This window comes from Paranoxybacillus vitaminiphilus (assembly GCF_003259935.1).
GTDB lineage: Bacteria > Bacillota > Bacilli > Bacillales > Anoxybacillaceae > Paranoxybacillus > Paranoxybacillus vitaminiphilus.
The window spans coordinates 1-40,727 of the sequence record NZ_QLMH01000021.1 but is presented as its reverse complement, the minus strand read 5'-3'; the positions used below and the strand labels follow the sequence as shown (position 1 = coordinate 40,727).

The window sequence follows — 40,727 nt, the reverse complement described above, 5'->3', positions numbered from 1 at the left end:
ATTTTCTAAATCTTTCTTTTGTTTAGGCGTGGATACCCTTGCGTATATATATGTTTTTCTTTCTACACCATCAAACAATAATGAATAAACACTATATCATATGAAACGCTTTCTTTCCCATAACTGATAACGGCAGTTCGATAGTCGTTATATTGAGTGCTTCGGAAATCGGATGATTATCAAAACTAAGCACCGCAAGATTCTCAGGTATTTTTAAGCCTTTGTTTTTTCCAAACGTTATAATTCCCGCCGCTACTTGATCGCTTGACACTAATAATGCCGTCGGTCTTTCCTTCATTCTCAGCAAAGATGCCACGACTCTTTCTCCATCTTCGATATAAAGACATTGGTCAAATATCCATTCCGGCCGGGGGCGTTCGTTGATTTGTTTTAACGCTTCTTGGTAAGCTGCTTGACGGGCTTTACTATTTGTTCCTGTTATTCTTCCAATACAATATCCAATTTTGCGATGACCTTTTTTAATCAAATAGTTCATCCCCATCAAAAAAGCATAATAATGATCGATAGATACAGAAGAGAGATTTCTTCCTTTCACATCTTCGCACAAAACAATAGGACCATATTGGCTGTATGCTTCTATTCGTTCCCAATCAACTGTTCTTGAACAAATAATGATGCCGTCAACTTGTTTCATTTTGAGCATTTCAAGAGCATCGATTTCTTTTTTTATATCATAGTTCGTTTGAAATAGTAGTAGATGATAGCCATTTCTTAATGCTTCAGCTGCTATCCCCTCTGTAATTGTGCTGAAATATGGATGATTCACATACGGTATGATAATACCAATAATCGATGTTTTTCCTCTCGAAAGATGAACAGCATTAATATTTCTTGTATAATTTAGCTTTTCAATGGCCTCCCATACCGCTTTTCGTTTTTCCTCTTTTACATATGGATAATGATTTAACACGCGTGAAACGGTAGCAACAGACACACCTGCCAATTTCGCAATTTCCCGAATATTTCCCACTTTCATCACCTTTTTAGTATTGCATTGAAATGCGTTTCATACATTATAGTTTCAATAAACTATATATAAGGAGGAGTCAAGATGCTTGGAATTTTTGTTTACCTTCTTTTATGTCTTATAGTTTGGGGCGGAGCACACATTGCCATAAAAACGAATGCACAATCAGAACGAGAATATTATAACGAAAATGACCCTTTTAAAACCTTCTTCATGTAAATCATGCTCCGGTCTGGAAAACAATGCTTTTCTACACGCAGTCGCTATAAAAAAGAACATTCAATTCGCTTATATGTTTCTACAAGCAGTTTAGCCATTTTACGGGGCTGGCCTGTAAGTGTCTGACCTCACATGTATTTCACAATATGATGTTAGTCCTATATATTTGCGGGGCATGATTCTTTGCTTTCGGGTCAGCCTCCGCCTTCCATGATCAAATGGCGCAACTGCTTAAACCGTACATTTTATAGATCAAAACAATATTCGCTGCAGATGTAGTCCCTTCTTGAATAAACTCATATACTATTCCCTTGCTTATACTTTTCTGGTAATATTTTAGCAGAAAAAACGTTCATTACTCTTTATTTATTGTAACGCTCCAACCAATATTTCGACTAATTTTATAGCAGTGTATTTTAATCCCAAGGGAGGAAATTCTTCTATGAAAAACAGATGGAAAATTTTAACTATGTTAGTATTGGTACTTTCGCTTATTTCTGGATGTGGAACAAAAGAAGATAATAAACCGGTAAATAGCAGCCAACCGGCAGAAGAGCAGAAAGATAATGATACAACACTCGACAATGAACCTGCGGAAAATCCAAAAAAAGAAGATGAACCTACAAGTAACAGCAAAACCGCGGAAGCTTCAAAGAACGAGAACGATCAAGATGAACAACCCGTTCGCCTGTTGGAAAAACAACTATCTTATACAATAGATGGAAAAACACATGAAGAAACCGCTTTTCTTAAAACTAGCGATAATCAAGGGTTTTCGATGTACGTATTTGAAGGTTGGGAACTGGAAGCAGAGGAACCAAACTCTGATGTTCTTTTAAAGGACGACTTATTTGTGCGAATCCGTTTAATTTATCCAGAAGATGCTGAAGTTGATTATACAAAAATGGTAGAGGACCATGCAAAAACGGTATCCTCTGAAGTATATCACAATGAAACGACAGGACTAAACGGAATATTAAAAGACGCGGTTTGGTGGAAGGCATATACGGAAGATACGGCAGTAAACGTTCTTTGGATAAAGGAAAAAACACCGATGCTTGTAATCATTCATACTCCCCGCGATCAGGAAGTTCTTGAACCGATTTTTGCTATGATTGAAACGATTGAAAAAACGGCTCCAGATGCTGAAACGAAAAACTAGTTTTTTGCTTGTCATATTGTCGAATGAACCTCCTCCCCCCTGCACGCTTAGAAGTGGGAGATGAATCGGCGAACATGTTGAATTTGGCTAATATAACAGCTGTTTTCTTAACAATAAAGAGGTGCTGTCTCTTGCTTTTCGTCATGTGACAGCACCTCTTTCATACATCCATCCGCTTATTATCGCTCAAAGCACACTGAACTAAAAAAGTAATCCTAAACCGCACAATATAATAGATATGCTTCACATGACTGCTCTGCCTTAATAAATGTCACTTTTGAAAAAACAAAACCACCTATAAAGCAAAAACCCCCGCTTCACGCAGGGATTTTACGTATAAGCCTTGCTCTCCTCTTTCTTAAAGAAACTTTTCATCGCATGGAATACATCAGATTTTTGCTTGAGGATATAGTAGCGGAATTTTTCATCTTTGATGCTTTTGTAAGCGGACATGAGGGTTGAACTTCTATCATACTGATACAACTATATACCCTATACACATTTTAATTTTGTTTCATCAAACTTGCTAAGTAACTTCTCTAACCTCTCTTTTGTATTCAGTATATCATCTACTCCCCTTTTCGTTGTATATGTAATCTGTCAAGAGCTAAATAGGCCAATCCATGAAATATGGATAAAAAAGAGCCTACTCAAAACGAGCAGACTCATACCTAAAATATTACTTTTTTCTGTTTTTCATATTTCTAAGAGCTATAAAAATACTAAAGACTAATAAAAATCCAATTAGCATAAAGATAAATTTCATTATTGAATAATCCTGTTGTTGCACTTGAGGATTAAATTTTTCCATTTTCTCATTTATTTGCTTGTCGATTTCTTCTTTACTTGGCGGGTTTTCAAAATCCCTTTTTATTGTCTCCAACGCCTTGTTAATATAAGGCTGAATCTCATCTTCAGATAATTTCTTTTTACTAAGATCCGCAAAAATTGGTGCTCTTATTCCTAATATTTCGTCGTTTATATAAATATCATAATAAAGACTTTGATCATTTTCTACAAACTCTTTCAGGTTTTTATTGCTTATATCTCTACTTTCATCCAAATAAATCTTTTTTACAAAATAAGGATCGATAATCGGTTCTTTTCCTTTTTGCTGTTGAATTTGGACATAATATACCTTTAAGGTTTTACTTGTTTCTTCAATTTTATAATCTAATAAAATATGGCGAATAATCCAATTGTTCTCCTCATTAGCAAAGGTAATTTGAGGAATTAAACTTATTATTAGTGTAACTAATAATAAAAAAATAAATTGAACTTTTTTGATATGAATCCCCTCCTAAGTTTATTCAAACCACGTCCAAAATAAATGTAACTTAATAAACACAACGTTGTAAAGGTTTAGAAAGGGACTCACCTATTAAAATACAGCTTTCGGATTTTTTATATTTTTGGTAATAAAATCCACAAATTTTTCAACACCCTTTTCTGCTATTTTACCTGTCGATGCAGCTGCTGCAAATATTGCACTCATTGAATCGTAATATTCTTTCTTCACTTTATAATTTTGTGTTAGTTCCATTTTTAATGTTATTTTTAGGTTTTCAAATCCTTTTTTTGTTTTCAACCCAAGAAAATTTGAGAAATCAATATCTTGTATCAATGAGTGAGTAGAGCTTGCCATCAAATAATACCCATCAGGTTGAAGTGCATCAGGTTTCAGAGCATCTAATAGTGTAAAATATTTTGATTCAAATTTGGTATTTCCGTATTCTACAGTCTCTGTATAATTCCTTTCGTATAATACGGTATTATTAAGTTTTGCTTTAAGCAAATTACTTGTATCTAATTGTAGGGTATCTCCTGTAGGTGTAGTGAATTTAATTGTTTTCCCATTTTGTGTTACTCTCATTGATTGATCAAAACTAATTTCTAGCTTAAGATCAAGGAATTGTTCAAGCTTAGCTTTCAAAGGACCTGAATTAATATAATGGACCGCATCAGCAACACGCTTTATATCTATTTCCTTGTTAATAATCTGCGGTCTTGGATTTTGATAAGTATTTTTTTGAGTTTTTATCAGTTCAATCTTTTTATCCAATGCATTATAAGTATTTTTCCCAGCAATTCCATCTACTTGAAGACCTACGGATTTTTGAAAGTTTTTCACAGCTCCCTCTGTCTCAGAACCATATATACCATCAACTTTAACATTATATCCTACAGAATTTAACATTCTTTGTAAATCTTTTACTGCTTCTCCTTGACTTCCTTTTCTGAGAGTCTGACCTGTCCAATCATTTCTGTTATTACTCGTAGATGAAGTAGATTTAGAAGTAGATGTTTGTGTTCTTAAATAACTTTGTAGAGCGTTATATGTCTGCTTTCCTGCAATACCATCAGCTGTAATTCCAACCCTCCTCTGAAATTCCTTCACAGCTTTTTCAGTATTAGTTCCATAAATTCCGTCAATTGCCCCAGGATTAAATCCCGCTTTATGCAACCACGATTGTAAAGTTTTTACGTATTCACCTCGATCCCCTTTTCTCAGGGTTTGGCCACTCCAGAGATAATTTGTGTAATTAGATGGATAATAATATCGTCCACTGGCATCTACAACATACATTACTCATCATTCCTCCACCTTTAAACTTTTCAAATCAAAATTACCAAAATATTCATAAAAATATTGCTGAAATTTGGTATAAAAATAAAAAAATCCCTGTAAAACAACAGAGGATTTTTTATACAATCAATTTTCAATCTCTTTTAAGATTCGTTCCATAACTTCAACTTAACCCACTCTTTTGCGTTTTTCTTTTGCAAGACGAATCGATAAAATGTTACTCAATTTGAAAAAACAATGTTGGTTTCTCAGCTTACAAAACGCCTTGATATGTGTATCTCCCACCTCTTCTAAAACAATAACTCGTTGACTAAATTGACCTTTTTCGCTTAAATAAATCATTTCTAAAGGCTTATTCATGGCTAACGCATTAAGCAATAACCCTTTCATAACGTTCACTCCTTTGATTATATTATAAGTGAACAAACGTTCTTAAATCGATTGAAACACGAACATATTTTCGTATAAAATTAGGATGAATTTAACAACAGGAGTGATTAGCATTGCGCGATCGAGGAAATATCAAATGGACAGGATTTTTGATTCCAGAGCATAGGGAAATGTTGAAACATCTTTATGAGGTTAATCAGCATATGGTTGAGAAGCCATTGCTAGATGAGCAGAAATTTGATGAATTAAATGAGGTAATTCATAAAGCAATGGCTGAGTCTAAACCTCTTGCCAAAGCAATTCTTTTTTTCATCCTATCCTCTCCTTACTGCGGCTGACCTCATAAGTGTCTAACCTCACGCGAATTCACAATATATCATTCATCAAATGTTATGCCCTATATATTGTGCTCTGGAGTCTGACACTTTGCTCTTGGGTCAGCCTCTCTATTTAATAGAATCGTGGTTAAACTACTTAAATAAATAAGTAAACGGATGGTTCATTCATGTAAAATATTCACTTACAAATGTTTTTAAGCATCATCATATCTCTTTTACTTGCCTTCTCCAATTCTTTTTATCATCAAAAAATGAATATTCAAAAAAAGGGAAATTCACAAAATCTCATGTTATAATCAGTTCACCATTAAAATACATTTGATCTCTGGTGGTGGACATTATGAACAAAGCAGACTTGCAGAAAAATATTGGCTTTATTGTTGCTACATCTTTAGTTATTGGAACCGTAATCGGCTCAGGAATTTTTATGAAGCCGGGAAGCGTCATTGCTTTGGCTGGAGACTCTACAATGGCTTTATGGGCATGGGTAATCGGTGGGATTATTACTCTAGCAAGCGGTTTAACAATCGCGGAAGTTAGTGTAAAAATACCGAAAACAGGTGGATTGTATGCTTATTTAGAGGAAGTATACGGAAAGTTTTGGGGATTTTTATGCGGCTGGGTACAGACCATCATCTACGGTCCGGCTGTTATCGGGGCACTTGGATTGTACTTCGGATCATTAGTGGCCAGTTTATTTGGATTTTCCGATAATAGCAAAACAATCATTGGCATTATTTCTGTTATTTTTCTTTGTATTGTAAATTTATTAGGAACACAATACGGCGGTTTTGTTCAAAGCCTTTCAACATTTGGTAAACTTGTTCCAATTGCTCTTATCGCTGTTTTCGGCATTTGGCAAGGAGATGTTCCCGTGTTTGGCATGGAGAGCGAAAGCAGCCAAACAATAAGTATGGGAGCGGCTGTTCTCGCAACACTTTGGGCATATGATGGCTGGATGAACGTTGGTTTCGTTGCCGGAGAGATGAAAAACCCTGCTAAAACGCTGCCGAAAGCGATTATTACGGGAATTATTATTGTAATGATTGCTTACTTGTCAGTGAATATTGCCATGTTGCATACCTTGCCTGCCAATAAGATTGTTGAACTTGGACCAAATGCAGCAAAAGAAGCGGCTACGCTGTTATTTGGTGAAATGGGCGGTAAGCTTATTGCTATCGGTATTCTTATTTCCATTTTTGGTGCTTTAAACGGTAAAATTCTCACGTTCCCGCGCATTCCTTTCGCGATGGCGGAAGATAAACTGCTGCCCGGGGCAAAATGGTTATCACGCATACATCCCAAATTTAAAACACCTGTTCAAGCAACCGTTTTACAATTAGTCATCGCTATCATCATGATGCTAGCCGGGAACCCTGATCGTCTTTCCGATATTGCTATTTTCACTGTTTTCTTATTTTATGGTTTAGCTTTTTATGCCGTCTTCTTGCTTCGTAAAAATGGTACGGACAATAACCATTTATATAAAGTGCCGTTATACCCTGTTACACCTATGATTGCTATTCTTGGAGCGATATATATTGTCGGAAGTACGCTCATCTACAATCCAGTAGATTCACTTTTCTCTATTTTCCTTTCCTTATCTGGTTTACCTGTTTATAAAATGATAAAATCACAAAAAACAAAGACAACCGTACGAAAAGTAAGCTAATAGATGAATTTGTTAAGATGCTGTCTCATATTTTGAGTCAGCATCTTTTGTATTTCTGACTATATAAAGTACAACTTCATCAGTGGGGGTTTTCTTCATCCCCCGCTGATGTTAGTTGAACTTATCGCACTTCTAGCGTCCGTTATCTCCCGCCTGCAGAGGTGGAAGTCTTACGGACGGTTGGAACGGGATATAAAATTCCATAAATGAAACTCACTACTAATTCATGTCTCTTATGCTGTATGGACCAGTTTATAAAAAGAAAAATCAGCCTTTTCAGCCGATTTTCATACAAGCGCCTTATTGTCTTCCTTCTTAAAAAAGCTCTTCATCGCGTGGAACACATCGGACTTTTGCTTGAGGATATAGTAGCGGAATTTTTCATCTTTGATGTTTTTGTAAGCGGACATGAGGGTTGAACTTCTATTATACTGATTAACCTCACCGTAACCAAACATATTGGATACTTTCATCAGTTCGTTTACAAGCTTCACACAACGTCCATTATCAGAAGTTAAATTATCTCCATCAGAAAAATGAAACGGATAAATGTTATAGCGGGATGGTGAATATTTTCCTTCAATTAACTCTAGAGCTTTTCTGTAAGCAGAAGAACAAATTGTACCACCGCTTTCTCCTTTTGTAAAAAATTCTTCTTCTGTAACCACTTTTGCCTCAGTATGATGAGCAATAAATTCAATTTCAACCGTTTCATATTTCGTGCGCAAGAAGCGTGTCATCCAAAAGAAAAAGCTTCTTGCCATGTACTTTTCCCATAAGCCCATTGAACCGCTTGTATCCATCATTGCAAGGACAACCGCTTTTGATTCCGGCTTTACCACTTCATTCCATGTTTTAAATTTTAAATCTTCGGGATAAATGGGATAAAAACTTGGGTTCCCGCTCATCGCGTTTCGTTTAAACGCAGCCATCATCGTTCGTTTTTTATCAATATTCCCCATTAATCCTGTGCGGCGAATATCGTTAAACTCAATATGTTCGACGACATTTCGATCTGTTTCTTTGCGCTTTAAATTTGGCAACTCTAACTGGCTGAAAAACGCCTCTTCCAGTTCCATTAATGATACTTCTGCTTCATAATAATCATATCCTTCTTGGTCGCCTGCCCCCTGCCCTTTACCAGCTCCCTTCTGTCCTTCATCTGAGCCGTCCCGGGCAATCACATCACCGATTTGACTATCCCCATCACCTTGACCGACATGTTTATTTTTGTCATAGTTATAACGAATTTTATATTCATCTAAAGAACGAATCGGAATTTTAATCACATCGCGACCGTTAGACATAATAATGCTTTCTTCTGTAATTAAATCAGCCAGATTATTTTTAATAGCCTCTTTCACTTTTTCTTGATGTCTTTTTTGATCATCATGGCCTTTCCGATGGAGGGACCAATCTTCTTTCGATACAATAAAATTTCCACTCATCTTTCCCCCTCCTAACATTTTTCACATTTTTATGTGTTCATTCATATATTGATTTTGGTGTCTGAAAGAATATAATAATGATGGTTGGTTACTCTATCGTATGCAGGAAACTAAAATAATTGACAAATTATTTAGAAAATTAGTCTTTTATTTCTATGTTGGACAACCCCGAAAATATTCAGTTCATAAATATCGCTCATGGATAAGGCTAAAAAAGAGGCTGTCTCATAAGGGTCTGACCTCACGCGTGTTTCACAATATATAGTTCATTTATCCAACATGATGTCCTATATATTGTGTTGTGGGGTCTGACCCTGGACTTTGAGACAGCCTCTAGCGGTTTAACAAGCTTCCGACATAGCGGAGCAATTCGTTGGCTGAGGTCGAGTTATAACCATATTCATCAATTAAGCGTGCGACTACTTCATTTACTTTCTTTAATTGCTGCTCATCCGGTGTTTTCGTGGAAGTTGTGATTTTTACGATATCTTTCAAATCAGCAAATAATTTCTTTTGAATCGCCTCGCGCAAGCGCTCATGAGAGTTGTAATCAAATCGTTGCCCTTTTCTTGCATAAGCAGAAATCCGAATCAAAATTTCCTCGCGGAACGCTTTTTTCGCATTTTCCGAAATACCGATTTGCTCTTCGATCGAGCGCATCAATTTTTCATCCGGGTTCATTTCCTCACCTGTAAGCGGATCGCGTAATTTTGTTTTATTGCAATACGCTTCAACGTTATCCAAGTAGTTATCCATCAATGTTTTCGCTGACTCTTCATATGAATAAACAAACGCTTTTTGTACTTCTTTTTTGGCAATTTCATCATATTCTTTCCGTGCCAGCGAGACAAAATTCAAATAACGTTCTCTGTCTTCATTTGAAATCGAAGGATGTTGATCAAGCCCCTCTTTTAAAGAGCGAAGTACATCAAGCGCATTTATGGACGGAACTTCTTTACGGATGATGCAGGAGGAAATGCGGTTAATCACATAACGCGGATCAATACCGCTCATCCCTTCATCCGAATATTCTTTCTTTAATTCTTCCACATCAACGGCGTTATAACCTTCCACAGCTTCTCCATCGTACAGCCGCATTTTCTTTATCAGATCGATATCACTGCGTTTTGGCTCTTTCAGACGAGTTAAAATCGTAAACATCGCGGCCACTCTCAACGTATGCGGAGCAATATGAACATCGGCAACATCACTTTCCTGAATCATTTTTTCATAAATTCTCTCTTCTTCTGATACTTTCAAGTTATATGGAATCGGCATAACAATAATCCGTGAATGAAGCGCCTCATTCTTTTTATTCGCAATAAACGAGCGATACTCTGTTTCATTTGTATGAGCGACAATCAATTCATCAGTGATGGTATGATATCTACTAAAATATAAAATTATGTATCTATTTCCCTAATAAATGGAAAAAAGACTAACCGTTGTTGGCTAGTCTTTTTTGTTTCATTAGCAGAACCCTTGCAATTAAAGAATGGATATCCTCGTCCGTCTTTGAAACTTCTCTTTGAGATTGAAATACTTTAATTGTTCCATGCTTCCCCTCGATCTCTGTGATTTTGTGGGAAGGCTGAGAAGGTTGAGTGACTGTTTCCATCCCCTTCACCCCTGCACGATGATGCCGTTTGTACATCATATGCAGGTGAAGAGATTGATTTTCGTGTAATATTCTTTCTTTAACTAACATATACATACCCCCTACTGTGCTAGCAGGAGTGGTATGTATTTTAAACAGTACTGTAATTATTTAGTTTAAATTGTGTTTTTAGCATTATTGTTTTACATATGGAGTCTAAACCGTAGTTTGAATCGTTCTGTAAATACTTATTAACCAATTGTGTTGTAAAGGCAACCACTTGCTAAGATTTTTATTTGCATATGATTAATTATATAAATTTATTCAAAAATAAACAAGTATTACCAAAAATATCATTTTAGTAAATATATCTAAAACAAATTTTAATGGAGGAAGTTTTTCTTTTGCACTTTCTTGATTAACTAATCCAGCACTTTCTTTACAAATGGATGAGTAACAGCAATTTGTTTTTCTTGAGGGTCTAATGCACGCCTTTACAAACACAATCATCTTTGCTCTTGTTACTTTCCCACTAACGTATTGATATACTTGTATACTCAATACTTGGTATATACTAAAAAATAAAAATATGTATCTCTTTTTTCTTAAAAAGTGGAAAAACTAGACTTGAAAAGTTATTCTCCAACGTATTTTAACTTATTAGATAGGATAACCCCTATACGTTCTCACATATAGACATATATAATTTTTTAATTGATAAAGAACATTATTATATAATACAGTTTTTTTACAAATTATCGGAAAACACCTTTATTTTACTGATAATTCCTTTTATCATTATTAGTGTAGATATGATTTAAATAAAATTTCTCTAATATAGAAAGGATTGGCCATTTTGGATACAAATAAATATAAATCAAAACTTAAAACACTAAAAAGTATTCCCGATTCAAAAAGACCAAAAATGCACGAAGATATCCAATTAGTAAAAGATAGTAATAATTTGCTGTCAGAATTATTCAATGTAATTATGGAAAAAAACCAATATTATGGAATTAGATGGCTAATTGGATTGAATAGATACATACAAGACCAAAAAAAGAGAATTCCTCGCCCTTTTAAAAAACATTTATCAAGAGGACATATAGTAGAAGTTGAATTGTTTGGTCATTTTAATAAAGAATTAACATTCCTACATCCTGCAGTAGTTCTTTATGATAATAATAAAGGCCAATTACTTGTGGCTCCCATTTCATCAAATAAATACGGAGATAACGATCCTCTTCACATTGACGTAGATACAAATGATGGCTTACATCACAAAAGTAGTATTTGTTTAGATTCTATTAGAGTAGTCGATAAAAATAGAGTTTTATACCAACACGAAAAGGATGGAAAAAAAGCCAAAGTTAGGTCAGAGACATTAGACAAGATTGATTTAGCAATAATGGAACATTTCTTACCGAAAATGTTTAAAAAGTATAAAGAATTAGAAAAAAAATTACTAGAAGAGGAAAAAAGGTATAATAAATTGGAAAAAGAGTATAATGAATTGATGGAAAAATATACTGGCTTAAATGAACTGTTATCCAACTATATGACAACTGCTACAACAGAAGAATAAATTTTCTTGCAAGAAAAGTGGAATATATAGTATGCTTAAGACATAAAATATGTTGTGCCTTAGCGCACCGCGCAACTGAGCGCAGTTTTGAAGCAAACGGAACATTGGGTCCTAGCACCCCGCGCAACTGAGCGCACCGTTCCAAACCCTCTTCATGGTTCCATGAGGAGGGTTTTTTCGTAATAGGTTGTAATAAACCTAATAGGGGGAAGTATCAAAATGAATGATGAATGGAAATCAAGAGAAGAAGTATTTGCCTATCTAGAAGAATATTCGAAAAACACAAAAGAACAAATCGACGATTATAAAATAAAAAACACATTGTTAAAATCCTATATTTTTGAGACCTTTGATGAAAGTTTATATGAGTCTAAAAGTATTTCTAAGGAAATGACTAACATTTTTAACTTATTTAAAGGTACTAAGAATACTATTAAACAAATTGATGAAGAGTTATTTATTTTATCAGAAGGCAAAGAAATTATTGGATTTATCGAGCAAATTAACCCACGTTTTAGTGTGCTCTATACTACACAGTCATCTCGCTTCTCTGATCGAATTGTTCAAACCTACATCAAAAAATCTACGATTCTAGATTCATTATGGATTTCAGGTAAAATGTTTGATGAATTTTTGAAGGAAATAACATCTTATCATCATCCACACCGTTACACAAAAATGAAGTTTGAGTTTAATTCAATGTTTGAACGTGATTATATATCAGATAATGAAATAGAGGAACATAAAGTTTCATCTGTTTCATTAGTTGAAGAACTAGGTGATATTGTTCATAAAATAAATGGTGTTAGAAAATATTTTTCTTCTTTCCACTCTATTGGAAGCCTACGGTTTCCAAGTAATATAGGGAAAGGTGGTCATGATGTATATCAAAACGGAAAAGTTACAAACCGTTCAGATAGTTTTATTGATCATAGACTACAATTGAAGCAAATTATTCGTACATATCAAGAAACAACAGAGTATCTAGAACAAAAAGTATGGCTAGAGGTTGAAGAAATTAAAAGTAATGATAACTCAATTACTACTTCTTTTAAAGCAAGTCCTGTAACTATAAAATTTAATAAGCCTTTAAAAGAGCATGTGTTTAATAACTTTATTGAATATACTTTCCCAAAAGGAAGTGCGCCATTTAAAATTTATGGAGAGATTAAAAGAGTTAGTAAAGAAAGAGTACATATATATGGTGTTGACCTTCATTTATGGCAAAATGTTATCCTAGATTTAAGTACAGAGGAATTTATCCTATTTTTACCTAAAGGAACATGTGGTAACACAATCCATCGCTTAGTGACAAATATACAAAGATTTCTTGATCCTGAAATAGATGTGTATATCGGTAATACATTGTATGAAGATATTCTAAAGCAAGTAATGGGGGGACAATAAATAATGGAAAAATTTAAATTAACCCCTTTGTTTCAGTTGAATTTTTTAATTCACTTAAGTTTACCTTATCCCGACAATTCAATATTTTATCCATACTTTAATCGCAAAGGATTTAAAGTAAAACAAATTGAACAAAGTATTCCTCTAGAAAAAAATAGCGTAAAGAAATTAAATAAAGTATTCGCATCAAAAAAGATGGTAACACCAGAAGTAGTTCTATACAACGATGAAAGTAAAGAATATTTGTTAGTGGAATGTAAAGTAAAACCATTTAACCTAGATTGGAATGAGCATAGTACTCAACAAGCAGCAGGATATATGAGTTTAAGTATAGATTATTTGAAATGGGTATTTGCTTTACAACAAAAACACAACATAAAAGCACAATTAATCTATAGTGTAGAACAAGGCAAAGAAGAAGAGATGTTTAATACATTAACGGCTATCAATAACACAGTACAGCAAATATTAGGTTACGCTATGAAATACGATGCTTTTGGAATAGGCGTAAAATCTGACGGTATATATTTAAATTTTGTAAATAATAAAGAAGCAAAAAATATTAAAGTTGCTAACGAAAAAATTTTATCAAATCATGCTGTATTATATATTATCCCTGTTGATATAAACGGTCAACTGGATGAAGAAAATAAACATATTCTAGAAACACAAGTGCGCAATACTCTAAGAAGTATCATAGGAAAAAATGTAGGTCCCCGTTCATTCTCTTTTAACAGTATAGAAATATGTAAAAAAATCAATCCTATTTGGGAACAATTACCTACACATTTTAAAAAGAAAATGAAAAGATGGGTACATAATTACATTAAACAAGTTATCGAGAAAATATCTTCAATGGGGATTAAAGTACATGTACACGAACAAAATTATTCTTTTCCAGCAATAAACGAACAAAAGACACAAGCAATTCGTAAATTTTTAATTTCAGAGAAATTTATTGAAACAGGCCAAGATATTTTTAGTGAGTTCGAACAAATCACGATCGATGAGTTTTTAGATGTTGTTTAATAGAGATTACAAAGCAATCTAACGATAAATTAGTTCATATCTCATTCAGTATAAACCTATAAGACTACTAAAAACACACGAAATAGAAATCTAATTCTCAACTGTTGTAAACATGATAAAATTAACAAACAAAAAACGCTAGGATTATAACACCCCTAGCGTTTTTTAATATCCTAATTTTGCTTTGTCCTTATTGCACTAACATATTAGTTAGTTATAAAAGAAATTCTTTTGATTTTCATCATGTCCAATTTATCAATATATATAAACTCACAGTATCTATCGGCTATAATTTCCTTCCCTAAATATATCTTCGTTTAGTCCGTTATAAGAAACAACTTCCCAAACAGGCTCTTGTTTTTCGGTAACAAAATAGCCATTCAATTCAACGACTCTCCCTTTTGCCCAAGGCGATTTTTCTATATCTATCCAAGACAATGTTGAATTCGCCTCATATTCGACTTCATGGATAAATGCTAAATAATAGAGAGCATTTATTTTATATTCTTCAATACTTTTTCGCACTTTTTCAATGTCACTTAGAAATGGTTTATCTGATAAATCATATTTATATTTCATTTCAATCGCTGCAATGATTTCGGCAACATCGTTTTTCAAGTGGCCATTTTGCCCCGGATTTTCATTCAGTTTTACAACAACTAAGTCTGCTCGTAATCCCATATAATAAAATTCCGTATAGATCCTTAAATGATTATCCAATAAATAATGGTCGCCTAATCGTCTTCTCAAGTGATAATAAAAAGCATTTTTCAATGAATCCTCTTTCAATAAACTATGCTGCAAATAATCTTTTTTGATGTCTTCCAACCAAACCCTTTTTATAGCACTATCTACTTCTTTATGAATTTTTTCGCTAAACATTGTTTCACCTTTTATAACTATTATTTATAATCTTCAAAGACTTCTTCTACTAAATTTCCTTTAAGAGCATCAAGAATAAGGTCCGGATCATCAAAAAAATTTAACAGGAGTTTTCCCCAATCAACAATACTAATTTCTCCTTCTACAAGCCACATTTTTTCATGGAACCTCGCATGTGCATTGATATTTTGATTAATTCTAACCTTATATTGCTCTTGCGTATAAAAATTAAATGAACCATCCACATGAACAAAAATGTGATTTTGGTCATCATAAATGGAATGAAAATAGCGAGTTAAGTACCAGTCTTGTTTTTTATCTTCCTTAATTGGCCATAACTCTTCAGCCTCAATCCATTTTTCTGAATCCTTCCTATGCGAAATTTTAAATTGGATTTTTTTCATAGTCTTAGGATTATAAACACAGAAGGGTTCAAATTCACCTTTCTTAAAAGGAAATTGAATGTCGTTTAAATTGATTTCTCTTCCCTGATAAATTTCAAAAAATTCGCGGTAAAAGGGAGAATAGTCCTCCTTTTTTATACGCAATGAGTTATCTAATCTGAGCCATAAATCATTCCCCTTTTTTTCAAGATTAACTAGGGATTCAATCAATGGAGGAGGATTTTTTGCATTTCGTTTTACAAAAAATAGAGGACTGTAATAATAATAAAAATCTTCGAAATATAGCCCCTGATGATTTACTTCATAATTGTTTTCGATTTTCGTAATACGATATCGTTTATCAGCATTAATAGGAATTTGTTACAGTGGTATTAAAAAAATATCTAATAGGTTCAAACCATTCCGATAGATAAACATAATAATTAAAATTGATATATCGTAACCTGCTTCAAAGTAAAGATAACCTAAGTAAGGTTCTTCTCTATAGATAAATTCTGCAATTTCTTGTTCAGTAATCATATTTACCTTCATTTCATAACTAATCCTTTTAATTGCAGGTTTAGCAATCTCCCTAAAACTGTCCTTTTTAAAAATTTCTCTAATCTGTCTAACCTCGTAATATGCATATCCCATGGCCATAAGCATATATATCACTTTTTTTATTGCTTTATCTTCTTCTAATTTTTTAAAAATGTGCTGCATTATATCCCCCATTTCAACTTTCTTCTTAAAATATTTAAGTGTAGAGGTATCTTTAAAATTTCTAACAAAATTTATAACAGACATAACTAAATTTTTCCACATTTTAGCCTCCCGGATTTTTTCTCCTCCTAGGGCTTCATTGTGTCAACTTTTGTTTCTGTCAAAGGCTAAGTTGAATAAAGAAATTCTACCTTTAGCCTCTTTATAGGTGATTACTTCTTTACAAATAAAGATTCAACATATTCAGACAAAAACCTCCAAATTCTAGAATATGTTTTAAACTCTTTGGTAAATATTAAAAAGACACCGGTTTAAATTGAACCGATGTCTTTAACTAAATCCTATAACTAACAATAACTATTCCTATAACTAATTAGTTAATAATTAGTTAATAATTAGTTAATGGAAAAATCGCGTAAAAACAATATTCGAGCGGTTTTTATAACTAATTTTATTAACTAAACCTATAACTAATTTAAAACTAAGTTTAACTAATTAGTTAATACCCATTTCGGATAGCGGGTAGATCCTTGATTGACAATGGTTTTATCCTTTTTAGACATTTCTTGAAGCAAATTGCCGATGTACTTTCTTTTCTGCTTCTCATCAAGAGCATCAGATAGTTTATCTAGCAACAAATCATCAATATCTTTCCTACTTGCCACTTTATACTGACGCAAAAACGAAATAATCATCTGCTTATAATGCTCTTTGTTAAAAGCCCTGTTTTTAATATAAGTAGTCTTATCTCCTGTAAGTTCAGCAATTTTAGCGGAAACATATAGGTTTGGATATCTGCCTTCCACTAATTTTAATGCCCTTAATTTCTTTGCTTCTTCTTGTGTGATGCGCTGCTTTTTTTGTACCTTATCTAATGCAATCACTACGCTGAGATCCAGATCTGTATGATTGATCAGCATGCGAGTATAGTTGTAATCCAGTATTTTGCCGTAAATAGTTACCTTAACTTTATTTGGCTCACTTAAATCATAATCTGGCATTGGAAAGAATCTTTTTCGTTGCTCTAAAAACATTTTCTTAATTCCCGAACCAATTGTATCAATCATATTCAGATTGACCATTGCTTCGGCTAAAAAGCGATTTCGATAATATTCTTGAGGTGCATCACGTTCAATCACATTCTCAATCGTTTTAGGAATAAACTCACCAAGATTTGTAAAAATTAATTCCTCTGGTTTTTCAACAACATTAATTCGTCCTTGAAGAGTGTAATCTTGATGAGCAATACAGTTATGCAACGCTTCACGAATGACATAAGGATCATACTGATTCACTTCAATAGGGAACAAACTTTGGTCCGGCATATAGCGATATTTTAAATTGCGGATTTTTGCAAAAAGTTCATTTGTGTTTAAAATAAATGGCGGTCCAAAATGCTCATAGTCCCTCTCAATATTATGTTCGTCTTTCAAAATCCATGTCATTTTTGCAACAGCCGGCGCCAAAAAATGTTCGGATTCAGGTTTACCAAGCAATATAATGGCTGCTCTTGTAATTTGTCCGTTAATCGTTACCCTTGCTTTATTCAGAAACGTTATATCATCCCATTTATCGACATCTTCGGCTAAACGCGGATTCTTCTTTTTATACTCTTCTCTTGCCTTCTCAATGGCGGTTTTATCTAAGTCGTCAATCGTAGCACCGGGGCAAATCCCAGCCGACCAATCTTCTTTCATACGTTGATTGCGAATACTTTCGATTTCTTGTATGCTGAGTGGACCTTTCGACTCACCATTTCGGCCAAAATAATGACCTTTCCAAGATGTTGGCATTCCTTTTGGCGCAGCAGGAATCTGAAACATAATCACCCTGCCCTCTGGATAAAAAAGTTCATAAATCTCAACAAACGATAATCCATCGTTTGTATGCCTTGATATCTCATATTTAAGGCGATCTAAATCTGCTCTATTTTCTCTGTATTGTGTTCCAACAATTTCTTTATTTTTATCTTTTACTCCAAAAATAAGCCACCCATAAGGCTGATTTTTTAAGTTAGCCTCATTGCTCAACGCTGAAAAGTATTCACCTAAATCATCAAAATGGAAATTACTCTTGGCTTCTTTAAACTCTACCCATTCATTTTCGGAGGGGAGGCTTCTAAACTCATCCAATAATTTTTTTAGTTCTATTTCATTCAATATCGTCACCTCCGTAAATACGATTATAACAGTAGAACTTACTTTATGTATAACATATCGAAATTTTGTAGTATTTACTATATATTATTACATTCAACACATATCTTATTTTGTCCTTTTTGCAAAAGACAACGCCTATAAAAAATTAAAAACGGAGCGATTGCCCCGTTTTCAATCTTCCGTTAAACAACCTCTTCTTGATTTATTTCTTCGCTTTTTCTTGTTAAAAAATTCCATCAACTACTTCCACGAATAATAAAATAATCATTACAACAATTAAAATGATTGTGAATAATTGCTAACAATCGCTATTTGTTGACTATTATCTGAAGTTGTTAAGACAAATTACATAACTAATAAGCACCGTTAACTGAGATGAAAATCACTAGACATCCCTTGTCCCCTTCTTCCTTTCATAATAGGGAATTATTATAAACTTCATTGTAATTGCAATCAGAATTAATAAAAAACATTGTAAATACTCCTTAGCATTAAACAATCTTTGTTTATTAATTGCTAAATCCAACACAATTGCTGATAAAAGAACTACACTAGAAATCACTGAAACATAAAAAGAAATTTTAGAGAGTATCCTCATACATACTCCTCCGCATGCTTTTTATTACTAAATTTTCCTAATAAAGAACATTTTAAACAATTAGTAAGTAGCGAGAACTTACACTCAATCTTTTCTTACAAACAAAAAGGCAGTTCATCACAATTATTGGTTACGATGAACTGCTACTGTTTATCAAAGTGTATTTAGTGTTTAGGTTGGAAATTATACATTACAATAAACTCTTGAAATCTCTCCATATGTAAAGGAAGAACTTCTGTGTTATAGATATGCATTTCATTTATTAGTGGAATTTATTTTATAAAGTTCATTAAATTCAACGCAAACGGCTCTGGTCTTCGCTCTCTGCCTGAACCACTTATTGTTAATTACGGTTCGTTTCCATTAAATAATTACTCATGACGTAACGAAACACTTTTTCCTGCAATATATAGTCCCTTTTAATTTCCCGAAAATTTAATTTGTAGTAGTTATACTTTGGAATTTTTATGATTTCATAAATGATATCTTGTTTAAATAAATCAATTAACATCGGAATTTCCTCTATGTAAAAATTCTTACTAATCTGTATGTATTCAAAATACGGCAAGACCCAGTGCAAAACTGTTCCTTCTACTGTTTTAAGTACCAAAGATACCTTTTTGTACGGCTCAATCTCTACAACACTTTTCAATGCAGAATTTTTGTACAGAAAATTAATTTCGATTAATTCTTCTACTGTGTATTTCATTGTCCGTTCCCTCCCCTCTTAATAACTCATCTCTTACTTTATATGTTTACATATTCATAGAAAATTACCTGTATTTATCACAAAAGTCTTATATCATATCCTCATGAATAAAATAAAGAACAGTTAAGCCTTAAAAAGCCCACTGTTCTCTACCTTAATTCGTGTGTCATTTCAGTAAATCTCGAATGTAATACAAAATGATCAAAGTAATTAAACTAATAAGACACTTAATTCCACTTCTATCGTTTTCCTTCTGCTCAAATCATTAAAAAAGAATAAATAACTATGCAAAAAATCGATAATAAAATTAAAATCCCAATAACATACTTCACGTATCTGTAAACCTCCGTTTTAGACAAATTTTTAAAACAAAGATTAATAAATAAATCAGCAAGTGCAACTATAAGTATAAAAACAAACAGCAGCAAACAAACGTCTGAAGCCTTTTCTGCCCATGTAATCAGTGAATGCAGTGCTGACATGAGAATTCCTCCTTTGTCTTACGCTATTTCGCTTACTGAGCATCATTTAGACTTTGAAGATCCCAATCCTGCTTTTTATCGGTTGTTATATGCAAAACAAAAACACGGAGCCAAAGCCCCGTGTGAAGAACATAAAGAATAGGAGATTGCGAATAATTATCTTGCTACAAACATTTGCACCCAATAATATACCGATTGCCCCTCTCCTATACTTCCTATTTCAACAACTCCAACACCTATCTCTGTATAAACTGGGTCTAAAATATTACTCCGATGCCCCGGACTGTTCATCCAATCAGTCATTACTTCTTCTGGGGTCCTTTGACCACCTGCAATATTTTCGCCAGCGTACTGATAGTATACATTAAATTTACTTAACATATCTCGTGGATCTCCATATTTCGGAGAAACATGAGCAAAATAATCGTTATCTCTCATGTCTTCGGCTTTCAATTGAGCAACTCTCGTTACATCTAACGCTAACTTTAATGGAGGACGTTTTTCTTTTGCACGTTCTTTATTAACCAAAGATACTACTTCTTTCACAAAAGGATTTAGATTAGCAATTTGTTTTTCTTGGTAATCTAATGCTCGTTTTACAAACACCGCCATTTGCGCTCTTGTTACTTTTCCAGTCGGGTCAAATTTGTCAGATGTTTTGCCTGTTGTAATTCCTGTTGCTACTAGCGTATTGATATATTTATATGCCCAGTGATTTTTCGGAACATCCTTAAACTCTGTTTTTGTTGTACCTTGTAAAGCAAATGCTTCTACTAAAATCTTTGCCAACTGTTCCCGTGTTAATGAGTTATTAGGATTAAACTTCTTTCCTTTCGAAAAAATCCCACGTTCCACTAAAGCCGCAATATATGGATAAGCAGCATCTTTCGATTTGACATCTATGAATCCCGGATTTGGGCGGTATTTCGTGTTGATTTGCATCGCTTTACCAACGATAACGGCGGCTTGTGCTCTCGTAACATATTGGTTAGGTTTAAAAGTGCCATCTGGATATCCATTGATAATCCCTTTGGATACTAGTTCTTCAATTTCTTTCTTCGCCCAATAGTTGTTAGGAATGTCTTTAAATTTGGATTGGGCTGAGCCATTCATTACGAATAATGTAAAACACAAAGATAAGGTGACAATAATGGCGGCTACACGCTTTATCATATTCACATGGAGTCACTCCTTCTAAGCATTCTTTTCCAAAATCGTTACTAAACTCGCGATAGGAGGATATCGTCAACGTAAACCACTTTCCCTTGCCCACTACGCTCAGGGTCTACAACAATATTCAATTCATCTGCGTATTGATCGCAAAACTTTTCAACATCGTCGCCAAACAATCGGCCTGATCTTCTGTATTCTACATTATGGCCAATTTCATGTCCTAAAGTTGAAAGCATGAGGTCTCTCGCTTGCACAGGTGTGAACCCTAATTTTATTTCTTCTCTATTATTAAAATCGAGCGTATATTTATCAACATTAGAACAATACGCCATTCCATACAATCGAATAATTGCCCCTTTTTTTGTAGGAGTATAACTTCCTCGAATATTCGGATGAAATTGAGGCTCCATATTGCACAAGATGATTGATTTAATGCCTTTTAATGCGTGCGGATCTTTTTTTTCGACTTGCTCTACATACCATTTAACGTCTTCAACTGTGATTGGCATACGCTCATCAGCGCAATGTTCATGAAACTGGTCAACAATTTCTATTTCATGTTTATTTGAAAATGGGAAAAGCCATCTTAATGCTGTTTGCACAACTTTTATCACGGACATTTCTAGGATACTCACCTCTTTGGTGCAAAAAATGCGTGATTTTTCCTAAAGCATGACTACCACTGATGATGGTTATGGTGGTCATGATGATCGTTAAAGCGCATAGAATCTTCGTTAAACGAACGCAGCGACTCTTCTTGAAACCGCATACTTTCCCTTAAACTTTCCTCGCTAAATCGCAAACTATCTTCTTGAAACTTTCTATCCATATCATCCATTAGTTCATCTAATCCATCGTACTTGTCTGTTTTTGAAAATACATGATATCGTTTAGTATTATATCTACCTGTCAGATTACTTCCACTTGCTAGATCAGTACCATCAATTTTTTGGACTAAGCGATTAAAACCATTCATCAAAAATGCGGTAATTCTCCATAAGGAAAACAAAACAACAAAAATCACAACACTTGGGTATAAGATGTGCCAAGCCAATGATAACCAGTCCGAAAATGACATCTGTATCTGTCCTTTCCATTATTTTTTCAAGACTTTCAACGGCAATGTTTGGATGACTTCTTTCGTCACTTTATGTACTAAACGAAGTTCAGCATTCTCTAAATCTTTCAATTCAGTTTTCTCTATATTGAAACCAACGCTGTCATATCCGTTAACGTTTTCAAACTTAACACGGCTGTTAACGCTAGGAATTTCAATTCCTTGCTTCTTATCATAATTAAAAAAGTTTGTTGACTGCGGCTCATATTGCTTTCCATTTTTCAAGACAATCAAATATGTCAACTTATTTGTTTTTTCCTCAACTTGTTTTGTATTCCAAACCCCAAGTGTCACTTTGTAATTTCCGAGAGTACGTGCAAAAAATGAGTCAGAATAACGAATATCTACAATCGCGCTTGCGCCCCAATCCCCTGCTTTTTTTCCTTGAAACGAGTTTCCGTACTCATTCTTGATGACATAAGGATAATCTCCTTTTACATATGCTGGTCCTCCTTTTCCAGAAGAGGTGGCCATTACTGGTTGGACTTCTTGTTTCATCTTGTCCTCTATGTGTATCATCCCATTGAAAAATCCAGCACACAAAGAGAACGAAATAATCGCAAAAAGTTTATAAGCATATCCGGGACGATATACTGTGGTTTTCGTTTTCAGTTTTTTGTTTTCTCTCAATAGTTTTTCTTCCCAATCAAGTTCTAGCACTTTCAATTTTGTTGTTCTAGCAGTTGTTCTAGCATTATTGTCATTCGTAATAAAAACAACTTGTCTTCCATCTTTTACTCTTTCAAGATAGGAACCGATAATCAAATCGTCTCCCGAATTAGGATCAAGCCCTAATTCCTCCACTTTCTTTTTATCCACTTGGACAATTTCAAGTCTGTTGTCTTTATGAAGATTAGAAATGGTTTTTAGAGCAATTCTAGCAGCATCGCTCGCTTCTGAATCACTATCTTTTATCTTATCTAATTCCCTCCGAACTTGCTCACTAATTAAAATGTTGGCATCTTCCCCCAAATTGACAAGCACGTATGGGTAATCAAGCAAAATGTTTGTATCAAAAGCAAGATAGCAGTTAGGCAAACTCTTTATAACATGCGCTGCCTTTATAATGCTGTCTTCAGAAAACTTAACCGGCATTGTCACTCGTAGGTTGGCTTTGTTCATCCCACTCATATGCCTATTTCCATAACGCCTAGACATTTTTTTGCCTCTTTTTAGAAAAACAAGAGATAAAATGAGCAGTACAATTGCCCCTAACGTTAGTATCCATCTTATTGATTCTAGTTGCTCCACTATTGGCACCCCTTTTTTACTGATAAGGTAAATTAAGGATAAATATAACTAAATTATACTAAATAACCATTTTAATGTAATGGTATTTTAGTAGCAATATTAAGATTTTTCACTCATGTTCTGCCCAAAAGAGTAATCATCCGGCTAATCGTTATCTCCCAAATCAACGCTCCCATAAAAAAGAAAAAGGGCACAAAAATGACCGTAAAAATATCCTTTTGTTGAAAAAATAAAATCAGTCCACCAAATATACAAACAATCATGATCAATGTGAGCATACAATAAACGAAGATTACTGGTATTTTCTCTTTCCCATCTTGTATAACAAGCATCTGGTATGTTGGAATATACATTCGCCTATAAATAAAAGCGCCACCTGTCATACTAAGATATGCAATAGATGCATATAGCCAAAAACCATATGGAAAATATTTTTGACACAATTTAGCAGCGAGAAAGATTAAAAATATCCTCAAAACAAAGTTATACATATAAAAGACGAACCTCTCCTGCTTTTTTGGCAAAATTCTTTCCATACTAAGCACTCTCCCACGATTCCTCTTGCGTTTAACATGATTATATCTCGATCAAAATCAAAAAACAGGACCTAATTTATAATACTATTCCATTTATGTTAATTAAATACAAAACAACAAGGATTATCTCCTTGCTGTTTTATCGCATTCCTTCTCCATCTACATGATCTTCATCATTGTCATACAACTCTTCGCATAACATCACTATCTCCACTATCTTTTTTGAGTCTAAAATATATTCGGATAGAATCGGCTGCACGTTTTGAATTAAATGACTAAAACTGTTATACATACCGAAAAAGCATAAAATGTTAAATTCTGCGACTTCGGATGTGTTGTCTCCAATTAAACGTTTTTGTAAACGTGTGATGTACATAAAGTACATGTACTTACTGTCTGTATGCTGTATCCAAGCGAAGCGGCTATGCCTAGCAATGATAATCATATAATCATCATGTCTAAACTTAATAAAACTTGTTTCCCTTAATCCATGTTGTTTGTCCTTATTTGACATGAGTACGCTCAATCCTTTCATTTGTTAATTATTTTACACATTTATAATTAGACACCGAACATACATTCCTTTTTTTATCTAAACAAAAAAGCAGCCCAGAATCGGCTGCATCATTTGAATTGCTTTTATCGAAAACTCTATTCCTCTAAAAAATGAATAAACTCGTTCAATTCATCAATATCATCCGTTCGAAAGTTGAATTCGTTTAACTCCAGCAAATATTTTTTTGCATCAGACAAACGATCCAGCACTTTGCTCTGAATGATTTCAAATTCTCCCCCACGATTAGACATTTCCACCACAGCGGCATAATACGTTTTATCAATGTTTGTGAATTTGAACACGGTATATTTAAAACAACATTGAAATATAAGCAAATTATACTCAAGCAAAATTTTAACCATAAAAATCCCCCCTTTTAACTCATCTGATTCAAAATAGGAGGGGGGATTTCCTTGTTTTTTAAGCCAAAAATGTAAACTGTTTAAGAAGTTAATCTAATAATTTTACGTGCCAACTGTGTGAACGTGTGTCTAATTCCGTTCTCTCATCAATTGTTACAAGTAGTGAGAAATTCACCATTTTAGGCAATATGAGCCGTTTTAAAGCCAAAATGATTTTATGCTGCTATAAATCTATTTTCTCCTAATTTATTCGTTTTTTATCTTATTTCTTCAGACTAATTTACCTATGTATGAGACACATACATGAAAAAAATCATTTTTTTCATCTTCTTCACGAAAAAATTTTATTGTAAATAATGATTATGCTTTGTTATTAATCACTTAGAATGAATACTATTTAATCTAATCAATACTAATCATTATGAATGTTCATATTCATTATTAATAAACGATAATCAATATGAATGTTTAAAATACAAAGGGATAAAATATGTAAGCGGATTTGCAATTTAAGGAGACAGTTTGTGTAGTAGTGCTAAATGGTGCTGTATGAAGTGGAATACGCAGTGTTTCGTAGTTAAAACTTTAAGCAGGTGAAGTGGTTATGTATGATGAATAGTAATATGTAACGTAATATTATTTGAAAGTGGCCTCCGTGCCAACCAGTAACTCCATTTTTTCTAAAACTTAGGAATGCAATAAATTTTGTATGTCTCGTTGAGATAAATGGATAAACCGAGCACCTTGTACCGGAAGATTGCTTAAAACTAATACTTTTGCATCTTCTCTAAGTATTCGCGCTCTGCCAATGGCTTGAATCAACTGACTTTCTATCAAGTAAAATTGGATTTCTTGCAATATTTCGTTACTTCCATACGTATTGAAGAAAAATCTAAATCCATTGCGCTGAACGGGTTGATACTCCATTTTGCTGTCATTTAATCCAAGTTTATACCCTAGTACGGCTGAATAGAGCAAATATGTGATTGGATTAACATGAGGCGTTCCTAACACCGTAATGTTCTGTCCTTTGAGTGAATCGATTCCTTCCGTATTACCAAACGTAGGAATGGTTTCATCTTGCTCCATAAATCCTTTATAGGTAATGATAGCGCTGTTAGGATTGTACATGTCTATTAACTTTTTTGCCAAGTCCAAGAGTTCTTGGTTTTCTTTTATCGCGTAGCGGCTAAAACTTTTGATGGGAATTTGTACAATTTCTCCTTTTGATTCTGTTAATCCAACATCATAATATCTGACTTGCGAACCGAACAACATTTTTGCAATCGGTTGGCTGATCGTAGCGCTGAGTATAATGACTTTCTTTTTAGGCAACTGATGACGCTGAATGAAGTAGATGAACTCATTTCCATTTGGACCTTTTGTTTTTACAAAATATGAGCAATTTAAGAAGCCCAAAATGTCTGATTTTATAGCGCTGTCTTCTACAATAATCTTTTCTACCTCGTTGGCATTCGGCAGCAAGTAGGCTGCTCTCTCTTGAACGAGGTCGGTCGGTGCATTTAAGACCATGTTTTGAATCGTAAAGATAGCGGCTCTATTTTCTTCACTTTGCATTAACTTGGAGCACACAAGCGTAAAATCTGAAACACTCATTTTTGAAACCGCCAACAGACTTGGTATGATATCTTCATCAATGACTAATGTGTCGTTCGTATCCTCTTTTGTAAATAAAATCCGTTGATGAGTAGTCAAAATAATTTGGTTTCGGGCTTTATAAACGTTTTCAAGTTCCAGAAGATACTCTTGAATTTTTTCATTTTGCCGAGCCATTTTCTTTAAGAAAGCATTCACTGCTTTATATGCTCCGTTATTGTATAGACGTTCAATTTTCTCAGCAAATTCAATATCTAGGTCCGGCAGTTGCGGCACTTTTACATGCTTGCAGCCTAAATGATTTAATCGCTGTGAAACTTCTTCCTTCAATCGATGGGTAGGTAATGCAATTGTGAACGTATGAGTTTGAGCCGAATTAACGTACAACTGAGTTTTCCCAATTCCTGTCGGTGCTTTAATCACAAATACGCCATTTTCTTCAGAATTGAGCGCTTCGTGAAAATACTGCTTCAGTTTCTTTTCCGCATCCTCCAAAGGTTGAAAATTCGGTTTTTGAGTCATTTGAATTCTGCCTCTAAACAATTTCCCTTGTTCAATCATGTTGAGGGCATGTTCACACTCCTTAGCAAAAGGACAGTATGAATCACATCGGCTTGGAGCATAATTCGACTTCTGTATTTGATTAATCATGACCTTCCATTCCGTTTTCTTTTGTGCGTATTCTGGTCTGCTGTTGAGGATCTGTTCGACTTTCGTTTTACCACCTTTTACTCTCAACAAGTTAGTCATAACTCCAAACATCTCGTTGTGATATAACCAATACTCTCCACATATGGACTGGCGATAAAGTTTACAGTTCTCTTCTAGTTTCTCAAATGGAAAGTCTCTAATTTGCGTAAAACTTTCTTTCAACTTATCAATCTTAAAACCATGATCTTTAAGCAATTCCCCTTCGTCTTTTCTATGGTACTCCTCGGTATTTTCTTTAGAAAACTTAATCATATAGGAACCATGACTAATTTTCGGGCGTTCCCTATTAAATATAATAGGATTGGTGCGCTTTTTAGTCATTGAAATAAACAAGTTATCTTCTGATGCTATTTCATCATTCTCATCAATCAACTTATAATTCGGGTAACCGTTGATTAAATCAATGCCAACATTTCGACAGAAACGTTCCATATCACGTGATGGATTAGAACCTGCTTTTATGTGCAATATAACAGCATTTAATAAGTCTGGAACGCTTATGACGTTGTCATATGCTTCATAGACCAGTTCCTTGCCTCCAAACAACAGTCTTGAAGCATCCTTTGCTTGGACATCTGCCTCTGGAAAAAGTGTCATTAACGAACGTTGTACCAACTCTCTCACTCGGATGTCGTAAATTTCTTCATTTACCAAGAACACCATTCTAAATTTTTCATGTTCCGGAGTAGAGCGGAATGTTGTATAAACAAAGTTTGGCATGATATCGTATCGCTCACATCTGTTTATAGCATCAGCAACCGACAAACCTTCGTCAATATCAAGCGCAAAAACCTGTTGGCTGACCCAATAAGCATTTTTTCTAATCCCGTCTTTAAAAACCGCAGGTGCAAAACTTCTACCGTTTGGAAAGACAACAGCCTGCGCAAATTCTTGCATTGTTATTTCTGTCGGCAAACTAGCAATACGACTAGAAATAATCGCTGTTTCCCATTTTTCAGGCTTTTGCTGAAAACACTGTGAATCAAGACTAAGTTTCACTTTTGCCAATGTTCCTTTTAACATACGACATTCCCCCTTTTTCTTAAAAAGGGAGAGTTATAATGCTATGATCAGTCTTTTAATTACATGTTTTTAATTGTGTTATGAGAACTCTCCTTTCTATTTTAAAAGTTGGCCCAGCAAAAGATATTTTGCCATATCATTGGACTGTGTTTTGATTTTAATAGAAGTTAGAATTGTCAGTCAATATGTAATATAGATATTTCATAATATATTTGTCAAAAATAGTTTTTTCAAAGGAATCATTTGTGAATGCCGAATTATAAAGTACATAAAGTATAACTTTACTAAAGAAAGGAGATGAGAATTGCGTAGATTTTTGGCATAGAATTAGCATTCTACGCTATTCTAGACTCATTTTTCATGGTTTTATGCTCTTTATTTAGCCATTAACAAAAGAAAATTTTGTCGTAGAATTATTTATCCTAATTTTTCTAGGAGAGTGAAACATGATACAGCAGTTTGCCCAAGAAGCATTGAGAGGAAAGTCAAAAGAGACCATTAAAACATATTGTCATGCTTTAGAACAGTTTTCAAAGTGGTTAGAAGGTGCCGGAACAGATTTACAACATTACTCACGCATGGACGTTCAACAGTACATTGATTTTTTGGCTAGTCGAGGAAAAAGTGCGGCTACGATTAATAAAATTTGGAATGCTATAAAAAAATTCAGCATTTGGGCGAACAAAGAACAAACTATTGAAGACATCTCTGTCGTAAAGCCGAGAAACATATTGCATGAGGCACCGAAGGCTCTCGAAAGAAATGAGGTTAATCGCCTACTTCGAGAAATTGATCGAACAGGAAACCTTAGAGATATGGCCATCGCACAACTACTCATTAATACTGGTATAAGACTCAGCGAATTAGTTGCTTTAGAAAAAACGGATGTTGTCATATCCGAACGCAAAGGAGAAGTAATTATTAGAAAAGAAAAAGGAGCGAAAGAACGGAAGATTCCATTAAACTCTGAAACCCGGCGAGCAATTACAAAATACCTAGAACATCTCACTGATGATAATTCTGCTCTTTTCTTATCAAACAGAAATAAGCGAATTTCTCCTCGAACTGTTCAACACATATTCCAAAAATACGGGGTTAATGTTCATGCCCTTCGTCATACTTTTATTACCAGACTGGTAAGAAATGGCGAGGATATTAGCATTATTCAAGCCCTTAGCGGCCACTCCTCAGCCGATATGGTGCTGCGTTACTCTGCTCCAACTGATGAGGACAAGATGAAAGCAGTAAGTGATTTATGGGTAAAATAGAAAACCCCCAGTGAATGAAGCGTAATCTTCATTTACTGGGGTGTTTTTGTAATTTACTCATAAAAGTGCCAATACTCTTTAGGGTTATTAAGTCTCCATTTAATCTTTGCGACAAGTTCATTGATTTGACGCCACGTAAGATTGTAATTATGAACACTTTGAATTGAAAACAGTGGTTGTTCTCCACTTGTCTCACCACGATAACTAGTGCTTACGAGATCCCATGACCCGTCTTTCCAAAAAATAATTTTGTCATAACCCTCGTTTCTTAAAATTTCCTTTAACAAAGTAACATTTTTTAACTTAATAGTTTGTTCCATCGCTATCTCCTCCTTATCTCTTTCTCAGGGGAGACTGCTTTAATTCGTGTTTTGAAGAAATGCTATATGACGTTTTGTAATACACCCTGTTTTGTTTATTATATCATATTTGTAAAAAAACGCAAAAATTTTTTAATATACTTAATAATTATTTAAGTTTTTGCTCAAAAGCAACAATTTTTTAGAAAAAGGATACAAAAACAGATGCCCCTATAAGAGACATCTGTTCTAGTTGTTACGCATTCATTGGCCAGTCTTTATATTGTTGTTCGGCTTGTTCCATGAATTTATTTGTTAAGAATTGTAATTGTTGCCCCGTAATTTTCTCTTTCATGAGCACTTGCTTGACGGCTAATTTCACTTTAGCGTAGACATCTCGACGGTGAGGACTTGTCCAGTCTACGGCTAATTGTTTCTTTAAGGCTTTAACCACCTTATGGATTAAACTAGCAAGAAACTCGTTTGAGAACGCTTCCTGCTCCATAGCAGTGATCGCTTTGTAAAATTCAATTTCTTCCTCTGACAATCCTAAGTCGTGTCGCTTGCGTATTTCTTCTTCCATTTCTTTGCGCATTTTAATCATAACCCTGACCACATCGGCAGCCTGAATAACCCGATTATGATAATCCCTTAACGTTTTCTCTAGAAGTTCGCTTAACGCCTTTGACTGTGGGCTTCCTTGGCTAAATGTCACTTTGATTTGATCCTCTAAAAGTTTTTTCAGCAACTTTAAACGCAAGTCTACATGCTCTTTTTTTGTTAAATCTGCCAAGAACGCATCGTCCAATATGCTGATATCTGGGCGTTCAATTCCTGCTATTTGGAAAATGTCAACGGTTTCTTTTGCTAACAGACTGTTATCAATGAGTTCTGATAATCGCTCTTCTAATGTTTTATTTTCACTCGGTTTTTCAATTGGTGGCCGCAAATGTTTGCGAAGTTGTGCTTTCATCATTAAATAGAGCATAACTTCATCTGCAAGTTCAAGTACTTCCGGTTGATGTTTCACCAACTGATACGATTTTTCTAGTTTGGTGGCTGTTTGAATATATTCTTCCGGATCACTATTTAAAAGGACATTAACAAGGTCAGCAATGAAGTCCTCTCGTTCTATTTTTGGTTTTGTGCGCCAGTTTTGCACATCAATCTCGCTTGGAATAAATCCTCTTACTGCCTTCAGATGATCCATGAAGATATTAACGGCCTCTGAAATATCATAAGTAGGACTTCCCGTGCCGCCACTTTGCGTATATTTATGAGTTGCTTCTTTCAGTAAAGTAGCAATTCCAATATAATCAACGACTACTCCGCCTTCTTTTCCCGGAAACACACGGTTTACACGGGCAATGGCCTGCATCAGGTTGTGTCCCTTCATTGGCTTATCGATATAAAGATAAGAAAGCGGTTTGGCGTCCATTCCTGTTAACCACATATCAACGACAATGACAAATTTCAAAGGATCTTCTGGATCACGAAGTTTGGCTTTCACTTCTTCTTGTTCTTTTTTCGATTTAATATGCGCATATTTGCTTCCCGGCTGAACTTCGCGCCACTCTTTAGGATCCTTTGATACATCTCCTGTCATTATCACTTCAACAGGAGGGCATTCTGGAATCTCTCTTAGATAATTATACAAATCTACCGCAATTCGCCGGCTCATACAGACAATCATTGCTTTTTGAAACGGATTGGCGACTTGGTTAAAATGTGATACGATATCTTTGGCTAAACGACGGAGCCGTTTTGGAGTACCGACGACTTTTTCCAGAGCGGCCCATTTTCTTTTATAGTTCTCTGACTCTTCATCGTCTCCACCAGCCTCTACGATAATTTCCTTGTATTTTTCATCAATGTCGTCAGCCGATAAATCAAGCGGGATTAAGCGACTTTCATAGTAGATTGGTAATGTCGCTTTATCTGCCACTGCCTGAGCCATATCGTAACGATGGATAATATGTCCAAAAATCTCCTCCGTATTGTTATCAACAAAATCGACTGGAGTTCCTGTAAATCCAATATGGGAAGCGTTCGGCAAAGCATAACGCAATTGAGCAGCAAATCCACCTGCAAAACCGGCTTGGGTGCGATGTGCTTCATCAGCAATCACAACAATGTTTCGTCTTTCGGATAAAACTGGGTGCTTAGTTTCTCCTTCTTTCTTACGGAATTTTTCAATCGTAGAGAATATAACGGGAGTTGCCTCTGCTCTGAGATATGTACGCAATTCTTCAACATTCTTTGCACGTTTTACCTTCCCAATAAATGATTCTGCCTGAACAAAAGTATCGTAGAGTTGTTCATCTAAATCATTGCGATCTACTTGAATAACAATAGATGGATTTTCCATTTCTGGGTGACGAGACAAAATTCCTGCGAAAAATAACATACTTAGCGATTTACCCGAACCCGTTGTATGATACATAACCCCGATTTTTCGGTCTCCGTCAGGCCGCGTCGCACGTATCGCTTCATTAACAGCGAAGTTCACACCAAAAAACTGATGATATTTCGCGCCAACTTTCGTAATTTTACTACCTTCCTCCAAAAAGACAATGAAATTACGAATATAATTTAGTAGACGATCTTTCGGGAATAATCCTTCAATCAGCGTACGCATCGTATTGGCACGGTTGTTATCAATATTTCGTCCATCAATCGATTTCCATGAAGCAAAGAAATCGTAATCGGCAAACGGCATTCCATGCTTCGTTTCCACGTTATCGGAAATGACAACAAAAGCGTTGTAGTTAAATAATTGTGAGATATCATACGTATAGTTTTGAATTTGAGTATACGCATCATAAACAGTCGCTTGCTCGTTGTTTGGATTTTTTAACTCAAATACAACCAGTGGTAAACCGTTAATATATATAACGATATCTGGCCTACGGGACATGCGCCCTTCAATCGGCAATTGATTAACCACTAAAAAGTCATTGTTCTCTGGATGTTCCCAATCGATCGGGAAAACATGAGGTGTGTATGTTTCATCGTTTACCTCATAAGAGAATTCGAGGCCTTTCGTCAACATTTTGTGAAAATGCATATTGCGGTTAATCAATTTTACACCATCTGGCGCTGTTAGTACTTGAGCAAGTCCTTTTATTTCATGTTCAGGTATGGCCGGATAAGCCTTCTTTAAGAAGGCTTCCAACCGACCATAAAGAACTACTTCGTGAAGACTATTACGCTCTCCACGCTGAAACAATTCCTGCGCATGAAGATAGTCATAACCTAATCTCTTTAAACGTTCAATCGTCGTTTCTTCAAATTCCGTTTCACCTAGAGGTCTCGTCATGTTGCTTGCACCTCCCAGTCGAATTTATATCCAATTTAAAGTACTTCTTCTACTTGTTTTTCTGCTTGAGATAAATCAATTTCACCTGATAAAAGGCGAGGGAGGAGATAATCTCTCATCTGAATTAATCTCTCCACTTCTAACATATTACTCAGTATCATTTGATAATAGTTACTCATCTTTTCGTCCACTTTAACCAACAACTCATCTGGAGGCAAAGCAATTTTTTTATCTATCAAATGCTGTTTTGTAATATGTCCCATTGTTGTTGCACGACTCGCAGCAATCTCTATAAATTCTTGAATAATATTTTTCAGAGTAAAATAAATCATAGATTTTGATAAAGTACCGTTAGGTTTAACATTAAAAATATGTTGATTTAATACAGCCTCACCTTTCGCCCATATAAAGACACCCAAAGATGCTGACCATGCAAAAAGGATATCTCCGTTTTGAAGAAGATATTTTGGTTCAACATTTCCATTGTAAAACTTTGTCGAGTTGGTAATACCTGACTTTAATTCTGCTATTTTAATTACTGGTAAACCATCATTATCAACCAGTTGATTTGTTTTAAAGGCCTTACCATTAATATAATTTGCCAAATCATAAGAAGAAATTACTCTCCATCCCTTTGGAATCATCCCTAATTCTGACTCAACAAATTCCCCATCTTGAAACGGTCCAAAATCAACAAACCAATGCTTGTAGAGCGTCATAGCCATTTCTTCGAGGGTTTCGTTCATCCGAGTATTAATATCGATTTTATCGTCTATTGCTTCTAGTATCTTACCTATTCTTTCCTGTTCATCGAAATCTTCAGGTATACTCACCTCTAGATTCTGAAGTACTTTCCAATCAGCCCTTGGCATTTTTGTACCACTTGAAGAAGCAGTAGCAAGATCAATCATCTCTTGTGAAGCCATTAGATAAAACAAGAAAGTTTGACTGAACTTCCTAGGATTCTTACTTGTTAATACAAGAATATCGGTTGAACATACCCCATTAAATTTAGGCCTTACTACTTTGCGAAAATATGGACGTAATTTCCCGAATAAAATATCTCCTTTTGAGAAATAACTTTTTGTACTCGTTACTTCATTTGATTTTCCAACATTGATTAATCGTAATGTTCCCTGACCTATATGTTCTAGCCCAATATAAGGTAGAATCTCATCTGGCTTGGGTTGATATGACTCTCTTTTTAGTTCAACAATATCTCCTAATCTCACTTTAATCCAATTACTCACAGTAACTCCTCCAAGTCTTGCTTAATCTTCTCTTGAAGGCGATTCGATTCTTCAAATAGTTCTAAGAGACGCTGTGTCAATTCAGCCATTTTCTCTTCAAATGGTATATCATCTACATCTGTAACTTCTGTTCCAACATAAATCCCCGGTGTTAATTTGTAGTCATTTGCTTGTACTTCTTCAATTGTTGCAACTTTACAGAACCCGACAATATCTTCATATCCTTCTGCCCCTTCGTATTTGTAGGCACGATAAACGGCTGCGATTTTATCAATTTCCTCTTTAGACAGCGCTTTTTGCTTACGGCTAACGAGTGTACCCATTTTGCGAGCGTCGATAAACAAAATTTCATTCTTTCTTGCTCGGTAACCGTTTTTACCGTCACGGTTTTTGCTTAAAAAGAATAAACAACATGGAATGCCTGTTGTAAAAAACAGTTTTTCAGGTAATTGAACAATACAGTCAATATATCCTTCGTCAACTAATTTTTGACGAACTTCCTTCTCCTCTTTGACATTCGTTGTCATTGCTCCGTTTGCCATCACAAACCCTGCTGTACCCGTATCGTTTAAATGATATAGGAAGTGTTGCATCCACATATAGTTCGCATTGCTGTTTGTAACAGGCCCAATTAAACGAGGGTCATTCTTTGATAAACGATCTGCTCCCCAATCTTTTTGGTTAAACGGTGGGTTAGCAATAATATAGTCTGCCTTCAAATCAGGAAACTGATCATTTAAAAGTGAATCTCCTAAGCGAATTTCTGCATTGATCCCATGTAACAGAACGTTCATTTTTCCAAGACGCACTGTCGTTACCACATTTTCTTGTCCATAAAACGAAAGTGCATGTTTGTTCGGAGCATATTCTTCACTTTGTATAAACATCCCGCCACTACCGCACGCAGGGTCAAAAACAATACCACTTTTCGGCTCAAGCATAGCAACAAGCAACTTAACGATACTTGACGGTGTAAAAAATTCTCCGCCTCTGTTACCTTCAGAAGCAGCAAAAGAACTAATAAAATACTCATATGTACGCCCTAATATGTCTACACTTTCATGAGTATTAGCGCTAAATACATCGCGTGAAAAGATTTCTATTAAGCCTGCCACATTTTCAGCCGGTAAGTTTGAGCCTTGATAAATACGAGGTAACATACCTTCTAATTCTGGATTCTCCTCTTCAAGACGCTTCATCGCATTATCAAGAATTTCTTTAATATTCGGCTGTTTGGCGTTTTTCATAATATAAGACCAACTTGCTTCTTCTGGTACTACAAAGACGTTTTCCGCCTTATATTGGTCTGGGTCAGAAATAATCACTTGCTGCATTTCAGCATCTTCCGTATACCAATCGCTGCTTGGATCTTTTACAATTTGCTCTAATTCTTTTCGACGCTGTTCGTATTTATTAGAAAGATAGCGCAAAAAGATTAACGGAAGTACATAGTGTTTATAATCAGCAGGAGCAACACTCCCACGCATTTTATTGGCTGCCTCAAACAAATCCTTCTGAAAATCGATGTCTGCTTTTAATGTCATACTTACCCCCTACTTTTTTACCATCGTTCATCTTTCTTACATATAGCAATATTTTATCATAAACTTGTATCTCAACTACTGAATTAATATGTGAAAATTAGGTAAGAAACACAAACCTCTATCACTTTGTTCACTAAAGTTAACATTTTATAGATAACCCAAAACTTCTTTAAGCCCTTTTCTGGCTCATTACTACAAAATGCACTTGACAAACATTCGATGTTGTAGAGTACTGGCTACCACTTATTATTTATTTCATTCTTATTTCCATTTTAGTGTGAGCAAATCCCACTCATACTTCTTTAATCGAAAAATCAAGAAGAATTTTTGGTGAAAATCCATTTAGATTCCAAATACAAAATGTATAGTCACAAAAAAATTGCTATAATTTACTTATAAATCTTTGGGAGGGGATTTATATATGGCTAACAGTTACGCAAAATTTTACAAATGTGCATTACAGGTCAACCCTTATGATTATATTAAGTATAGGGGACAAAAACATTCATTGAGTGAAGAAGAATACAATCACGCAATTTATGAAAACTGTCTACAAGCAGGAATTAAAGTTGTTGGACTCGCTAACCACGGTGATGTTCAGAAATCAAAATCACTAAGGGAATACCTACAGGAAAAGGGAATTGTTGTTTTTCCGGGCTTTGAAATTTCTACTTCAGAAAAAGTACATATTGTATGTCTTTTCGATGAAAATACAAATGAAATCCAACTAGAAAGGTATCTTGGTTCACTCGAAATAATCGACACTAACGATGGAATATCACCTAGTAAACTAAGTTTTAGTCAGATTGCACAAAAAATAGAAGAACTAAATGGATTTTGGTATGCGGCCCACGTAACACAAGACAATGGAGTCTTAAAACTTCAACAATATCCTATTTGGCAATCAAGTCTATTAAAAGCAGCACAAATTCCTGCAAAACGTGATGAGGTAGAAGAGAAATATATAAATATACTAAAAAATAAAGATCCTAACTATAAAAAAGATACACCGTTTGCGTTAATAAATGCAAAAGATGTTAGTAAACCTGAAGATATCCTATCAGAAACGGCAAGTTGTCTTGTTAAAATGTCGGAACCAAATTTCAGTTGTTTTAAATTAGCCTTTAAAGATCCTGATGCAAGAGTAAGACTTAATTCTGACTTAAATAAAATACATCATTCCTCTATTGATCAAATAAATATTTTTGGTGGCTATCTTGACGATTTTGAGATTAATTTGTCTCCAAACCTCAATACTATTATAGGAGGACGAGGCACAGGAAAATCAACACTAATTGAATTAATTAGATATGCATTAGAGCAAGAACCTAAGGGAAAAGACGCTAAGAAGACATTTAAAAATATTGTTGATGCTAACTTAGGGGCAGGGGGGAGAGTTGAACTTATAGTTACGTCTCACAAACAATTCGGTAAGCAATTTAAAATTATAAAAAGATTTGATAGCCCTGCTGTTATTATGAATATGGATGGTACAAAATCTAAACTAAAAATTGAAGATATTCTTCCTAGTATCGAGATATACAGTCAAAATGAAATAGTCGAAATTACAGAAGATGAAGATGCAAAATTGCAAATTCTAAATCGCTTTTTAGACTACGATAATAATATCGTGCAGTCTAAAGAAGAGAAGAAGAATAGTTTAAGGAAAAATGCAACTTTATTATTAGAAAAATACGAGAGATTTGATGAACTATCCTCTAAAATAAACAAACTACCAAGTTTAAAAGAAAAACAGAAAAACTTCGAAGAACTTGGTATTTCTCAAAAATTACAAGTTCAAGGTGATATTACGACAGAAGAAGGGTATATATCAGCAGCCAAAGAAAACATTAATAACCACTCATTCCAAATAAAAAATGTAGCAGTTCCATTCAGCGATGATTTTATAAATAAAACGAAAAATAGTAGCATTTTTAAAGAATTAAAACAGGAAATAGATAATTTTAATGAGCGATTGAAACATTTTAATGCCCAATATGAAGACTTAAAAATATCCACTTTACATAGTATTCAATCTATAAGCAATAAATGGAGCGTAGAGAAACAAAAAGTGGAAGACCAAATAAAGAAAGCCATTAAATCATTAGGTGAACTAAATGGAATAAATGGTGAAGATATTGCAAAAGAATATTCTAACACTTTAAAGGAGATAGCAACTATCGAACCTCTTGAACAGGAACTTTCTCAACTAAAGAAAGAGATTGAAAAGTTAGAAGAAGAACGTTCAAATCTTCTTGAACAACTAAATGCTATTTTGGATAATGAACTCGATACATTAAGAAAAGTAGTAAAAAAAATAAACAAGAAAAAACTAAAAGGAAAAGTAAAAATCGAAATATATCCAAAGAGAAATAGAGAACTATTAATTGATTTTTTGGCTCAAGAAAAAGGACTCGGTACTCAAGGACTAAAATGGTTAAATGAGATTGATAACTTTGATATCTCAAGTTTTATTGAACACATTAAAAATGGTAAAGACGCTGTTTATAACGCATATAAATCCTATGGTTTACAACATAGTAAAGCGGAAATATTAGCGGGAATGAGTAAAGAAAGACTTTTGGAATTAGAAATTATAGACTTACCAAATATAATTGATATTCAACTAAATGTTTCTTCAAATGAAAAAGAAAACTATAAATCCTTAAATAAGTTATCAAAAGGACAACAATGTACAGCAATTTTAAATATCCTAATGTTGGATAATAATGATCCTCTAATTGTTGACCAACCTGAAGATAATTTAGATAATTCCTATATTGCCAACAATCTTGTTGAAGGTTTAAGAGAACTTAAGATAAACCGGCAATTTATATTTGCAACACATAATGCAAATATACCTGTTTTTGGAGACGCAGAGTTAATAGGTGTTATGGAAGAAAACGAAGGGACAGGTTCTATTAATAAAAATTGTTTAGGATCAGTTGATAATAACAGCGTAAAAGAGGCAGTTGTGAATACACTAGAAGGCGGAAGTTTGGCTTTCAGAATGCGAAAAGAGAAGTATAATATTTAAATAGTAGTCCCTTTCAAAAATATTTTGAAAGGGACTTTTCTTAACGGAATAAGCCTTTAGGATTTTTGTTCCTCTTCCCTTCAATAATATTTTCTTCTTAGGAATAAAATTCACCTCATTCTAATGCTCTTTATTGATTTATCTATATCAAATTTGAATTCAATAAAAGGCACTAATCCATTATCAGTTGTACGGTGTCTTACTATTCTTTTTTCTTCACTTTTTGCAATAACAAACGCTACCCTATATTCTTCTTCTTGTTCAAACTCCTTATCTTTGAAGAACTGAGAATATGTATGTATTTTTAACAAAAGTAATTGCATTACTTCATTAAAGATTTGATTATATATTTCCTGATTAATATTCTTAATTCTTTTTCTCTTTAGAGTATAAAACACTTTTTCGTAGATATTTTGAATATCGGTTTGAAATATTTTTACTTGTTGTTTAATATCATATATAACTTTAGCGCTAGTGAAAAAACTTATATTTCCTAGATTACTAGAACCTGTTTCGATTTTTTCAATCTGTAAAAAATCTTTAGTGTTTAACTCTATGATACAACCATTACCCTTCGAATAATTTTTAAATAAATATTCCGAACTACCATTTTCCGAAAGTGAAAGAATAAATATATTATAGTCTCTTTCATTCAAGATATTTTCATATTTTCCACAAAAATATTTTAGATAATCAACTATTTGGTTATATAAGATTCCTTCTGTTTCAAATTTATTTTCATATCGTGACCATAAGTCAATTAGATTCTGAATAGTAAGTTCTAATACCTTTTTAAAGTAAATTATTTCAGATTTATCATTAAGAAAATCACTTCTTGTGACCCAAAAACAGGAATTACGTACTATTCCCTCTAGTGCACTCTTTGTTGTGTAATGATACAAAGAGAGTTGATTAATTGTAAATAAGTTAAATTTTATTGGATTATCTTTTGTAACATCAAAGAACTTAAACATAGAACTATGGCCACCTTCCTTAATAATTTTTAACTAATTTTACCATTAATAGATAGTTCTCTGATTATTATACCTATACCTAATACCAGAAAATTTTATATATTTTTATAGATTCTCATATTTCATTTAAATCTAAACTGACTAATCTTAACGTAAGTTGATTATCAAAAAAAGGTGGTTAATAAATGGACAAAGAATCAAATAATTTTTCATTTGAATACCTTTTTAAAACTATTATGTAAACTAGCACATTATTTCAGAATCCCTTTTTCAAATTATTTCAGGCGGATTCGGAAATAATGTGCAAAATTTTTGCGGATTGTTCCGGATTT

Annotated in this window: 33 protein-coding genes and 3 pseudogenes; 9 read left to right on the top strand and 27 right to left on the bottom strand. The window is 34.1% G+C overall.

Annotated elements, in window-relative coordinates; translation table 11 throughout:
* Together B0I26_RS15890 and B0I26_RS15885 are read right to left on the bottom strand one after the other, a co-directional pair.
* A pseudogene (locus tag B0I26_RS15890) lies at window positions 1-75 on the bottom strand (IS607-like element ISCbo10 family transposase); the annotation flags it as partial.
* A gap of 16 nt (window positions 76-91) precedes the next feature.
* Window positions 92-997, bottom strand: coding sequence for a LacI family DNA-binding transcriptional regulator (locus tag B0I26_RS15885; RefSeq protein ID WP_409991439.1), 906 nt, complete (start codon window positions 995-997; stop codon window positions 92-94).
* A gap of 75 nt (window positions 998-1,072) precedes the next feature.
* On the opposite strand from B0I26_RS15885, the gene B0I26_RS18895 reads away from it, so the two are divergent.
* Together B0I26_RS18895 and B0I26_RS15880 are read left to right on the top strand one after the other, a co-directional pair.
* Entirely contained in the window at window positions 1,073-1,207 is a 135-nt protein-coding gene (locus B0I26_RS18895; protein ID WP_281268724.1) for a hypothetical protein, read from the top strand.
* A 442-nt stretch (window positions 1,208-1,649) separates the two neighbouring features.
* Window positions 1,650-2,369, top strand: coding sequence for a hypothetical protein (locus B0I26_RS15880; RefSeq protein WP_111646379.1), 720 nt, complete (start codon window positions 1,650-1,652; stop codon window positions 2,367-2,369).
* A 330-nt stretch (window positions 2,370-2,699) separates the two neighbouring features.
* Here the strand turns inward: B0I26_RS15880 and B0I26_RS18700 are convergent.
* The 4 genes and pseudogenes from B0I26_RS18700 to B0I26_RS15860 all read right to left on the bottom strand — a co-directional run.
* Window positions 2,700-2,846 (bottom strand): annotated as a pseudogene (locus B0I26_RS18700) (sporulation protein YhbH); the annotation flags it as partial.
* Window positions 2,847-3,048: 202 nt separating this feature from the next.
* A complete protein-coding gene (locus B0I26_RS15870) occupies window positions 3,049-3,432 on the bottom strand; it encodes a hypothetical protein (RefSeq protein WP_111646378.1) in 384 nt (127 codons plus the stop codon).
* A 318-nt stretch (window positions 3,433-3,750) separates the two neighbouring features.
* Window positions 3,751-4,956 (bottom strand): peptidoglycan-binding domain-containing protein, encoded by a 1,206-nt coding sequence (locus B0I26_RS15865; protein ID WP_111646377.1) that lies wholly within the window; start codon window positions 4,954-4,956, stop codon window positions 3,751-3,753.
* Between the two features lie 168 nt (window positions 4,957-5,124).
* Window positions 5,125-5,346 (bottom strand): hypothetical protein, encoded by a 222-nt coding sequence (locus B0I26_RS15860; RefSeq protein WP_111646376.1) that lies wholly within the window; start codon window positions 5,344-5,346, stop codon window positions 5,125-5,127.
* Between the two features lie 113 nt (window positions 5,347-5,459).
* Between B0I26_RS15860 and B0I26_RS15855 the strand changes: the two genes are divergently transcribed.
* On the top strand, window positions 5,460-5,684 hold the full coding sequence (locus B0I26_RS15855) for a YolD-like family protein (RefSeq protein WP_111646375.1): 225 nt from the start codon (window positions 5,460-5,462) through the stop codon (window positions 5,682-5,684).
* 340 nt (window positions 5,685-6,024) lie between these two features.
* Window positions 6,025-7,356, top strand: a complete 1,332-nt coding sequence (locus tag B0I26_RS15850) for an APC family permease (RefSeq protein ID WP_111646374.1) — start codon at window positions 6,025-6,027, stop codon at window positions 7,354-7,356.
* Window positions 7,357-7,643: 287 nt separating this feature from the next.
* On the opposite strand, the gene yhbH is transcribed toward B0I26_RS15850, so the two are convergent.
* From yhbH to B0I26_RS15835, 3 genes and pseudogenes are all read right to left on the bottom strand, one after another.
* A complete protein-coding gene (gene yhbH, locus B0I26_RS15845) occupies window positions 7,644-8,804 on the bottom strand; it encodes a sporulation protein YhbH (protein WP_111646373.1) in 1,161 nt (386 codons plus the stop codon).
* Window positions 8,805-9,137: 333 nt separating this feature from the next.
* A pseudogene (locus B0I26_RS15840) lies at window positions 9,138-10,175 on the bottom strand (protein prkA); the annotation flags it as partial.
* A 67-nt stretch (window positions 10,176-10,242) separates the two neighbouring features.
* Window positions 10,243-10,512 (bottom strand): hypothetical protein, encoded by a 270-nt coding sequence (locus B0I26_RS15835; RefSeq protein WP_111646372.1) that lies wholly within the window; start codon window positions 10,510-10,512, stop codon window positions 10,243-10,245.
* A gap of 745 nt (window positions 10,513-11,257) precedes the next feature.
* Between B0I26_RS15835 and B0I26_RS15830 the strand changes: the two genes are divergently transcribed.
* The 3 genes from B0I26_RS15830 to B0I26_RS15820 all read left to right on the top strand — a co-directional run bounded on the left by B0I26_RS15830 (window position 11,258) and on the right by B0I26_RS15820 (window position 14,422).
* Window positions 11,258-11,986, top strand: coding sequence for a type II toxin-antitoxin system PemK/MazF family toxin (locus B0I26_RS15830; protein WP_245934814.1), 729 nt, complete (start codon window positions 11,258-11,260; stop codon window positions 11,984-11,986).
* Between the two features lie 219 nt (window positions 11,987-12,205).
* Complete coding sequence (locus B0I26_RS15825) at window positions 12,206-13,393, top strand: hypothetical protein (protein WP_111646371.1); 1,188 nt, start codon at window positions 12,206-12,208, stop codon at window positions 13,391-13,393.
* Between the two features lie 3 nt (window positions 13,394-13,396).
* Window positions 13,397-14,422 (top strand): hypothetical protein, encoded by a 1,026-nt coding sequence (locus tag B0I26_RS15820; protein WP_111646370.1) that lies wholly within the window; start codon window positions 13,397-13,399, stop codon window positions 14,420-14,422.
* A 279-nt stretch (window positions 14,423-14,701) separates the two neighbouring features.
* On the opposite strand, the gene B0I26_RS15815 is transcribed toward B0I26_RS15820, so the two are convergent.
* The 13 genes from B0I26_RS15815 to B0I26_RS15745 form a co-directional block, all read right to left on the bottom strand.
* A complete protein-coding gene (locus B0I26_RS15815; RefSeq protein ID WP_111646369.1) occupies window positions 14,702-15,304 on the bottom strand; it encodes a hypothetical protein in 603 nt (200 codons plus the stop codon).
* A 20-nt stretch (window positions 15,305-15,324) separates the two neighbouring features.
* Entirely contained in the window at window positions 15,325-15,918 is a 594-nt protein-coding gene (locus B0I26_RS15810; RefSeq protein WP_146612823.1) for a hypothetical protein, read from the bottom strand.
* Window positions 15,919-16,068: 150 nt separating this feature from the next.
* Window positions 16,069-16,512, bottom strand: a complete 444-nt coding sequence (locus tag B0I26_RS15805; RefSeq protein ID WP_111646367.1) for a hypothetical protein — start codon at window positions 16,510-16,512, stop codon at window positions 16,069-16,071.
* Window positions 16,513-16,901: 389 nt separating this feature from the next.
* A complete protein-coding gene (locus B0I26_RS15800) occupies window positions 16,902-18,578 on the bottom strand; it encodes an RNA-binding domain-containing protein (protein ID WP_111646366.1) in 1,677 nt (558 codons plus the stop codon).
* A gap of 932 nt (window positions 18,579-19,510) precedes the next feature.
* Complete coding sequence (locus B0I26_RS15790) at window positions 19,511-19,876, bottom strand: hypothetical protein (RefSeq protein WP_111646364.1); 366 nt, start codon at window positions 19,874-19,876, stop codon at window positions 19,511-19,513.
* A 257-nt stretch (window positions 19,877-20,133) separates the two neighbouring features.
* A complete protein-coding gene (locus B0I26_RS15785) occupies window positions 20,134-20,358 on the bottom strand; it encodes a hypothetical protein (protein WP_111646363.1) in 225 nt (74 codons plus the stop codon).
* A gap of 156 nt (window positions 20,359-20,514) precedes the next feature.
* On the bottom strand, window positions 20,515-21,531 hold the full coding sequence (locus B0I26_RS15780) for an S-layer homology domain-containing protein (RefSeq protein ID WP_237810588.1): 1,017 nt from the start codon (window positions 21,529-21,531) through the stop codon (window positions 20,515-20,517).
* A 47-nt stretch (window positions 21,532-21,578) separates the two neighbouring features.
* Window positions 21,579-22,151 carry a hypothetical protein gene (locus B0I26_RS15775; protein WP_111646361.1) on the bottom strand — a complete coding sequence of 191 codons (573 nt, stop codon included), beginning with the start codon at window positions 22,149-22,151 and terminating at the stop codon, window positions 21,579-21,581.
* Window positions 22,152-22,207: 56 nt separating this feature from the next.
* Entirely contained in the window at window positions 22,208-22,585 is a 378-nt protein-coding gene (locus tag B0I26_RS15770) for a hypothetical protein (RefSeq protein ID WP_146612822.1), read from the bottom strand.
* A 42-nt stretch (window positions 22,586-22,627) separates the two neighbouring features.
* The gene (locus B0I26_RS15765; RefSeq protein WP_111646359.1) at window positions 22,628-23,806 is read right to left on the bottom strand and encodes a PIN domain-containing protein; all 1,179 of its coding nucleotides are present in this window, start codon (window positions 23,804-23,806) and stop codon (window positions 22,628-22,630) included.
* Between the two features lie 206 nt (window positions 23,807-24,012).
* Entirely contained in the window at window positions 24,013-24,435 is a 423-nt protein-coding gene (locus tag B0I26_RS15760; RefSeq protein WP_111646358.1) for a hypothetical protein, read from the bottom strand.
* Between the two features lie 651 nt (window positions 24,436-25,086).
* Window positions 25,087-25,353 (bottom strand): hypothetical protein, encoded by a 267-nt coding sequence (locus tag B0I26_RS15750; protein ID WP_111646356.1) that lies wholly within the window; start codon window positions 25,351-25,353, stop codon window positions 25,087-25,089.
* A 687-nt stretch (window positions 25,354-26,040) separates the two neighbouring features.
* On the bottom strand, window positions 26,041-28,704 hold the full coding sequence (locus B0I26_RS15745; protein ID WP_111646355.1) for a hypothetical protein: 2,664 nt from the start codon (window positions 28,702-28,704) through the stop codon (window positions 26,041-26,043).
* Window positions 28,705-29,150: 446 nt separating this feature from the next.
* On the opposite strand from B0I26_RS15745, the gene B0I26_RS15740 reads away from it, so the two are divergent.
* The gene (locus B0I26_RS15740; RefSeq protein WP_111646354.1) at window positions 29,151-29,972 is read left to right on the top strand and encodes a tyrosine-type recombinase/integrase; all 822 of its coding nucleotides are present in this window, start codon (window positions 29,151-29,153) and stop codon (window positions 29,970-29,972) included.
* A 53-nt stretch (window positions 29,973-30,025) separates the two neighbouring features.
* Here B0I26_RS15740 and B0I26_RS15735 read toward each other — a convergent pair whose 3' ends face one another.
* The 4 genes from B0I26_RS15735 to B0I26_RS15720 all read right to left on the bottom strand — a co-directional run bounded on the left by B0I26_RS15735 (window position 30,026) and on the right by B0I26_RS15720 (window position 36,384).
* Complete coding sequence (locus B0I26_RS15735) at window positions 30,026-30,292, bottom strand: hypothetical protein (RefSeq protein WP_111646353.1); 267 nt, start codon at window positions 30,290-30,292, stop codon at window positions 30,026-30,028.
* A gap of 235 nt (window positions 30,293-30,527) precedes the next feature.
* Window positions 30,528-33,590 carry a type I restriction endonuclease subunit R gene (locus tag B0I26_RS15730; RefSeq protein ID WP_111646352.1) on the bottom strand — a complete coding sequence of 1,021 codons (3,063 nt, stop codon included), beginning with the start codon at window positions 33,588-33,590 and terminating at the stop codon, window positions 30,528-30,530.
* 35 nt (window positions 33,591-33,625) lie between these two features.
* Window positions 33,626-34,840, bottom strand: a complete 1,215-nt coding sequence (locus tag B0I26_RS15725; RefSeq protein WP_111646351.1) for a restriction endonuclease subunit S — start codon at window positions 34,838-34,840, stop codon at window positions 33,626-33,628.
* Complete coding sequence (locus B0I26_RS15720; RefSeq protein ID WP_111646350.1) at window positions 34,837-36,384, bottom strand: type I restriction-modification system subunit M; 1,548 nt, start codon at window positions 36,382-36,384, stop codon at window positions 34,837-34,839. The genes B0I26_RS15725 and B0I26_RS15720 overlap by 4 nt, the downstream gene beginning before the upstream one ends.
* Before the next feature lie 421 nt (window positions 36,385-36,805).
* Between B0I26_RS15720 and B0I26_RS15715 the strand changes: the two genes are divergently transcribed.
* Window positions 36,806-39,421 (top strand): TrlF family AAA-like ATPase, encoded by a 2,616-nt coding sequence (locus tag B0I26_RS15715; RefSeq protein WP_111646349.1) that lies wholly within the window; start codon window positions 36,806-36,808, stop codon window positions 39,419-39,421.
* A 110-nt stretch (window positions 39,422-39,531) separates the two neighbouring features.
* Here the strand turns inward: B0I26_RS15715 and B0I26_RS15710 are convergent, their stop codons facing one another.
* The gene (locus B0I26_RS15710) at window positions 39,532-40,395 is read right to left on the bottom strand and encodes a DUF2971 domain-containing protein (RefSeq protein WP_111646348.1); all 864 of its coding nucleotides are present in this window, start codon (window positions 40,393-40,395) and stop codon (window positions 39,532-39,534) included.
* Between the last annotated feature and the right edge of the window lie 332 nt (window positions 40,396-40,727).

Excerpts from the sequence above, each read along its gene's own strand:
- B0I26_RS15740 (WP_111646354.1), top strand. The coding sequence starts at position 29,151 with ATGATACAGCAGTTTGCCCAAGAAGCATTGAGAGGAAAGTCAAAAGAG.
- B0I26_RS15820 (WP_111646370.1), top strand. The coding sequence starts at position 13,397 with ATGGAAAAATTTAAATTAACCCCTTTGTTTCAGTTGAATTTTTTAATT.
- B0I26_RS15860 (WP_111646376.1), bottom strand. The coding sequence starts at position 5,346 with ATGAAAGGGTTATTGCTTAATGCGTTAGCCATGAATAAGCCTTTAGAA.
- B0I26_RS15850 (WP_111646374.1), top strand. The coding sequence starts at position 6,025 with ATGAACAAAGCAGACTTGCAGAAAAATATTGGCTTTATTGTTGCTACA.
- B0I26_RS15745 (WP_111646355.1), bottom strand. The coding sequence starts at position 28,704 with ATGTTAAAAGGAACATTGGCAAAAGTGAAACTTAGTCTTGATTCACAG.
- B0I26_RS15765 (WP_111646359.1), bottom strand. The coding sequence starts at position 23,806 with ATGTCTAGGCGTTATGGAAATAGGCATATGAGTGGGATGAACAAAGCC.
- B0I26_RS15780 (WP_237810588.1), bottom strand. The coding sequence starts at position 21,531 with ATGATAAAGCGTGTAGCCGCCATTATTGTCACCTTATCTTTGTGTTTT.
- B0I26_RS15885 (WP_409991439.1), bottom strand. The coding sequence starts at position 997 with ATGAAAGTGGGAAATATTCGGGAAATTGCGAAATTGGCAGGTGTGTCT.
- B0I26_RS18895 (WP_281268724.1), top strand. The coding sequence starts at position 1,073 with ATGCTTGGAATTTTTGTTTACCTTCTTTTATGTCTTATAGTTTGGGGC.
- B0I26_RS15790 (WP_111646364.1), bottom strand. The coding sequence starts at position 19,876 with ATGAAATACACAGTAGAAGAATTAATCGAAATTAATTTTCTGTACAAA.
- B0I26_RS15715 (WP_111646349.1), top strand. The coding sequence starts at position 36,806 with ATGGCTAACAGTTACGCAAAATTTTACAAATGTGCATTACAGGTCAAC.
- B0I26_RS15835 (WP_111646372.1), bottom strand. The coding sequence starts at position 10,512 with ATGTTAGTTAAAGAAAGAATATTACACGAAAATCAATCTCTTCACCTG.
- B0I26_RS15805 (WP_111646367.1), bottom strand. The coding sequence starts at position 16,512 with ATGTGGAAAAATTTAGTTATGTCTGTTATAAATTTTGTTAGAAATTTT.
- B0I26_RS15735 (WP_111646353.1), bottom strand. The coding sequence starts at position 30,292 with ATGGAACAAACTATTAAGTTAAAAAATGTTACTTTGTTAAAGGAAATT.
- B0I26_RS15760 (WP_111646358.1), bottom strand. The coding sequence starts at position 24,435 with ATGGAAAGAATTTTGCCAAAAAAGCAGGAGAGGTTCGTCTTTTATATG.
- B0I26_RS15785 (WP_111646363.1), bottom strand. The coding sequence starts at position 20,358 with ATGTCAGCACTGCATTCACTGATTACATGGGCAGAAAAGGCTTCAGAC.
- B0I26_RS15865 (WP_111646377.1), bottom strand. The coding sequence starts at position 4,956 with ATGTATGTTGTAGATGCCAGTGGACGATATTATTATCCATCTAATTAC.
- yhbH (WP_111646373.1), bottom strand. The coding sequence starts at position 8,804 with ATGAGTGGAAATTTTATTGTATCGAAAGAAGATTGGTCCCTCCATCGG.
- B0I26_RS15750 (WP_111646356.1), bottom strand. The coding sequence starts at position 25,353 with ATGGTTAAAATTTTGCTTGAGTATAATTTGCTTATATTTCAATGTTGT.
- B0I26_RS15710 (WP_111646348.1), bottom strand. The coding sequence starts at position 40,395 with ATGTTTAAGTTCTTTGATGTTACAAAAGATAATCCAATAAAATTTAAC.
- B0I26_RS15775 (WP_111646361.1), bottom strand. The coding sequence starts at position 22,151 with ATGTCCGTGATAAAAGTTGTGCAAACAGCATTAAGATGGCTTTTCCCA.
- B0I26_RS15720 (WP_111646350.1), bottom strand. The coding sequence starts at position 36,384 with ATGACATTAAAAGCAGACATCGATTTTCAGAAGGATTTGTTTGAGGCA.
- B0I26_RS15730 (WP_111646352.1), bottom strand. The coding sequence starts at position 33,590 with ATGACGAGACCTCTAGGTGAAACGGAATTTGAAGAAACGACGATTGAA.
- B0I26_RS15880 (WP_111646379.1), top strand. The coding sequence starts at position 1,650 with ATGAAAAACAGATGGAAAATTTTAACTATGTTAGTATTGGTACTTTCG.
- B0I26_RS15825 (WP_111646371.1), top strand. The coding sequence starts at position 12,206 with ATGAATGATGAATGGAAATCAAGAGAAGAAGTATTTGCCTATCTAGAA.
- B0I26_RS15815 (WP_111646369.1), bottom strand. The coding sequence starts at position 15,304 with ATGTTTAGCGAAAAAATTCATAAAGAAGTAGATAGTGCTATAAAAAGG.